The 45,137-nt window shown below is 49.7% G+C and carries 46 protein-coding genes and 5 pseudogenes; 27 read left to right on the top strand and 24 right to left on the bottom strand.

All coding sequences use genetic code 11. The annotated features are described in order from the left end of the window. Positions 1-126 (top strand): annotated as a pseudogene (locus UC14_RS27170) (phage late control D family protein); the annotation flags it as partial. A gap of 80 nt (positions 127-206) precedes the next feature. Here UC14_RS27170 and UC14_RS21975 read toward each other — a convergent pair. Further along, a complete protein-coding gene (locus tag UC14_RS21975; RefSeq protein WP_112152157.1) occupies positions 207-620 on the bottom strand; it encodes a GNAT family N-acetyltransferase in 414 nt (137 codons plus the stop codon). Positions 621-767: 147 nt separating this feature from the next. On the opposite strand from UC14_RS21975, the pseudogene UC14_RS21970 reads away from it, so the two are divergent. Continuing rightward, positions 768-988: pseudogene (locus UC14_RS21970) on the top strand (DNA-binding transcriptional regulator). A gap of 41 nt (positions 989-1,029) precedes the next feature. Here UC14_RS21970 and UC14_RS21965 read toward each other — a convergent pair. Next, on the bottom strand, positions 1,030-1,398 hold the full coding sequence (locus UC14_RS21965) for a hypothetical protein (protein WP_223510347.1): 369 nt from the start codon (positions 1,396-1,398) through the stop codon (positions 1,030-1,032). 252 nt (positions 1,399-1,650) lie between these two features. Here UC14_RS21965 and UC14_RS21960 point away from each other — a divergent pair. Beyond that, positions 1,651-1,818 (top strand): annotated as a pseudogene (locus tag UC14_RS21960) (integrase); the annotation flags it as partial. A 308-nt stretch (positions 1,819-2,126) separates the two neighbouring features. Here the strand turns inward: UC14_RS21960 and UC14_RS21955 are convergent. From UC14_RS21955 to ftnA, 4 genes are all read right to left on the bottom strand, one after another. After that, a complete protein-coding gene (locus UC14_RS21955) occupies positions 2,127-2,462 on the bottom strand; it encodes a YebY family protein (RefSeq protein ID WP_112198430.1) in 336 nt (111 codons plus the stop codon). 51 nt (positions 2,463-2,513) lie between these two features. Next, positions 2,514-3,398 carry a copper homeostasis membrane protein CopD gene (copD, locus tag UC14_RS21950; RefSeq protein WP_112198429.1) on the bottom strand — a complete coding sequence of 295 codons (885 nt, stop codon included), beginning with the start codon at positions 3,396-3,398 and terminating at the stop codon, positions 2,514-2,516. A gap of 3 nt (positions 3,399-3,401) precedes the next feature. Further along, the gene (gene copC / locus UC14_RS21945; RefSeq protein ID WP_369794827.1) at positions 3,402-3,788 is read right to left on the bottom strand and encodes a copper homeostasis periplasmic binding protein CopC; all 387 of its coding nucleotides are present in this window, start codon (positions 3,786-3,788) and stop codon (positions 3,402-3,404) included. Positions 3,789-3,926: 138 nt separating this feature from the next. After that, complete coding sequence (gene ftnA, locus UC14_RS21940; protein WP_013576176.1) at positions 3,927-4,433, bottom strand: non-heme ferritin; 507 nt, start codon at positions 4,431-4,433, stop codon at positions 3,927-3,929. Positions 4,434-4,839: 406 nt separating this feature from the next. Here ftnA and UC14_RS21935 point away from each other — a divergent pair, with 406 nt between their 5' ends. Further along, complete coding sequence (locus tag UC14_RS21935; RefSeq protein WP_013576177.1) at positions 4,840-5,070, top strand: DNA polymerase III subunit theta; 231 nt, start codon at positions 4,840-4,842, stop codon at positions 5,068-5,070. 19 nt (positions 5,071-5,089) lie between these two features. Here the strand turns inward: UC14_RS21935 and pip are convergent, their stop codons facing one another. The 4 genes and pseudogenes from pip to dbpA all read right to left on the bottom strand — a co-directional run bounded on the left by pip (position 5,090) and on the right by dbpA (position 10,624). Then, positions 5,090-6,046 (bottom strand): prolyl aminopeptidase, encoded by a 957-nt coding sequence (gene pip, locus UC14_RS21930; RefSeq protein WP_112198428.1) that lies wholly within the window; start codon positions 6,044-6,046, stop codon positions 5,090-5,092. Between the two features lie 496 nt (positions 6,047-6,542). After that, positions 6,543-8,583: pseudogene (locus UC14_RS21925) on the bottom strand (S9 family peptidase). A 131-nt stretch (positions 8,584-8,714) separates the two neighbouring features. Then, entirely contained in the window at positions 8,715-9,080 is a 366-nt protein-coding gene (gene yebF, locus UC14_RS21920; protein ID WP_112152152.1) for a protein YebF, read from the bottom strand. Between the two features lie 161 nt (positions 9,081-9,241). Beyond that, on the bottom strand, positions 9,242-10,624 hold the full coding sequence (gene dbpA / locus UC14_RS21915; RefSeq protein WP_013576182.1) for an ATP-dependent RNA helicase DbpA: 1,383 nt from the start codon (positions 10,622-10,624) through the stop codon (positions 9,242-9,244). Between the two features lie 250 nt (positions 10,625-10,874). Here dbpA and purT point away from each other — a divergent pair, with 250 nt between their 5' ends. Further along, positions 10,875-12,053, top strand: a complete 1,179-nt coding sequence (gene purT, locus UC14_RS21910) for a formate-dependent phosphoribosylglycinamide formyltransferase (protein ID WP_112198427.1) — start codon at positions 10,875-10,877, stop codon at positions 12,051-12,053. Positions 12,054-12,143: 90 nt separating this feature from the next. On the opposite strand, the gene UC14_RS21905 is transcribed toward purT, so the two are convergent. Then, complete coding sequence (locus UC14_RS21905; protein ID WP_013576184.1) at positions 12,144-12,326, bottom strand: YoaH family protein; 183 nt, start codon at positions 12,324-12,326, stop codon at positions 12,144-12,146. 161 nt (positions 12,327-12,487) lie between these two features. Between UC14_RS21905 and pabB the strand changes: the two genes are divergently transcribed. From pabB to UC14_RS21885, 4 genes are all read left to right on the top strand, one after another. Beyond that, positions 12,488-13,864: an aminodeoxychorismate synthase component 1 gene (pabB, locus tag UC14_RS21900; protein ID WP_112198426.1), complete on the top strand. Its 1,377-nt coding sequence runs from the start codon at positions 12,488-12,490 to the stop codon at positions 13,862-13,864. Further along, positions 13,861-14,463: a CoA pyrophosphatase gene (locus UC14_RS21895; protein ID WP_013576186.1), complete on the top strand. Its 603-nt coding sequence runs from the start codon at positions 13,861-13,863 to the stop codon at positions 14,461-14,463. The genes pabB and UC14_RS21895 overlap by 4 nt, the downstream gene beginning before the upstream one ends. A gap of 207 nt (positions 14,464-14,670) precedes the next feature. Beyond that, positions 14,671-16,035: an L-serine ammonia-lyase gene (locus UC14_RS21890; protein ID WP_013576187.1), complete on the top strand. Its 1,365-nt coding sequence runs from the start codon at positions 14,671-14,673 to the stop codon at positions 16,033-16,035. A gap of 454 nt (positions 16,036-16,489) precedes the next feature. Then, positions 16,490-18,082, top strand: coding sequence for an EAL domain-containing protein (locus UC14_RS21885; RefSeq protein ID WP_013576188.1), 1,593 nt, complete (start codon positions 16,490-16,492; stop codon positions 18,080-18,082). A 76-nt stretch (positions 18,083-18,158) separates the two neighbouring features. On the opposite strand, the gene UC14_RS21880 is transcribed toward UC14_RS21885, so the two are convergent. Further along, positions 18,159-19,718 carry a TerC family protein gene (locus tag UC14_RS21880; protein ID WP_013576189.1) on the bottom strand — a complete coding sequence of 520 codons (1,560 nt, stop codon included), beginning with the start codon at positions 19,716-19,718 and terminating at the stop codon, positions 18,159-18,161. 591 nt (positions 19,719-20,309) lie between these two features. Here UC14_RS21880 and manX point away from each other — a divergent pair. From manX to mntP, 5 genes are all read left to right on the top strand, one after another. Beyond that, complete coding sequence (gene manX / locus UC14_RS21875) at positions 20,310-21,272, top strand: PTS mannose transporter subunit IIAB (RefSeq protein ID WP_112152149.1); 963 nt, start codon at positions 20,310-20,312, stop codon at positions 21,270-21,272. A gap of 90 nt (positions 21,273-21,362) precedes the next feature. Further along, a complete protein-coding gene (locus UC14_RS21870) occupies positions 21,363-22,160 on the top strand; it encodes a PTS mannose/fructose/sorbose transporter subunit IIC (RefSeq protein WP_013576191.1) in 798 nt (265 codons plus the stop codon). A gap of 11 nt (positions 22,161-22,171) precedes the next feature. Beyond that, positions 22,172-23,014, top strand: a complete 843-nt coding sequence (locus UC14_RS21865; protein WP_013576192.1) for a PTS mannose transporter subunit IID — start codon at positions 22,172-22,174, stop codon at positions 23,012-23,014. A 106-nt stretch (positions 23,015-23,120) separates the two neighbouring features. Beyond that, positions 23,121-23,579: a DUF986 family protein gene (locus tag UC14_RS21860; protein WP_112198425.1), complete on the top strand. Its 459-nt coding sequence runs from the start codon at positions 23,121-23,123 to the stop codon at positions 23,577-23,579. A 210-nt stretch (positions 23,580-23,789) separates the two neighbouring features. Continuing rightward, the gene (mntP, locus tag UC14_RS21855; RefSeq protein ID WP_112198424.1) at positions 23,790-24,362 is read left to right on the top strand and encodes a manganese efflux pump MntP; all 573 of its coding nucleotides are present in this window, start codon (positions 23,790-23,792) and stop codon (positions 24,360-24,362) included. Here mntP and rlmA read toward each other — a convergent pair. Continuing rightward, on the bottom strand, positions 24,354-25,175 hold the full coding sequence (gene rlmA / locus UC14_RS21850) for a 23S rRNA (guanine(745)-N(1))-methyltransferase (protein ID WP_112152148.1): 822 nt from the start codon (positions 25,173-25,175) through the stop codon (positions 24,354-24,356). The genes mntP and rlmA overlap by 9 nt on opposite strands. 147 nt (positions 25,176-25,322) lie before the next feature. On the opposite strand from rlmA, the gene pgeF reads away from it, so the two are divergent. Next, positions 25,323-26,024, top strand: a complete 702-nt coding sequence (pgeF, locus tag UC14_RS21845) for a peptidoglycan editing factor PgeF (protein ID WP_112198423.1) — start codon at positions 25,323-25,325, stop codon at positions 26,022-26,024. 59 nt (positions 26,025-26,083) lie between these two features. Here the strand turns inward: pgeF and cspE are convergent, their stop codons facing one another. The 3 genes from cspE to UC14_RS21830 all read right to left on the bottom strand — a co-directional run bounded on the left by cspE (position 26,084) and on the right by UC14_RS21830 (position 28,564). Continuing rightward, a complete protein-coding gene (gene cspE / locus UC14_RS21840) occupies positions 26,084-26,293 on the bottom strand; it encodes a transcription antiterminator/RNA stability regulator CspE (RefSeq protein WP_002221949.1) in 210 nt (69 codons plus the stop codon). 41 nt (positions 26,294-26,334) lie between these two features. Beyond that, positions 26,335-26,451 carry a DUF2627 domain-containing protein gene (locus tag UC14_RS21835; protein WP_071823629.1) on the bottom strand — a complete coding sequence of 39 codons (117 nt, stop codon included), beginning with the start codon at positions 26,449-26,451 and terminating at the stop codon, positions 26,335-26,337. 1,123 nt (positions 26,452-27,574) lie between these two features. Next, positions 27,575-28,564 carry an MBL fold metallo-hydrolase gene (locus tag UC14_RS21830; protein ID WP_112198422.1) on the bottom strand — a complete coding sequence of 330 codons (990 nt, stop codon included), beginning with the start codon at positions 28,562-28,564 and terminating at the stop codon, positions 27,575-27,577. A 187-nt stretch (positions 28,565-28,751) separates the two neighbouring features. Here UC14_RS21830 and UC14_RS21825 point away from each other — a divergent pair, with 187 nt between their 5' ends. Next, complete coding sequence (locus tag UC14_RS21825) at positions 28,752-29,042, top strand: hypothetical protein (RefSeq protein ID WP_112198421.1); 291 nt, start codon at positions 28,752-28,754, stop codon at positions 29,040-29,042. A gap of 60 nt (positions 29,043-29,102) precedes the next feature. Here UC14_RS21825 and UC14_RS21820 read toward each other — a convergent pair whose 3' ends face one another. From UC14_RS21820 to UC14_RS21805, 4 genes are all read right to left on the bottom strand, one after another. Further along, on the bottom strand, positions 29,103-29,339 hold the full coding sequence (locus UC14_RS21820) for a DUF4060 family protein (RefSeq protein WP_013576199.1): 237 nt from the start codon (positions 29,337-29,339) through the stop codon (positions 29,103-29,105). A gap of 135 nt (positions 29,340-29,474) precedes the next feature. After that, complete coding sequence (locus UC14_RS21815) at positions 29,475-29,777, bottom strand: phage protein NinX family protein (RefSeq protein WP_013576200.1); 303 nt, start codon at positions 29,775-29,777, stop codon at positions 29,475-29,477. A gap of 149 nt (positions 29,778-29,926) precedes the next feature. Beyond that, the gene (locus UC14_RS21810; protein ID WP_013576201.1) at positions 29,927-30,199 is read right to left on the bottom strand and encodes a YebO family protein; all 273 of its coding nucleotides are present in this window, start codon (positions 30,197-30,199) and stop codon (positions 29,927-29,929) included. 144 nt (positions 30,200-30,343) lie between these two features. Next, complete coding sequence (locus UC14_RS21805) at positions 30,344-30,586, bottom strand: PhoP/PhoQ regulator MgrB (protein ID WP_081481100.1); 243 nt, start codon at positions 30,584-30,586, stop codon at positions 30,344-30,346. A gap of 671 nt (positions 30,587-31,257) precedes the next feature. Between UC14_RS21805 and UC14_RS21800 the strand changes: the two genes are divergently transcribed. Both UC14_RS21800 and UC14_RS21795 read left to right on the top strand, forming a co-directional pair. Continuing rightward, entirely contained in the window at positions 31,258-33,951 is a 2,694-nt protein-coding gene (locus UC14_RS21800; protein WP_112198420.1) for an autotransporter outer membrane beta-barrel domain-containing protein, read from the top strand. Positions 33,952-34,134: 183 nt separating this feature from the next. Further along, positions 34,135-34,371, top strand: a complete 237-nt coding sequence (locus tag UC14_RS21795; RefSeq protein ID WP_013576203.1) for a YobH family protein — start codon at positions 34,135-34,137, stop codon at positions 34,369-34,371. A 63-nt stretch (positions 34,372-34,434) separates the two neighbouring features. Here UC14_RS21795 and UC14_RS21790 read toward each other — a convergent pair whose 3' ends face one another. Beyond that, entirely contained in the window at positions 34,435-34,680 is a 246-nt protein-coding gene (locus UC14_RS21790) for a DUF2766 family protein (RefSeq protein WP_013576204.1), read from the bottom strand. Between the two features lie 201 nt (positions 34,681-34,881). Here UC14_RS21790 and UC14_RS21785 point away from each other — a divergent pair, with 201 nt between their 5' ends. From UC14_RS21785 to UC14_RS21775, 3 genes are all read left to right on the top strand, one after another. Next, on the top strand, positions 34,882-35,073 hold the full coding sequence (locus UC14_RS21785) for a YebW family protein (RefSeq protein ID WP_037037388.1): 192 nt from the start codon (positions 34,882-34,884) through the stop codon (positions 35,071-35,073). A 127-nt stretch (positions 35,074-35,200) separates the two neighbouring features. After that, the gene (locus UC14_RS21780; RefSeq protein ID WP_112198419.1) at positions 35,201-36,841 is read left to right on the top strand and encodes an ABC transporter substrate-binding protein; all 1,641 of its coding nucleotides are present in this window, start codon (positions 35,201-35,203) and stop codon (positions 36,839-36,841) included. 139 nt (positions 36,842-36,980) lie between these two features. Further along, on the top strand, positions 36,981-37,196 hold the full coding sequence (locus UC14_RS21775) for a hypothetical protein (RefSeq protein ID WP_013576207.1): 216 nt from the start codon (positions 36,981-36,983) through the stop codon (positions 37,194-37,196). A 68-nt stretch (positions 37,197-37,264) separates the two neighbouring features. Here the strand turns inward: UC14_RS21775 and UC14_RS21770 are convergent, their stop codons facing one another. Further along, positions 37,265-37,552, bottom strand: a complete 288-nt coding sequence (locus UC14_RS21770; protein WP_013576208.1) for a hypothetical protein — start codon at positions 37,550-37,552, stop codon at positions 37,265-37,267. Between the two features lie 333 nt (positions 37,553-37,885). Between UC14_RS21770 and UC14_RS21765 the strand changes: the two genes are divergently transcribed. Then, positions 37,886-38,083 (top strand): hypothetical protein, encoded by a 198-nt coding sequence (locus tag UC14_RS21765; RefSeq protein WP_041673231.1) that lies wholly within the window; start codon positions 37,886-37,888, stop codon positions 38,081-38,083. Positions 38,084-38,235: 152 nt separating this feature from the next. Here UC14_RS21765 and UC14_RS21760 read toward each other — a convergent pair whose 3' ends face one another. Continuing rightward, complete coding sequence (locus tag UC14_RS21760; protein WP_013576209.1) at positions 38,236-38,745, bottom strand: anti-virulence regulator CigR family protein; 510 nt, start codon at positions 38,743-38,745, stop codon at positions 38,236-38,238. A gap of 341 nt (positions 38,746-39,086) precedes the next feature. Next, positions 39,087-40,340 (bottom strand): NADP-dependent isocitrate dehydrogenase, encoded by a 1,254-nt coding sequence (gene icd / locus UC14_RS21755; RefSeq protein WP_013576210.1) that lies wholly within the window; start codon positions 40,338-40,340, stop codon positions 39,087-39,089. Positions 40,341-40,472: 132 nt separating this feature from the next. Here icd and rluE point away from each other — a divergent pair, with 132 nt between their 5' ends. From rluE to purB, 5 genes and pseudogenes are all read left to right on the top strand, one after another. Then, entirely contained in the window at positions 40,473-41,099 is a 627-nt protein-coding gene (gene rluE / locus UC14_RS21745; RefSeq protein WP_037037377.1) for a 23S rRNA pseudouridine(2457) synthase RluE, read from the top strand. After that, positions 41,092-41,538, top strand: a complete 447-nt coding sequence (locus UC14_RS21740; RefSeq protein WP_013576212.1) for an NUDIX hydrolase — start codon at positions 41,092-41,094, stop codon at positions 41,536-41,538. Before rluE ends, UC14_RS21740 begins: the two co-directional genes overlap by 8 nt. Before the next feature lie 235 nt (positions 41,539-41,773). Further along, positions 41,774-42,883 (top strand): tRNA 2-thiouridine(34) synthase MnmA, encoded by a 1,110-nt coding sequence (gene mnmA / locus UC14_RS21735; RefSeq protein WP_112198431.1) that lies wholly within the window; start codon positions 41,774-41,776, stop codon positions 42,881-42,883. Positions 42,884-43,073: 190 nt separating this feature from the next. After that, positions 43,074-43,699, top strand: a pseudogene (gene hflD, locus UC14_RS21730) (high frequency lysogenization protein HflD). 23 nt (positions 43,700-43,722) lie between these two features. Next, entirely contained in the window at positions 43,723-45,093 is a 1,371-nt protein-coding gene (gene purB / locus UC14_RS21725) for an adenylosuccinate lyase (protein ID WP_013576215.1), read from the top strand. Positions 45,094-45,137 lie beyond the last annotated feature (44 nt).

Below are 45,137 nucleotides of genomic sequence, written 5' to 3'. Positions count from 1 at the left end.
CGGGCTGATTTATTTCCTGAGACGCCGGTGACAGTGTCGGGCTTTAAGTCAGTGATCGACGCGCAGCCGTGGATAATCAGCAAGGTAACGCACAGTCTGGGCGGCAGTGGATTTGTGACGACGTAGAATCTGGAGTGTTAGAGCAATCAGGTATGTTCAATTCCATTGTAAGACCAGGGATTGAACATGCCTGCGGATAGGGCAAATTAAAGGATTTTTTTCATTGAAGGTGAAGTGTGGAAAATGAAATCATTTCTTTCATAGAAGGGAATTGCTTCTTTCCTTGCATCAAGAAAAACAAAATTCATCTCCCTGCTTTTAGCCTCACTGACAGCGAAATCAAGAAGTAACCTACCCGTTCCCGAATGGCGCTCATGTTCATCAACGACCAGATCATCAATATGCAGGTGAGAACCCCGTGCCAGCGTGTGTACAGGCCTTATGCCCATCACACCGATAATTCTTTCTTCGAGAACAGCAGCAACAAGCTCATACCCATTCAGAGTCTGAACTCTTACGCTTTTTAAAAATTCGTCTTTGGTGATATTTCTTAGCTGAGCAATGATCGGGAATGCGCTTTCCCACTCTGAAGGAAGTAATTTTTTAATCAGAACAGTCATAAAACATCCAATTCAATAAGCAGAGTTATTATTTATAGGATTGTTATTATTACGTTGCAATGTAAATCACTGTAATTTCACATGTCTGTTTTTCATCATAAAACACAATGATCAAATCTGATTAAAAATGATTACATCGTGATTATTATGATGCACTGCACGAAATGTCAGCACGAGCACACGCCCGTTCAAGCCGTTATCTGAGCATCAATACCAAAGAACGCTATCACCAGTGTCAGAACATTAATTGCAGTTGTACGTTCAAAACGCATGAGTCCATTGCGGACATCATTGTTGAACCTGGCACCGTTCATGCTGTTCAGTTTCATCCGGATAAATATCAGCAACAATCTTTGCAGATGCATTAAAACAAGAAACCCGCCAATGGCGGGTTTTTTAACATTCAGGATCACCAGCTAAGTTGCTCACCGCTGGCTTTCAGATTTTGTTTGTACATCATATCCAGAGTCGCGTAAGTGCACATATTAACCGCACCTTCACAATAATCCCCGATAACCTTATCTAATATTTCTTTATTTTTGGCTTTGGTCAGATTTTTAAAAGCGGTCAGATTTTGCTTTTCCATCATACGAAGCGTTGTTGGCTGGCACATATTAACGGCACCATCACAGTAATCAGCCTTCACCCTCGCCTTGATGTATTCAATTACTTCTTGTTTTTGCGCTTCGGAACCATCGAATTCCATAGGGTTGACAAATGCAGCACTCACGGCAAACGGAAGCACTAAAGCAGCAAATCCCAGAACAAACTTCATCATTAAGTCCTTATAGTGAAAGCAAACTGTTAAGACTAATCTTAACAACCTGGCATAAAAATTTCACCGTTTGCGCCGCAACCTTTCCAAAAGATATTTGCTTAGACAAACCCATCGGTTGCACCCTTGCATGTATACGACTGACTCAATCAACCCCTCCCGAAAATATCCGCGAGTTTGATCAACCGGAACGTGAAATGGCATGGCTGACCCAGGAACAAATCCTGCGACTCATGGCCGCCAGCGAACAGCATGGGCAATATCATCGTGCTGCAACGCATCCTCTGACACTCAGATATCCGCATCACGATGCGCTACGCGCACTTCGCTCCCGATCACCTGGAAGACGCTATTCACCTGAATCCGCTGGCTCAAATGGATGGCGACAAAGTGGCGGCAGAAAGTCCAAATGAGCAGCATTGAAGGTAACAGGAAGTGGTTTAAGTGATTGTTTTAACGGTAAGTTATTGATTTAAGAAATGTTCAAAAAAAAGACCGAATACGATTCCTATATTCGGTCTAGGGAAATGGCTCTTGGGAGAGAGCCGTGCGCTAAAAGTTGGCATTAATGCAGGCGGTTAAGCCGTACAACTTAAAGAGTAGACGACAGATGACTATTTTCCACCCAGTTTGAAACATAGTGATAATAACAATGATGTATTATTTTCATTGTGTGACAACATACGCAAAACATGGGATTTACATCAGTCAGTTATCGTCGGCACGGCGGTTCAGCAAAGCGACTGAGCTTTGGCAATAAAAGGGGCCAGACTCATTTTTTGCCCTGGGTTCTGCGGGTCGTCCAGCCAGACTTTCTCCAGTGGCACAGCCTGAACCTGATGGTTTTTTACCTGCTCTTTCGCCACGTCATTGAGAGGATATTGCGCCAGCGTGCTGTCGTTAATCACATACAGCGCATTACCGGGGCGGCATTGCAGCATGACTTCTTCACGGGTAAAGGCCCAGGCTTTGCCGTATTGCAGACGGCTGATCGTTTCCAACTGGGGTGCCGCAAAGCTGCTGGCAGATAAGGTCAGCAGCACACAAGCTAGCAGTGTTTTCCTCATAATTTTTCCTCGGTGATATTAAATTTCCTGGTACTTATTCAGATAACCCGTTCAGCGCGGTGCCAGTGTGGCAAACACACTCACCAGCAGTAACACACCCAGCGCCAGCCCCCATTCGAGCCAGGTCATCATGATAAAATAGTGTTGTGCCCTGTCTGGCTCTTTACCCATTAAGGGCACCAGCCGGTAGCGGTTAAACACAGCGACAGCCACCATCATTCCTACCATGATCACTTTGACCACCAGCAGACACTGGTAAAGCGACGTCATATCCGTTGGCCAGCGCTGTAAAATAATGGTCGTGTTGATGATACCGGTGAGGATCACCAGCGCGACGGCGGCATGTCCCCAGAGCGAAAAACGGATAAGTGTGGCAATAGCATAAGGTCTTGCCGAAGGCTGTCGGGTATACCCCATACAGATCAGCAACGGCAGCAAACACCCGAACCAGTAGGCCGCGCTGAGCAGGTGCACCACATGATTTGTCCGCTGTACCAGCCCGGGCAGACCTTCATGCATCGCAGCATGGCCGACCAACGCCTGACTCATCAGTAAACCGCATGAGCACAGGAAGACCAGCATATTCCGCGCGGGCAGCCAGTCCATCAAAAGCACCAGCAACAGCGCGGCCGTCAGTAATAAATGCCAGCGCCAGACTTCACCAAATGCAGTGGTTAAAACCAGCAGCCAGACATTCAGATTCAGCGCATCACTCCAGCCGTTGCCCATCAGCGCAGCCTGAATCGCCAGCATACCGACCGAAGTGACCGCCGCAACCAGGGCGGAGCAGATCATCAGGGTCTGGTTTTTGCGCAACAACACGGCCGAGAAACCTGCAGGCGTCAGCAACGAGCAGAAAACGCTCAGACCGAAGATTTGCATCAGCGAAGCAAAATGCATGAAGCGGCACAGAACAAACAGTGCAGTCAGACTCATCGCTTATTTAACGGTGAAACTGTACTGACCGTGCGTTTTGTGACCATCAACGGAGACAACGTTCCACGAAACAATGTATTTCCCCGCGCTCAACGCATCGGAAAGTGGCAGAACGGCCTGAGTGTTGTCATTCGCTGCCAGCGTCATTTTGCCGGTTTTCACTGTTTTCTGGCTGGCATCCGTCAGGGTAATTTTACTGAAATCAGGCTCGATCCCTTCACTGAAGCCGAGAGACAGTTCAGTCGGGCTGACGGTTAACACCGAATCCGCCGCCGGGGTTTCTGTTTTCAGATGGGCGTGAGCAGAAGCCTGCTGTGAGATAAATCCGCTCAGCAGAACGGCTGAGACTGCCAAGGCACGGCAAAGAGAAGTGGTTTTTTTGAACACGATAATTCCTTGGCTTGCTTAACGATGAATTTATAACGCCGTCACTTTAGCGCAAACCGCCACAAAACGTTTGCCAAAAAGGCATAAAAAAACGCAGAGGCGGAAGCACTCTGCGTTTTTGTGAACACCTCTGGCGGGAAATTAGCCTGCCGGAGTTTGCGTCACCATATTTTTGAGATCTTTATCCACGAAGAACAGGCCGTTACCGGTGTTGCTGACCAGCGCCAGTTTATCAAGGACTGATTTGAACAACGTCTCTTCTTCATGCTGTTCAGAAACGTACCACTGCAGGAAGTTGAAAGAAGAGTAATCTTTCAGCGTCATAGACAGATCAGCCAGTTCGTTGATTTTCTGGGTGATCAGCTGTTCATGCTCGTAAGTCTGTTTGAACAGATCAGTCAGGGATTCAAAAGCCACCGGCGGAGCGGCAATTGCGCCCAGCAAAGGCAGAGCACCCGTATCGCTGACGTATTTGAACAGGCGATGCATATGGTCCATTTCTTCCATTGAATGCTGTTTAAGGAAAGCGGCGGCACCTTCGTAGCCTTTGTCGCTGCACCATGCACTCATCTGCAAATATAAATTGGCAGAATAAAACTCGAGGTTCAGCTGTTCATTAAGCTGATCAATCATTTCTTTTTTAAGCACGATACGGCTCCATAAATTGAATTAAGTCAGGTGGGCTGATTTATTTATCTGCATTATGCCCGCATCAACACAAAATAAATACACCTTATTCACATTAATATGCACAGCAATAACAATTAATTTTAAACAATTGATTTTAAATCATTTTATAAAGAAATAAATATTCAACAATGATAATCATTAACATGTAATTCCCTATTAAAAGGAATCATTCTTATTTACGATATTAATTAACGTCGCCTTGTTGAATATAATTATCACTTCTGATTTGTGAATGGTTCTTATTTACTCCTGATAATTATCCGCATTCTTTGCCGGGCACAGGAACATAAAAGCCAAATCGCAACATTCACGCTGGCGCCTGCCTCGGGTACAATGTGGTAAAACGGATCATCGGGAAGCAGTTATGAGCATCAATCTGGCTGAAATCAGCAAAGAAGAAATGGATCGTATCAATGTCGATCTTGCGGCCTCAGCGGTGGCCTTTAAAGAACGCTACAACATGCCGGTTGTCGCTGAGATGGCGGAACGCGAGCAGCCTGCGCATCTGCGCACCTATTTTCGTGAGCGGGTGATGTTCTATCGCGGGGAATCACATAAGTTCTCCCGCTTACCTTATGAGCCGAAGCAAAAGTAAACGGGAGTAGCAGGCAACATTAGCGCCGGGCGGCGAAACGCTGGTTGGTGCGGATCAGTTGATCGAGAATGCCAGGCTCGTCGAACGAATGCCCTGCCCCTTCAATGATGTGCAACTCCGCTTCCGGCCATGCCTGCGCCAGATCCCAGGCATTTTGCACCTGGCAGGCCATATCATAACGGCCATGCACAATGACGGCCGGAATGTGGCGAATACGTGTGACATTTTTCAACAACTGGTCGTCACTTTCCAGAAAACCCAGATGTGTAAAATAGTGGTTTTCTATACGGGCAAACGCCAGCGCAAAATTGTCCTCACCAAAGGATGCCGAACCTTCCGCAGGCAACAGTGTCACGGTCTCCCCTTCCCACAGGCTCCAGATTTTAGCAGCCTCAAGCTGCACAGCGCGATCGCAGGATGTCAGACGGGCCCGGTAAGAAGCAATCACGTCTTTACGCTCTTCATCCGACAGAATCGACAAAATACGTTGCCACTTTTCCGGGAAGAAGCGGGACGCGCCGTCCTGATAATACCAGGACAGTTCCTGCTTACGCAGCGTGAAGATTCCGCGCAGCACCATCTCGCTGACATGTTCAGGATGCGTCTCGGCATACGCCAGCGCCAGTGTTGAACCCCACGAGCCGCCGAACACCAGCCATTTGTCGACACCGGCCATTTTGCGCAAACGCTCGATATCCTCGACCAGATGCCAGGTTGTATTGTTTTCGAGACTGGCGTGAGGTTTTGAGCGTCCGCAGCCACGCTGGTCAAACAGCATGACGTCATAATCATTGGGATCAAACAACTGACGGTGTACCGATGAGCAGCCGCCGCCGGGTCCGCCGTGGAGAAATACTGCTGGCTTGCCTGCCGGGTTTCCGCTGCGTTCCCAGTAAATTTGGTGACCATCGCCGGTATCAAGCATGCCGCAGGCATAGGCTTCCCGTGGCGGATATAACCCTTTAAATTTTGGCATGACATTTCCTGTTCTATTCGGCCAGTGTATTGATTGATGTGCTTACATCTTCATAACAGCGCATCGGCTAGCCCGCCACAAGGTGTTATAAGCAAAAATCGTTATTTTGCATGCCGTTCGCATACTTATCGCGCAATTTCACTTTCAGGCACGCCCGGCCCGCCTTAAAGCGGCCGTGCAAAGAGTGAAGAAAAACCTGCGAAGACACTTGCAACCGGAGCGAATTAAGCAGTAAATAGCAGAGCAACCCAATCCACCAGCTTTAAGAGAGGCAAATATGAGTAAAGGAATGGATAGCAAAAAGAATGCGAAGAAAAAACCACTGAAAACTCCGGCCGAAAAAAAGGCTGAGAAAAAAGCCAAGAAAGCTTCTGCCTGACAATGGACTTCGTAGAATAAACCCGCCGAGAGCGGGTTTTTTTTATTCTCCCCGTCCTACTTCGCGCTGCAGTGGCATTGGCTGCAACCCGAATTATTTAGGGGAAAGGTGTGATATTTAGTGCTTCGCTGCCAGCGCCAGCACAAAGGCATATTCCAGCGCGATATCTTCGTAGGCTTTGAAGCGTCCGGATTTACCGCCGTGCCCGGAATCCATATCGGTATGCATCAGCAACTGGTTATCATCGGTTTTAAGCTCGCGTAATTTTGCCACCCATTTTGCCGGCTCCCAGTATTGCACCTGCGAATCATGCAGTCCGGTGGTGACCAGCATATGCGGATAGGCCTGCGCGCGAACCTGATCATATGGGCTGTATTGCAGCATATAGTCATAATACGCTTTGTCGTTCGGGTTGCCCCACTCGTCATATTCACCGGTGGTCAGTGGAATGGATTCATCAAGCATGGTGGTCACCACGTCAACGAACGGCACCTGTGCCACAATGCCGCGATACAATTCTGGCGCCTGATTAATAATTGCGCCCATCAGCAAACCGCCTGCACTGCCGCCCATGGCGTAAACCTGCCCGGCGTCACCGTAGCCTTCAGCAACCAGTTCTTTGGTCACATCAATGAAGTCATGGAAAGTGTTGAGTTTGTTGAACAGTTTGCCATCGTCATACCATTGCTGGCCCAACTCAGCGCCACCGCGGATGTGCGCCAGTACGAAAACAAATCCTCTGTCTAGTAAACTCAGACGGCTGCCACTGAACGCCGGATCCATACTGCTGCCATAGGAACCGTAACCGTAAACCAGTAACGGATTTTCATTCGGCTTAAACAGTTCGCGGCGATACACCAGTGACACCGGGACTTTCACGCCGTCACGTGCCGTGACCCAGACACGTTCGCTGCGGTAATTTGCCGCATCAAAATCTTTCACTTCCTGCTGCTTGAGCAGCGTACGGTCATGCGTATCCAGATCGAGTTCAAACAGCGAGCTCGGCATGGTCATGGAAGAATAACCATAACGCAGCAATGAGGTGTCCGGCTCCGGGTTGTACGCCAGCCAGGTGGTATAGGTCGGATCGTCAAACGCCAGCGATTTTTCCTCGCCAGTTTTCCAGTGGATCTGACGCAATTGCGTCAGCCCCTGATGACGTTCTTCCACCACCAGCCAGTCACGGAACAGGCTGAAGCCTTCAAGCATCACTTCAATACGCGGCGCAATCAGCGTCTGCCAGTTTGCTTCCACGCCATCTGCACTCTTATAAAGTCCGAAGTTTTTGCCATCTTTATTGGAGCGGATGTAGAAATGCCCGAGGTAATGATCGAGAGCGTATTCATGATCTTTACGGCGTGAGAGAAACACCTGCGGTTTTGCCTGCGGATCATCGGCATCCAGCAGCAGGATCTCGGAAGTCGTGGTGCTGTCGAGGTGGATCAGAATGTATTTTTCAGACGTGGTTTTATCCAGCCCGACGTAAAACGTGTCGTCTTTCTCTTCATACACCAGCGTGTCGGTCTTAGGATCAGTGCCGACCACGTGGCGATAAACCTGATACGGCAGCAACGTTTTCTTGTGTTTGCGCACGTAATACAGTGTCTGAGAATCGTTCGCCCATTCGCTGCTGCCGGAGGTGTTTTTCAGCAGATCGTCAGTCCAGGTTTCGTCATCAAGTTTTTTTGATGCGGATGTCGTACTGACGGCGCGAAAGAAAGTCTTCCGCCACGGCCATCAGTTTGTTATCAGGGCTGATATCCAGACCGCCCAGCGTGTAAAATTCGCTGTCTCTGGCACGTTCATTGCCATCAATCAGCGTGCTCCAGTTTTCATGTTCCGCTGCGGGCTGACGCAGATAAAGGGCGTATTCGTTGCCCGGTTCATAGCGGGTCTGATAACGATAGCCATGTTTCACGTAGGGAACGGAATGATCCTGTTGCGCAATACGCGCAACCATTTCGCCATACAGGGTTTCACGCAGCGCCTGATGCGGTTGCATGGCCTGTTCGGTATATTGGTTTTCAGCGCTCAGATACGCCAGAACCTGAGGATCGGCGCGGTCATCATCACGCAGCCAGTAATAGTTATCGACGCGGTCATCGCCGTGTACGCTCAGGGTTTGCGGGCGTTTTTCAGCCTTTGGAGGTGTCATCATCTCGGGATCTCTTTGTCCTCTTTGCGGTGTGACAAGAGTGACAGGTTTAGGCAGGGAAACCAAGAGACGTCAATGCAGGGAAATAATGCGTCCGCTAAGAAATAACGGACGCAATCGGAAGTGCAGAAAGGCTATACCGGCGTGCTGTAGCTGATTTCGCCGATCTGGCAGTTGAGGGTCACCTGATAGGTTTTATCAGTGTGATCACCGCGCACTTTTAGCGGGATATTCCATCTGGCGTTATTGCCGCTGATGCTGTCAGTCACCACCCACGCGACCGGTGTAGAAGTGCCGAGCACTTTTTTATCTGCATCCCAGCGCGGAATACGGTTTTGCAGGAAATCACGTTTAACCAGTGCTGCCACTTCATCTTTTGTGGCCGTGGAACAGGGTGTTACCGTTGCCGTTCTCACTTCAGGCTCATCGGCCTGTGCAACCTGGCTCAGACCACTCATTCCTGCAACGGCCATCAAAACGCCCAAGATTATCTTTTTCATCGTTCGTCTTCCCAGTCTTTGTCGTTCATTCAGTTGACCTTGCCGGACAATATCCCTACATAAGGCAAGGTCATCGCTTGCGTTAGATAATATAATCCTCAACAAGGCAATAACACAACATTAACAATAAGACGACCAATGCAAAGCGATAATAAACCCGGTTAACGCAAGATAATGGCTTTGCAATTCTTGCCTTTAATTTTCCCTTCCTGCAAACGTTGCAGCGCTTTCTTAGCGCTCTTCTGACGAATCGCCACATAAGCATGAACCGGGAACATATCGATTTTACCAACTTCAGCTGCGGTCAGCCCGGCGTCACCGGTCAGCGCGCCCAGAATATCGCCGGGACGGATTTTGGCTTTACGGCCGCCATCGATGCATAACGTTGCCATTTCAGGATCAAGCGCCACCGGGGCGGCGGCCAGTGCCTGCGCTGCGGGCTGCCAGGTAAACCGCTGGCGGGTGTAATCTTCCAGCGCCGTTACACGCGGCATTTCCTGCGGTGTCACGAGACTGACGGCCAGGCCACTGGTGCCCGCACGACCGGTACGGCCCACGCGGTGAACGTGAACTTCCGGGTCGAAAGACAGCTCGTAATTAATGACCAGGCCGAGCTGTTTGATGTCCAGCCCGCGTGCCGCAACATCTGTCGCCACCAGTACGCGGCAACTGCCGTTGGAGAAACGCACCAGTACGCGGTCGCGGTCACGCTGCTCGAGGTCGCCGTTGAGCGCCAGCGCACTGATGCCTTTCGCCTTCAGGTCATCACAAACATCCTGACAGTCACGTTTGGTGTTACAGAACACCACACAGGAAGTCGGCTGATACTGATACAGCACCGCGGCCAGCAGCGATAAGCGCTGATGTTTGTCGGCTTCGATGAAAATCTGCCTGATATCAGCAATGTCATCTTCGCCTTCGATTTCTACCTTCAGCGGCTGACGCTGAAATTTAGAACTGATGCGCTCAATGCCGTCCGGATACGTCGCGGAGAACAGCAGCGTCTGGCGATCCTGCGGCGTATAACTGACGACATCTTCGATATCTTCGCTAAAGCCCATATCCAGCATGCGGTCCGCTTCATCCAGCACCAGTACTTTCAGTTCGTCCAGTTTCAGCGTGCCTTTACGCAAATGCTCCTGAATACGGCCCGGCGTACCCACCACAATGTGCGGCGGATGGACCAGCGATTCAAGCTGTGGTCCGATTGCCTGGCCACCGCACAGGGTCAGAATTTTGATGTTTTGGGTAAAACGCGCCAGACGGCGTAATTCTTTGCTGACCTGATCGGCCAGTTCGCGGGTCGGACACAATACCAGCGCCTGAGCGACGAACTGTGAAACGGTAATGCTGTTCAGTAAACCGATACCGAAAGCGGCTGTTTTACCGCTGCCGGTTTTGGCTTTGGCGCGGACGTCCTGACCCAGCAGGATGGCAGGCAACGACGCTTCCTGAATCGGGGTCATTTCGGTGTAACCCAGTTCATTCAGGTTAGAAAGTTGCTCAACGGGTAATGTCAGGGCAGAAAAGGAATGCGTGCTCAAGGGCGATAACTCTTTATGTGAGGCAAAAATCGGGACAGCGGCAGGAAGCCTGACGCCATGGTTTGAGTAAATGATAACAGAGACGCCCGCAGACTGCCTTAAACGGCAGAAAACAGGCTGAAAAAATCCTGCTTTTATTCCCGCTTAAATTTATCAACAGCACTGCGCAATCGTTTTCGTCGACAATAATTTCAGATATACTGCGCGCCGAAATTCCTATTTTCCTTCACACAGATCTGGGTACGAAGCTATGTTAACCATTGGTACTGCACTGCGCACTGGCGCCACCCGCGTCATGTTATTAGGCTCCGGCGAACTGGGCAAAGAAGTGGCGATTGAATGTCAGCGACTGGGTCTGGAAGTGATTGCCGTTGATCGCTACGCCGATGCACCCGCGATGCAGGTCGCCCATCGCAGCCATGTCATTAACATGCTGGATGGCGATGCACTGAAACAGGTTATCGAAAGCGAACACCCTGATTTTATCGTGCCGGAAATCGAAGCGATTGCCACCAGCATGCTGGTCGAGCTGGAAAAACAGGGTCACAACGTCGTGCCTTGTGCTGAAGCGACACGCCTGACCATGAACCGCGAAGGCATCCGTCGTCTGGCTGCCGAAACGCTGAAGCTGCCTACTTCCACTTATCAGTTTGCCGATGATGAAGCGGCTGTCCGTGAGGCGATCGACGCCATCGGCTATCCGTGCATTATCAAACCGGTGATGAGCTCTTCCGGTAAAGGTCAGAGCCTGATCCGCAGTGCCGATCAGTTACAGGCGGCATGGGATTATGCCCAGCAAGGTGGCCGTGCTGGCGGCGGACGTGTCATCGTTGAAGGTCTGGTGAAGTTTGATTTTGAAATCACCCTGCTGACGATCAGCGGCGTTGATGGTATTCATTTCTGTGCGCCAATCGGACACCGTCAGGAAGACGGTGATTACCGCGAATCCTGGCAGCCACAGCAGATGACAGACCTTGCATTGCAGCGCGCCAAAGACATCGCAGAGAAAGTGGTGAAAGCGTTGGGCGGTAAAGGCCTGTTTGGCGTTGAACTGTTTGTTTGTGGTGATGAAGTAATCTTCAGCGAAGTGTCACCTCGCCCGCACGACACCGGGATGGTAACGCTGATTTCTCAGGATTTATCAGAGTTCGCCCTGCATGTGCGCGCATTCCTCGGTCTGCCGGTGGGCAATATCCGCCTGTTCGGCCCTTCCGCTTCTGCCGTAATCCTGCCGAAACTGACCAGCAACAACGTGACGTTTACCGGCCTGGAAAACGCACTGACCGGTTACAACCAGATCCGTCTGTTCGGTAAGCCGGAAATCAGTGGTAAGCGCCGTCTTGGCGTAGCGCTGGCGACGGCGGACAACGTTGAAGACGCCGTGGAACAGGCTAAACAGGCAGCGGCGGCAGTGGTGGTTAAAGGCTAATCCATTCCTGACGCTGAGATGAAAAAAAACCGGACGCCTGAAAAGAGTCCGGTTTTTCTTTGCAGCAAAGGGAAACTGCGGAGCAACGTTTTATTCGTCGTCTTCGTCATCAAAAATGACGGTCACACGGTCGCCTTTATGCGTTTCGCGGATTTCTTCTGCAACGGTCGCAATGGCTTCGCCGCTGCTCATGCCGTTTTCCATTAACTGGCGGATACGATCGGCGGCCTGTTCTTGTTCGTGATGTGATAATGAAGGCATACCTGTCAGCATGGGAGTGTCCTGTTGTACGGGTGATAATAAAAAGCCCGCGCAGTGCGGGGTTGCACAGTATACGCCTTATTCACGCAAATCGCCTGCGCTGCTTTCAGGCAGCCCGATCTGTGTTAGGATCCTGAAAAATAGTCACTGCGCCAGAGAAACTCATACCCGTCATGCCATTCGCCCAACCCGTTGTTTTCCATTCATTACCTTATCAACCCGATGCAATAACTGAACGGTTCGCGCCGCTTTCTGCTTTGCCGTGGGCGATGTTACTGCATTCAGGTTCGGCACAGCACCAGCATAATCGTTTCGATATTCTGGTGGCCGATCCGCTGATCACGCTGACCACACGTGGCAAGCTAACGCAGATTGAGCACAACGGCATGGCCGAAACCCGGACTGAAGATCCGTTTGCTTTACTGGAAGAGCAAATGGCAGTGGCCGGTTTACAGGCAGAAAGTTCAGCGGATTTTCCTTTTCTGGGCGGCGCACTGGGTTTGTTCGGTTATGACCTGGGGCGCAGGATAGAAACATTGCCTGAAACTGCGGAACGGGATATTGACCTGCCGGATATGGCGGTAGGGATTTATGACTGGGCGCTGATTGCCGATCACCATTTACAGCGCCTGACGCTGATTTGCCATGGTGACATTTCTGAACGTTTACGCTGGCTGGCCCAGTACCAACCTGTTCCTTCTCCTGCGCCTTTCTGTTTACATGCGCCGTGGCGGGCAAATATGAGCCGCGAAGAATACGGTGAGAAATTCCGTAAGATTCAGGAATATATTCACAGTGGTGATTGCTATCAGATCAATCTGGCGCAGCGGTTTTCGACGGAATACAGCGGCGATGAATGGCAGGCTTTCCTGCGCCTCAATCAGGCTAACCGCGCCCCTTTCTCCGCGTTTCTGCGTCTGCCGGAAAATGCCGTTGTCTGTCTTTCACCCGAGCGTTTCATCTGGCTGAAAGACGCTGAGATCCAGACCCGTCCGATTAAGGGAACGCTGCCGCGCTGCGAAGATCCGACTGAGGATATGCAGCAGGCAGAACGACTGGCGGCATCGGAAAAGGATCGCGCCGAAAACCTGATGATTGTCGATTTGCTGCGTAACGATATCGGCCGCGTGGCGACACCCGGCAGTGTGCGGGTGCCGGAGCTGTTCGTTGTGGAGCCCTTCCCCGCCGTCCATCATCTGGTCAGCACGATCACCGCCCGGTTACCCGAAACCTGTCACGCCAGCGCCTTATTGCGTGCCTGTTTCCCCGGTGGCTCCATTACCGGTGCGCCCAAAGTGCGTGCCATGGAAATTATCGAAGAACTTGAACCGCACCGGCGCAACGGCTATTGCGGCAGCATTGCATATCTGAGTTGCTGCGGCACGATGGACAGCAATATCACCATCCGCACATTGCTCACCGCACAGGGCAAAATTTACTGCTGGGCGGGTGGCGGGATCGTCGCTGACAGTCAGGAACAGGCGGAATATCAGGAAACTTTTGATAAGATTGCCCGTATTCTGCCTGAATTAGGAGAAATACAGCCGTGACGCTGCTGGAACAACACGCGCCCTTACAGACGTTTTCACCTGCCGTGGAAGATTTCATCCTGCGTTTTCAATTGCAGCAGCCGCGCCTGCCTGCTGCGGCGTTGCGCGGAACCCGCCACGCCGCTGTGTTGATCCCGATTATTTGTCGTCCGGAACCGACCCTTTTACTGACGCGCCGGTCCGATCAGTTGCGTAAACACGCCGGCCAGGTCGCCTTTCCCGGTGGTGCAGCAGATGCTTCCGATGCCTCGATTATTGCCACCGCATTACGCGAAGCGCATGAAGAGGTCGCGATCCCCCCTGAACAGGTTCATATATTAGGCACACTGTCGCCGCAGGACAGCAGCAGCGGTTTTCAGGTCACGCCGGTTATCGGGCTGTTGCCTGTTGATGTACCACTGCATCCCGCGGAAGATGAAGTCGCCGAGTTGTTTGAAATGCCGCTGCGGGAAGCCTTTGATCTCGCACGTTATCACCCCCTGGATATTCACCGCAGAGGCACTCATCACCGGGTTTATCTGTCCTGGTATCAGCAACAATTTGTCTGGGGGCTGACGGCGGGAATCATCCGTCAGTTGGCCCGGCAGGTTGAAGTCTGAGCTCAGTGATTACATTACGATCACACTTTTGCATCAAATAAGTTTATTTCATGCGAAAAATGAAACTTTTGCCTCTCAGCCCTTTTAAACTATAAGTCTATCCATAAGAACAAGAGACCCGTCCATAAGGGCTGTCTCTGGTGTTGGTTCATTTATGGAAGCCAGGGATCCCGTTCCCTGCCGCAATCTATTACAGGAGTATTCGACGTGATTAGCGTTTTCGACATGTTCAAGGTCGGGATTGGCCCTTCCAGTTCCCATACTTTGGGCCCGATGAAAGCAGGCAAACAGTTCGCTGATGACCTGCTGGAAAAGGGCATGATGCCTGCCGTTACGCGTGTCGCCGTGGACGTTTTTGGTTCTTTGTCTCTGACAGGTAAAGGCCACCACACAGATATCGCCATTATTTTAGGTCTGGCGGGCAATCAGCCAGATACCGTCGACATCGACGGCATTCCACATTTTATCCGCGACGTTGAGCAACGTGAGCGTCTGCCGCTGGGCGGAACCCAGCATGAAGTCGATTTCCCACGTGATACCGGTATGGTGTTCCGCGGGGAGAATTTACCGCGTCACGAAAACGCCATGCAAATTCACGCTTTTGCTGGCGACAAGATGATTTACAGCAAAACCTATTACTCGGTCGGCGGCGGCTTTATCGTTGATGACGAGCATTTCGGTCAGCCTGTGCTGGATGAAGTGGCGGTGCCGTACAGCTTTAATTCGGCCAGTGAAATGCTGGCAAAATGTAAGGAAACCGGGCTGTCATTATCCGGCCTGGTGATGAAAAACGAGCTGGCGCAGCACAGTAAGCAGGACATTGAGCAGTATTTCGAGAAGATCTGGCACACCATGCAGGCCTGTATCGATCGCGGCCTGAATACCGAAGGCGTTCTGCCTGGCCCGTTGCGGGTGCCGCGTCGTGCTTCTGCCCTGCGCCGGATGCTGGTGTCAAACGACAAACTTTCCAGTGACCCGATGAACGTGATCGACTGGGTGAATATGTTTGCCCTCGCGGTTAACGAAGAAAATGCGGCGGGCGGACGTGTCGTGACGGCGCCCACCAACGGCGCATGCGGCATTGTGCCTGCGGTGCTGGCGTATTATGACCAGTTCATTCAGTCGGTCAGCCCGGACATTTATCTGCGTTATTTCCTGAGTTCCGGTGCTATCGGTATTCTGTATAAAATGAATGCGTCGATTTCAGGCGCAGAAGTGGGCTGTCAGGGTGAAGTTGGCGTAGCCTGTTCAATGGCGGCGGCAGGCTTGACGGAATTGCTGGGCGGCAGCCCGGAACAGGTATGCGTTGCGGCCGAAATTGGCATGGAACACAATCTGGGATTAACCTGTGACCCTGTTGCCGGACAGGTTCAGGTACCGTGCATCGAACGTAATGCCATCGCGTCAGTGAAAGCCATTAATGCCGCCCGTATGGCATTACGCCGCACCAGTGAGCCGAGAGTTTCATTGGATAAAGTCATTGAGACAATGTACGAAACCGGTAAAGATATGAATTCCAAATATCGGGAAACCTCGCGTGGCGGTCTGGCGATTAAGGTTCAGTGCGACTGATCCGGTCGAAAAGATGACCTCTTCCTGCGGTATTTTCAGGTTGTATTAATTTCAACCAATTTACCGCAGGAAATACCACCTGGCCGGTAGCCGGCAGCAATAAAACCTTCGCTAACAACAACCTGTTGTATTATCAATACATAATGGTAGTGAGACTTGCATTATACCCTGCAGGTGCGGCATGCTGATTTCCGCCTGATTTCCCCTGTCCGGGTCCCCCTTATTACGTCTGCGTAAATGTCGGAAATGGACAGGAAAAACCTCAGTGACACTGTCACCTGTATGTTTTTTTCGATTTGAACAGAGAAATATAGGGAGTTTACCGCTACTCAAACTGAGCGCCCGACGATTTACAGCTACTCTCTATAAAAACGAAATGGCTGTTACGCATCGGTAACCCTTTAAAATAATAATTTTGAGCCTGCCTTTAACTCGGGATAAAAGGATTAGAACGATGCTGTTCTCCCAGACCGGACTCGCGAAGTATCGCTACTATCGCATTGCGCTCGCCAGTGCAATGGGGATATGTACGCTGCTTCTGACGCTGGGCATTCGTATCTACGAACAAGCCCAGGTTATCGCCGAAGATCAAAAACGTGTGGCTGTTCACACCGTTGAAAAACTGGAAAAATTGCTTGAACCCGCTTCTCCGGCCGGCAAAATTATTCCTTTCGACCAGACACTCGCCTGTAAGGCACAGCAACCTCTGTTGCAACAAACCGTCGCCCGCATGCAAACATTACGTTCAATCAGTCTCGTCAGCAACGGCACCATTGTTTGTTCAAGCCTGGTAGGCACGCTGGATCTGAATTTCAATCAAACCTTGCCTTCCTTCGCACAGGGTAAAACCCAACTTGAGTTGCGCGCCTCGAAATGGAGCCGTGTCAATACACCGACGCTGGTTTTATGGCATCCGACCACACCGGATAATCTTAACGGTGAACTGTTTGTCTATAACATCGGGATCTTGTCGAATTTCCTGCTCGAGCCCCAGCCGCCTTATGCCAGCCACATCGTTCTCAACGTCGGACAACAAAATCTCGAATACGGCAAAAATTCAATCATCAACACCAGTGCCCTGCCGCGCGCCCCTTTGCTGAGCGCCCGATCGGAAAAATATGATTTTGCGGTCTCTATTTATGGTGAAGAAGCCAGCACACTGGCCTGGGAGGAGCTGTTTTCACATCTGCCGCTGTCGGTTCTGATCAGCCTGCTGACAGCAACAGCCATATATCTGTTCTCCGGCAGTCGCATCAGTCTGGCTTATCCGATCAGCCACGGCATTTCCCACCGCGAGTTTAAAGTTTATTGTCAGCCCATTATTAACAGTACGGATGGCCGTTGTATTGGCGTGGAAACACTGATGCGCTGGAAAAACCGCCGGCAGGAATGGGTTTCGCCCGATGTGTTTATTCCTCTGGCTGAACAGCACGGCTTAATCATTGCGCTGACACGCTATCTCATTCAGACAGTCGCTGAAAATCTGTCCGTATTTCCGGCAACGCCGGGTTTTTACGTCAGTATTAATGTTGCAGCACAACACTTTAATAATATGGAAATTGTTGATGACATCCGAAAGCTGTGGCTTCCGGCGCAGCCGTCAGTTTCTCTCATGCTGGAGCTGACGGAACGGACGCGGTTACAGGAGTTACGTGCTGCTGAGATTTCACAGTTGAAAGAAATGGGTATTCTGCTGGCCATTGATGATTTCGGGACGGGTCACAGCTCCCTGAGCTATCTCAAAACCCTTAATCCCGATGTGCTGAAAATCGATCAGGCGTTTACGGCCTCAATTGGCACCGATGCGATTAACGCCACCGTCACGGATACCATCATCACACTGGCGCAGCGTCTCAATCTAAAGCTGATTGCTGAAGGGGTGGAAACCCGTGAGCAGGTAGATTATCTGCGCGAACGCAGGGTCGATTCATTGCAGGGCTACTACTTTGCCCGCCCGATGCCTATAGAAGTATTCCCGATCTGGCTGGAACGTTATAAAAAAACTACGCAGAACATGGAATTGCAGGATAATACAGATCCGGTCTGAAGGTGGAAACCCGTTTTCCCCGACCATAAAAAACGGCGACCTGAGTCGCCGTTTTACATCCCGAAATAAAGCCCCGTTACTGGTCTTCATCCCATTTGTCTTCTGATTTCAGCCGCGTAATACGCACGCGTTCGATACGGTATTCCGACACGTCAAGAATTTCAAAGTGCAGCGACGCCATTTCGATCACTTCACCCACGACCGGCATTTGTCCTGATTTCGACAGCAGCAGCCCGGCAAGAGAAGCAAAATCGTCGTCAGCATTCACCAGCGTTTTGACGTCCAGAATTTGCTGCAACAGATGCAAATCGGTTCCGCCTTTAGCAATCCAGCTATCACCGTCAGTCACGACGTCCGGCGTTTCATCTTCGTCCGGGAATTCACCTGCGATGGCCTCCAGCACATCCAGCGGCGTCACCAGCCCCTGAATCACACCAAACTCATTGCTGACCATCACCAGACGACCTTTGGCTTTACGCAGAACGGCCAACAAGTTGATGACATCCATGGTTTCCGGCACCACAATCGGCGGCGTTTTTTCCGCGAACGCGACAATGCTTTCACCGTTTTCCAGCGCCACCAGCAGATCTTTCGCACGCACCACACCGATAACATCATCCAGTGAATAACGGCAAATCGGGAACAGGCTGTGCGGCGTATCGAGAAGCTGACTGCGGATTTCATCCGGTGACTTTTCACAGTCTACCCAGGAAATCTCGGTGCGTGGCGTCATGATGCTGCGCAGGGAGCGTGACGCCAGCGTCAGCACGCCGGTGATCATGTGACGTTCTTCTTCCGCAAAGGTTTCACCGGCTGGCAATACATCGCCAGCGGGCTCATCTTCATGCTCATTCTGGCGTTTCCCGCCCATCAGTCGCTGAATAGCTTCCGCTGTACGTTCACGCATCGGACGGCTGGACTGGCTTTTCAGGAAGTTGCGGCGCGCAATCTGATTGAACAATTCAATCAGGATAGAGAAACCAATCGCGGCGTACAGGTAACCTTTCGGAATGTGGAACCCGAAGCCTTCAGCAATCAGACTCAGACCAATCATTAGCAGGAAGCTGAGGCATAGCACCACGACGGTTGGATGATTGTTTACGAAACGGGTCAGCGATTTCGATGCCAGCAGCATCACGCCCATGGCAATAATCACTGCAGTCATCATGACGGCCAGGTTATTCACCATACCGACGGCGGTTATCACCGCATCCAGCGAGAAGACCGCGTCCAGCACAACAATCTGCGCCACCACAGCCCAGAAGCTGGCATAGCCGCGATTCGTTGTTCCATGCTCGTCATGCCCTTCCAGCCGCTCATGCAGCTCTGTGGTGGCTTTGAATAGCAGGAATATCCCCCCGACTAACAAAATCAGATCACGGCCGGAGAAACTGAACTGCGCAATACTGAACAGCGGCGTGGTCAGTTTCACCATCCACGAAATCAGTGACAGCAAACCTAAACGCATGATCAGCGCCAGCGAGAGGCCGATGATACGGGCTTTATCACGCTGCTTCGGTGGCAGTTTATCGGCAAGAATGGCAATAAAAACAAGGTTGTCGATACCCAGAACAATTTCAAGCACGACAAGCGTCAGCAAACCGACCCAAATTGAAGGGTCCATCAAAAATTCCATGTCAGACTCCGCAATGAGTTAAAGAAAAAAGACGCACAAAAACACCACACCCCAGGCTGTCAGATGACCGTCCGGAAGTATTGGCTGCAGAAATAGCAGATGAAAGCGGTTTCAGTGCGGCTGAAATCAGGCCCATCGGGGCAGATTTGCCGGTAAGAATGAGGTGAAAAAGCGAAGAATAGTGACGTCGGTGACAGTCCATAGGGAGGGCTGAGGCCCGGTACTCCTGTTCAATTATTCGGAAAATCACTTTATCAGGAATGATTATTTGAAGAAAGAGTGATCTTTTACCTTCAGCATCAGTTTGTAACATCTATGCTGTTTTAATGTGCGATGTGAAACCGTATTCACAATACGTCGTTCAATAACGGACAGTCGTCACAAAAATTATTTTTTCGCACACTAAAATAAATCACGTCGCACAACCCGTTGAGGTTCTGCCATTTATAGTTTTGCAGTCTTATCAGAAATTAAGGACAGTCAGGACGCACGGAATGCCCCGTCCGCCTCAGGAATAAAAACGGGCGGATATCATCAGCACCATTACTTATGTGCATAACTCTTTCCCAGAGTTAACAGAGGAGGTAGCGAGTGAGTATTGCTATTATCATCGGCACGCACGGGTCAGCAGCTGAGCAATTGCTGAAAACAGCGGAAATGATTTTAGGTGAACAGGATAATGTCGCCTTTATTGATTTCGTTCCCGGCGAAAACGCCGAAACCCTGATCGAAAAGTACACGGCTAAGTTGGGTGGTTTAGACACCAGCAGCGGCGTCCTTTTCCTGGTCGACACCTGGGGTGGCAGCCCGTTCAATGCCGCCAGCCGTATTGTTGTCGATAAGGAAAATTACGAAGTTGTCACCGGTGTTAACATCCCGATGCTGGCAGAGACTTTCATGGCCCGTGATGACAACCCTGCTTTCGCAGAACTGGTTGCCATTGCAGTTGAGACGGGTCGTATCGGCGTAAAAGCGCTGAAAACCCCTGAACCTGCCGCTCAAGCCCCTGCCGCCGCCCCTGCGCCAAAAGCAGCCGCCCCGGCGAAACCTGCCGGTCCGAACGACCATATGAAGATCGGCCTTGCCCGAATCGATGACCGTTTGATCCATGGCCAGGTCGCGACCCGCTGGACCAAAGAAACCAACGTGACACGCATTATTGTTGTCAGCGACGAAGTGGCTGCCGATACCGTGCGTAAAACGTTGCTGACTCAGGTTGCTCCTCCTGGTGTTACCGCACACGTTGTTGACGTTGCGAAAGCCATTCGTGTCTGGGATAACCCAAAATACGCGGGCGATCGCGTCATGTTCCTGTTCACTAACCCGACAGATGTTCTGCGTCTGGTTGAGGGTGGCGTGAAAATCACCTCCGTAAACATTGGTGGTATGGCTTTCCGCCAGGGTAAAACTCAGGTGAATAACGCCGTGTCTGTCGATGAAAAAGATATCGAAGCATTCAGGAAACTGAATGAAAAAGGTATCGAACTTGAAGTGCGTAAAGTCTCTACTGACTCACGCCTCAAGATGATGGATCTCATTAATAAAATGAATTAATAAGCGCGCCGTTGTTGGCAGATTCCCTCAACGTTATCTGTCTGGTGTGCCTGTTTATACTCAGCGTCCTTTGGTCATAGGAGAAGTGCAATGGAGATCACCACACTACAAATTGTGCTGATATTTATTGTCGCATGTATTGCCGGGATGGGTTCGATCCTGGATGAATTTCAGTTTCACCGTCCGTTAGTCGCCTGTACTTTGATCGGTTTTGTTCTTGGTGATGTAAAAACCGGGATCATCATCGGGGGTACTCTGGAAATGATCGCGCTTGGCTGGATGAACATCGGTGCTGCTGTTGCGCCAGATGCTGCCCTCGCCTCTATCATTTCTACCATTCTGGTTATCGCAGGCGGTCAGTCTGTCGGTGCCGGTATCGCACTGGCGATCCCGCTGGCAGCAGCAGGTCAGGTATTAACCATCATCGTTCGTACCATCACCGTCGCCTTCCAGCACGCAGCGGATAAAGCGGCTGAAAAAGGGAATCTGAGCGCGATTAGCTGGATCCACGTTTCAGCGTTGATCCTGCAGGCAATGCGTATTGCCATCCCTGCTGTGATTGTTGCTGTGTCTGTGGGTACTGCTATTGTTCATGACTTACTGGCTTCAATCCCTGAAGTGGTTACCAACGGTCTGAACATCGCTGGTGGTATGATCGTCGTCGTGGGTTACGCCATGGTCATCAACATGATGCGTGCTGGCTACCTGATGCCGTTCTTCTACCTCGGTTTCGTTACTGCTGCATTCACCAACTTCAACCTGGTTGCACTGGGTGTGATTGGTGTGGTGATGGCTGTTCTTTACATCCAGTTGAGCCCGAAATACAACAAGTCTGCGCAAGCGGCGGCTGCACCGGGTGTTAACGATCTCGACAACGAATTGGATTAAGGGTGAAGGACATGGTTGATCAAACTGCAGTTAAAAAACTCACGGCCAGCGATATTCGCGGTGTGTTTATACGCTCCAACCTTTTCCAGGGGTCATGGAACTTCGAACGTATGCAGGCTCTGGGCTTCTGCTTCTGTATGGTGCCTGCAATCCGTCGTCTCTACCCTGAAAATAACGACGATCGCAAAGCGGCTATCAAACGCCACCTGGAATTCTTTAATACCCATCCTTACGTTGCGGCTCCGGTTCTGGGTGTGACGCTGGCGATGGAAGAACAGCGTGCCAATGGCGCACCTATCGACGACGCGGCCATCAACGGCCTGAAAGTCGGTCTGATGGGGCCTCTGGCCGGTGTGGGTGACCCGATCTTCTGGGGTACTGTGCGTCCGGTGTTTGCTGCATTGGGTGCGGGTATTGCGATGACCGGCAGCTTGCTGGGTCCGTTGCTGTTCTTTGTTCTGTTTAACCTCGTACGCCTGCTGACCCGCTACTACGGCGTGTCTTATGGCTACAAAAAAGGTGTCGATATCGTTAACGATATGGGCGGCGGCTTCCTGCAAAAACTGACCGAGGGGGCGTCAATTCTCGGCCTCTTTGTCATGGGGGCCCTGGTTAACAAGTGGACACACGTTAACATTCCGCTAGTCGTGTCGAAAATCACCGACCAGACGGGTCATACCACCGTCACCACTGTCCAGACTATTCTGGACCAGCTGATGCCGGGTCTGGTGCCATTACTGCTGACCTTCGGTTGTATGTGGCTGTTGCGGAAGAAAGTGAATGCGTTGTGGATCATCGTTGGCTTCTTCGCCATCGGTATCTTCGGTTACTGGATTGGCCTGCTAGGTCTCTGATAACCTTCAAAGCCGGGGAAATCTTTCCCCGGCTTTTTTGTTTCTGCTATTGATCTCTTTGTCATTTTTACTTTGCTTTGCCTGATGGCTGTTAGCTGGAGTTTTCATGTCTGTAACCGATATCGTCCTCGCCCTTTTCACTCTCCTGTTGCTTGCCTACGCCATCTATGACGAATTCATCATGGGTACACGCAAGGGTAAAACTCGCCTGCGGGTCAACCTGCGCCGCCGTAACAGACTCGATTCGATTATCTTTATCGGTCTTCTGGCTATTCTTCTTTATAATAATATCCATGCGAATGGCACCGTTATTACCAATTATTTACTGATCGGCCTGGGGCTGATTGCTTTTTATCTCTCTTTTATTCGCTGGCCAAAAATGCTCTTCAAAGAGGAGGGTTTTTATTTCGCCAACACTTTCATCACCTACGATCGGATCCGCAGTATGAATCTTTCTGAAGACGGTATTCTGGTATTTGAATTAGAACAGAAAAAGTTATTAATTCGCGTAAACGAACTGGATGATCTTGAAAGAATATATAAAATTATGATTAATAATCAATAAGTTGAATTTAGACCATGAGTTATCAGTTATAGCATGGTGCATATTCCCCAGAATTTAACTTAACCTTACAAATAACAATGTTGATAAATACTTTGTCAACGATATTGTTACTCCCCAATATACGGCATTATTTAAAACCCCATTTTATTTGGTGTTGTCCCGAATAAAAATAGTGTGGTAAGGTTGCGCCGTCATTTGGGGGCTATTCTCGTGAACTTATCCGCTACGCTTATTCTTGCATTTGGCATGTCCATGGACGCCTTCGCCGCATCAATTGGCAAAGGCGCCAGCCTTCATCGTCCTTGCTTTCGCGAGGCCTTCCGCACGGGTTTTATTTTCGGCGTCATAGAAGCCATAACGCCACTGATTGGCTGGTATCTGGGCTTATTTGCCAGCCAGTACATCATGCAGTGGAGCCAGTGGGTCGCGTTTACCCTGCTGTTTATTCTGGGCGCGCGCATGATCATCGAAGGGCTAAAAAATAAGCCGGAAGATAACCTGACAACGGCAACCCGTCACGGGTTCTGGATCCTGGCTGCAACGGCTATCGGCACCAGCCTTGATGCTCTGGCGATCGGCGTCGGTTTAGCTTTTCTTGAAGTGAACATCATCCTTACCGCGCTGCTCATCGGTATGGCGACCATGGTGATGTCAACGCTCGGGATAATGGTCGGGCGTTTTATCGGCCCGCTGTTAGGCAAATGGGCCGAAGTTTTAGGAGGTACGGTTCTGATCGGAATTGGGTCGAGCATCCTGCTGGAGCATCTGGGTTATTTACGCTGACGCACGCTGATGTATCCTGATGAGGAAGTCTGTCTCGCATTCAAAGGCTGTCTGAGCCTTTAAGTTGGCCATCACTTCTTCTGTCGCCCGCCATGCAAATGGCGTCATCTGCAATAAATCAAACGCCTGCTCTCCGGAAAGCATCATGTCATAGGCGAGCGCTTCCGTACTTATCCGGTCAAAACCTTCCAGCTGCTCATCGAGATCAGCATGCAGTTGTACATCCTGGTATATCAACCCTTTCAGCTGATATAAATGACGTGGTCCCGGTGCCACCGTAACCACCAGGCCGCCCGGTTTTATCGCCCGGTACAATTCCTGCGCCTTACAGGGTGCATAAATACGAATGACCGCATCCAGTGAACCCTCAGCAAAAGGTAAGCGATGGCTGGAAGCCACACAAAATGACACATCGCGATAACGTTTGGATGCATAACGGATGGCCACTTTCGAGACATCCAGCCCAAACACTTTCAGCGCACGTTTTTGTGTGAGCCTCTCAGCGAATGCGGCGGTGTAGTACCCTTCCCCGCAGCCAATATCCAGCAATGTGTCCGCCGTTTGCGCGATGACGTCGTCCAGAATATCTGTCAGACGGTCACGCAAAGGCTGGTAATGGCCTGCATCAAGAAAAGCACGACGCGATATCATCATTTCCGGGCTGTCACCCGGCTGCTTTGAGCGTTTGTGCTGTACGGGCATCAGATTGACATACCCCTCTTTCGCGTTATCAAACTGATGGTTGGCGGGACAACACCATTGCTGACCGGCCAGCGTAAGCGGCTGGAAACAAAGCGGGCACTGATAAGTCATGCGGAAAACCTGCAAGAAAAGTCTGAGGGGGCGAAAATTCGCAATAGTGTTAAGTCTAAAGAAGGTGCTCAGGGGTTGCAACTGCTGGAAAATCCCGCTCAAAGGCGGCTACACTGGTTGCATCACATTTCTCTAACGAGACGCAAGATGAGTGACCACTCAGCTTTACTCAGTCAAATCCCCGGTATTGTGCATGGCTTCGGCGATAAACAGGCGTTGCTGCCTGAACATCTGCAAAGCTATGAAGCGACCTGTCCCGGAAAAAAACAGGTACACGGCACACGGATTGTCGATGTCACAGTCGCAGGCCAGGAATGCGGTGAGGCGGATGGCTTCATCACCGCTATGCCGGGCATTCTTCTTGCCGTTTTCACTGCAGACTGCTTACCGGTAATTTTCTGTCGCAAAGATGGCAGAGAAGTTGCGGCAGTGCACGCAGGCTGGCGCGGGCTGATTGACGGCATTCTGGAGCAAATGGCACAGTGGATTAATCAGTCGGGTGATACTTCTGACTGGTTTGTGTCTGTCGGCCCGTCCGCAGGAGCCTGCTGTTATGAAGTCAGTCAGGAACTGATTGATACTTTTCTGCAACGTCTCGATTTACCCCCTGCACTCATCTCACCAAGCCACCGCCATCTTGATCTGGTTGCCATTGCTGAAGCCAAATTGCGGGCGTTAGGATTTGCAGGCGTTGATCGCGCAGGCCGTTGCACGATTTGCTCGCCCGATGCAGCCGGAACCGGATTCAGGTACACGAGTTTTCGCCGTAACAGCCATCAGCGGGCGCAGGACCCGACACACCCGGGTATCAGCGGACGTAACCAGCAATCAGGGATCATGATCCTCTGAGCCTGAACGGCTGACACAAAAAAACCCGCCTTGGCGGGTTTTTTTACAGCTAACGCTGCTTAGATTGCAGTTACGTTAACTGCTGACGGGCCTTTCTGGCCGTCTTGGATTTCGAACTCTACGTTCTGGCCTTCAGCCAGAGTTTTGAAGCCGTTACCCTGGATTGCAGAGAAGTGTACGAACACATCTTTGCTGCCGTCAGCAGGAGTAATGAAACCGAAACCTTTAGACTCGTTGAACCACTTAACTTGACCTTTGATCTTTGCCATCTTGAGTATTTCCTTTGGATTGTTTAAACCGCCCAGCGGCGTTACATAGACAAACTAGAGTCGTTACTGCTTGAGGCACTAAGATTAGAATCGGCAGAGAAGCGGTATTCAACGTGAACGTCTTTACTCAGAACTTCTATACTGAAAATGCCACACATATACAGAACTGTACCTCGTTTTACCCAGATGCGTTATCACATACTCTGAATTCGATGGCAAGCCATTTTTAATCAGTGATGGACATGTCGCACATATTTGAGCCGGTTAAAGGCACTTCGTGTTCAGTTAAGCTGAAATATGTTGATAGACATGCTTTTTTCTGCTTTGCAGTTTTACCTGCATATCAAACAAAACAATAACGACCTGTTTCGATTATTGATCATTTAATGCAGAACCGTAAGCGTAAAACACACCTTTATTTGAATTTTTATTGCGGGAGCCAGCTAAAACTCTCCGCTTCTGTGCCCATTCGGCACCGCTTTACAGGCCTTACAGCGTGAGATCAGGTCCGGTGACAGCGCATCACACGGCGTTTGCGGCACTTGTGCAACAGAACGGGTATATGCACAACGTCAGTGCCTCCCAATATGACTGGTTATGCAATAATCAATTACGCCATAGACGGATAAAATGGTGCAAAACAAACAGTGAAAATCAATAAATGCACCTTAACTGTGCGCCTGTACTTCCTGCCTGATAATAGCCCAAACCCAACCGGCTTCAGGCAAAATGAATTCCAAATTACGACACCCGGTAATGACTATTTTTTATCGTGGTGATTTTGACAATATAATGAATTAAAGTTTGCGAGTTGGTTAAAACAACATAACAGTTTGCCGATACTCCCGGCCGCCTTATTCAAATACTAAATATCCATATGAAAAACTAATATTAATTACCGTGATCAAAATCCCATATCAGCTTTCTATTCATACTCAGATCACGCTGAAATCGTCTCATTACCTGCCAGAAGCCAACCACGATAGTCTGACAGACAACCCGCCTGCGTTGCAGGCAGGCGAAGCGCAGTTCAATGCCCTGTTTAGCAACAAAAAAATCCATTTTTTCTGACAAAAAGAAGTCTCTCCGCGCTTACAAAAAACATTCTGTTTTGATAAAGATGAATTGAGCAGGTAATTAATCTATCTGACCTAATAATTAACATTCACATAACACACACGAAGTGTAAGTGTTATAAAAAATGTCACCCAACTGATAATACTTCTCATTTCATAGGTGAAGTAGCTACTTATATATTCCCAATACCGGTGGAAATGATATTCAATCTTTAGAAATGCTTGCGCCAATTTTTAATGGTTTAAATTCCATTTCAGGCGATTCACTTTGACTTATGGCTTCCGCTAATTCAATCAGTGGCTGATCCAGTGATTCATCGGCTAATTCAAAAACCCCCCAATGAATGGGAACCGCCTTTTTACAACACAGCTCAGTAAACACAGCCACAGCCTGTTGAGGGTCCATATGTTGCGCACGCATGAACCATCTTGGTGCATAGGCGCCGACAGGAATTGCGGCTAAATCGAAAGGTCCCAGACGTTGTCCAATTATTTCAAACTGATTGCTGTACCCGCTGTCGCCGGAAAAAAAGAACCGCAAACCGGGATGGCTGACCACCCATCCACACCAGAGAGACCGGTTTCGATCCCATAATGTCCGCATACTCCAGTGGCGCGCCGGCACAGCTGAAAACTTCAGCTCACCAAACTGCTGCTCATCCCACCAGTCGAGTTCCTCGATGTATCGTGCCCCGCGCCGCTCCAGCCAACGCTTTATGCCCAAAGGCACCATAAATTGCACTTCCGGGAAACGTCGCAATAGCTTGCGGACCGTCGCGCTGTCGAGATGGTCATAATGATTGTGGGATAACAGAACAACATCAATCGGTGGAAGTTCTTCTACCGTCACAGCAACCGGCGTTTTTCGCTCAGGCCCGTAGAAACTGAATGGCGAAGCACGATGAGACAATGCAGGATCCATCAGGATATAGCGCCCGGCAACACGCAGCAATAAACAGGCATGTCCTAAAAACCATAAACGATCATCAGACCCGCTGAAGTCGGCAGCCTGCCACCACTGGCTGACAAAATGTTCGTAACCTTTCGCCGGAGGCGCAGGCAGGCGAAGTTCCTTGCGCTCTTTCCTCCAGCGCTTGAGATCACCCTCCAGCCGGTCATGGGGTTCGGCATTGGTAAAACCATCCGGTGTGTGATGTGTTTTTGACGGGTCGTAAAAGGGATTTTTACCTGACATAAGGCTCCATGAGATCACTATTTTATCGGCGGCAGCGTAAAGCCATGATGCAGATTAATTAGCATACTTATTGAGCGCACTACAGATCGAAAGTGAAAAATTATGTGGCAGTTCAGCCACTACGTGAGGTTAAGAAAATCTTAATAACTTCATGTTTAACTGATGATGTTCAAAAAGGAGATTATTTATGATCAGGAACACAACAAAAGACCGCAAAACCTTTGCGTCAAGGCTGACCCATATTATGCAGATCCAGGCACAATATGGACGTTTATGGCTGCGTTCCCGCTTTCGCCGGATGACCGTTCCGACCTCAGTAAAGATTTTCCTTCTCGCCCTGCTGGGGCTGACGGCGTTAGTCATCACCGGAACATTGCTGTTGATCCTCGATGTCATCGCACTGATGCTATCTGTTATGAAACGGCCTTTTCAGCGGGGTAACCTCCGGCAGCGTTATCTGATGAGAAAGCCTGTATAACGAAAAACCGTGGCGGATATCTCCGGCACGGTTTGAAGTTACAGGAATACTTCCCGATTATCAGGCAGGCATACCACAAAGTTTGGTGAGATTTCTGGCACCGATCATGAGGGTGGCAACATAGGATTGTCTGCGGGTCACAACTTCGACCGCAACACGCGCATCTTTATATTTGATGAGATAGGTGGAAGGCCAGCCCTGCCGGCGTTTGCCGTAGGCTTTTTCATGACTGTCGATAGCTGCATGAGCAACCACCAGATGGGAGAGAGTTTTATCACCTTTAATGATGCGCTTCATAATGGACTCCGCCTTAGACACAACTGTCAAAATGAGGAAACATTAATCACTTGATACGCATCGCTTTATGCGACGCTTATTCGAATCACTTCTTTGCAAAACTTTGTCACTATCTGAGTATCTCTGCGCTTTTGTTTATACGCAAGTCTTACTAAGCAGGAAACATACCATAGCGGCACGAAGGGGACGTTTGCTTTGCGCCTGCCATTGGCCTTGAGGACTGCTGATTTCAGCAAGCCAGAGAGGATTGCTTTGCAACTCTTTAAAATTAATGCTGATTTTGTTGGCGCAAATGATCGGCCACGCATCGGAGGGGTTGTTGCAATAATCTTTGCCTTTCATTCCGCCATAGGGATACCACTTCTCAGGTTCCTCTCCGGTCAGTAAGGCTATGTTGTGGTTCACTTCACTGTCGTTTTCTTCAGACCATTTGATCATCAGTTATTCCATCCTGCAAGGCACATGCGTGGAGACTACCGGAGGAATAAGACAGTTTTATGAAGGAAGATCAGAGAGGAAGAGAAGGAAAGATATGCACGCCGCGTATCAACGAAAAACCCGCCGGAAGGCGGGTTAACAAAACAACATTATCTTTCAGGAATAAAACCACGCAGGCTGAGCGCAGAGTCATCGTCTGCCTCAACAGAAGACACATTGCCCTTTGCCTGTGCAGCCAGAATTTTAAGTAATTCGGTCTGCTGGCGTTGCTGCTCAGCGATCTCCTGTAACAGAGCAATCTGTTCATTTGCCCTGACACTGGCACGGCTAACGAAAAACCATACCAACAGAAATAACAGTGCTGAAAGTGCACACAGCACCAATGAGGCCAGGCTGTTTTGGCCCATTGCGAAATCAAACATTGACTACCCTACCACTGAATGTTCAGAGCGTTCATCTTACCATCCCCGACAGGCCAGGGAAGCTATTCGCAAAAAAACAGGGTTTTCTTACTCCCCCGCAATCAGCGCAAGCATTGAGCAAAAAGACATTCAGGCAGGCATCCGCTAAAAAGGAATGAATGAGGTGATGGCACATACGCCCAGATCAAAGTTGCCCCCCTGATCACAGTAACTGTTTAACGCCAGCAGATACAGGCCGATGCAGATGAGCAGAAAAAGAACGAACGTAATGATCCTTCGGACATTGAAAACAGGCTTTTTCAATTTAATGGCAGGTCTCTTTTGGTTTAAAAAGCGTCTATCAGGGCTCAAAGGCGACGTCCGGCATTTGACTGAACAGAAGGACATAGTACGACGAATATCCTAAACAACGATATAACGAAAGTACGGCTTTTACACGTGATACAACGTGTAATAATCACCTACGTAAATCAAACAATAAAATGTATAAACTTTATCTATAAATAGCAGGTAATGCTTGTTTGATCCTGGTCAAGCAAAGTAATGTTTACTCCGCTGCATTTCTGATAACTCTCATACAATAATTTCTATAAAATAGACATTTTAATAAAAACCATAACCCTGTTTATTAAGAAAGGAACAGAACGTGAAATAATGCATTAATTCTCGCAAGGCTCATGACAGAAACCTGACTCCTGTTTCGGGTGCTGACAAGATAAGCGGGATTACGCCTTGCGTTATATCCACAAGGCCGGAGGAACGCAAGCCTAATAGCAGTAAAATTATATAATGACTTTATAAGTATTATTCAGAAACCGTTAAAGAAATTACTTTCATTATGGTTGCCAAATAAATCCAATAATATTACTCCCGCCGTTAAAATAATTTAATTTTAGTGAGTACTCTCAGGAACTTCTTTGTTGAATTATACCACCCATTAAAATATCATCCCGCCGTCGAACAGTTCTTCTGTCTCTTCGGTTATATAAATGAAAGCATAGTGGCTGAATTAATTTCAGCTGATTCATGCTGACTATTTTTTGTTGAGGGATTAATAAATGCATGCATGGAATAAAAAGTTCTTCGTTTCTAAAATAGCGCTGGCCTGCGCTGTTGCAGTAACAGCACCTGCCGCAATATCAGCTGATATTTCTGGCACCGTATACGATACGTTCTATCATGACTCCACTCTGGCGGGTCATATCGGCTATCGTGGATATGTGGATAACGACGGCGCAGATAACGGTTACGTTGGCGGAGACATCTACTCTTCAATCAATAACGCTGTGGTTAACGGCGTTATTTCCACTCATTATCTCGGTTTTGATAGCAATAACAGCAACACGCTGAATATCACCAATACTACTGTCAACGGCATGATCACTTCTGAGTGCATGACGAGCGATTGCGGTACAACCCGTAATGAATATGATCAGTCACCTTTGCAGCTGACTATTGATAACTCCACCATTAACGATACTTACGAACACTTCGATTACGACGTTACTGATGCTAACAACGTTCGGGATCATGAAACCCTGAACACCTTTGACAAGGGCGTTGCGGTGACATTGGATCAGGAAAGTGACATCGTTATTAAAAATAACTCTCACGTCGCGGGCATTGCGCTGACGCAAGGCTACGAATGGGTTGATACTGACGTAAATAATGGCAATACTTTTGATAATACCCTGACAGTTAATGATTCCGTGCTGACTTCAGGTTCTTATACAGAATTGCAGACCAGCGGTTTCTACGGCCAGTCTGATAAGCCAAGCGATTACGGTAATATCAGCGCTGCCGGTACTCAGGCTGACGATATCGCGTTATCTGTTGTTGCCAGTGCCACCGCAGATAACGCAATGAAAACCCATGCCGTATTCAATAATTCAACCATTACCGGTGACGTCGCTTTTGTCAGCACCTTCGACGAGAACTATTACGTCGGCGGTCATGACAGCAATGCGGATGGCGTGCTGGATACCAATGGCTGGGATGATACAGACGAACTGAATCTGACGCTGGATAATGGCAGCAAATGGGTTGGCGCAGCTATCTCAAATGTTCAGATGGATTCAGCCCTCTATAACCGCAGCACCAACAGCATCTGGCCTTACTCTGTCTTCAGCAGTACCAATGGCTATCTGGTTGGCGATGACGTTTATCAAAGCGGATTGTTTAATGTCACGCTAAACAACGGTTCCGAGTGGGACACCACCAAATCATCCAACATTGACGATCTGACTGTTAACAACCGGTCTCAGGTGAATGTTGTTGAATCTGCCCTGCTGGCAGATCACATCTCCCTCACCAATGCATCAACCCTGAAAATTGCCGCGCACGGCGGCGTTAAAACCGATGTGTTGAACCTGAACTCAGGCAGCCAGGCATCATTGACCGAAGAAACTGCGTCTCTCTACGCCAACACCATCATTGTGGGCAGCGGTTCTGAGCTGAACTTAGGTTTAGGTCAGGTTGATACACATAACATGGTTCTGACCGATAACGGTACTTTCGATATCGGTAGCCGTGAATATGTTCTCAACTCTGATTTGAACAACGCACGCGACAAAACTGCCGCTGACTATGTTTATGATCAGGGCACTATCGGCATTAACTCAGACGGTCATCTGGCCGTTAATGGCGTGACCAACGGTAATTATCAGGTACGCATCGATAACGCGACAGGTGAAGGCCAGGTTGCTGATTATCAGAATAAAGAGCTGATCCGCATCTACGGCGGCAATGCGACCTTTAACCATGCTAACACCGCTGATCTGGGTGCTTATAAATATCAGGCTGAGCAGTACGGCGATACTGTCGTGCTGGCAAAACAAGGCATTACCTCTACTGCAAATGCGGCCCTGAGCCTGCCTTCTTCCAATGCGGCAACATGGCATATGGAACAAGACACCTTAGAAAACCGCATGAATAGTTCGCGTCACACCCAGGGCAATGATAAAGGCGGTGTGTGGGTTAACTACTTCGGCGGTCAGCAAAACGGTGACAACGGCGTGATTGATTACGATCAGGACGTTAATGGCATCATGGTGGGTTTGGATAAAGTGACCGAAGGTGGCGGTGAACGCCAGTGGCTGGTCGGTATGGCGGCAAGTTTCGCAAAATCCAGCCTGTCTATGGATGATGCCGATGCGGATACTGACAGCCAGTCAGCACGCGTTTACTCAAGCCTGGACTTCAATAATGGCGCATTCTTCGATACTTCTCTGAGCTACAGCCACTTCAGCAACTCAACAGAAAGCACCATGAGCAACGGTCAGCAAGTATCAGGTGATAACTCGACTGATGCATGGGGCTTTGGTCTGAAACTGGGTTATGACTGGAAATTCGCTCCTCAGGCTTATTTGACACCATACGCAAGCATTACTGGCGTGTTTATCGGCGATGACGATTACAGCATGAGCAACAACATGCATGTCAGCGATCAGGCTTATGACAGCATGCGTTATGAGCTGGGTGGTAATCTGGGTTATACCTTCGACCTGGGTGCAGATCAGGCAATTAGCCCGTACGGCACACTGGCGTATGTGTATGAAGATGCTAACAACGATGCAAACATCAATGGCGACCGTATCGACAACGGCGTTGATGGTTCTGCTGTCCGCGTTGGTTTAGGCGGTCAGTTCGACATGAGCAAAAACTTCACCGTTTACGCAGGGGCTAACTACCTTGGCGGCAGCGATGTTGACCAGCCTTGGGCAGCAAACCTGGGTATGAAATACCGCTGGTAACTTGCCGGTCTGAATAACACTCTTCAGTAATTTTTTGGCCCCTTTTCAGGGGCCAATTTTTTTGGCATCTTCACGACTTTGCTGATTAGGATTCTGCTGCAGTGACATTTTCTGAAAAATAACTTCTACTATACTTATCAATATCCTGAATCGTTCAGGACGAGATGTTTAGGGAGTTACAGAATGGGAATAATTAAAACCGTTATCCTGCTGGCCGTCATTTACGCGATTTTTCTTTTTTCGGGTTATGGCGTGACGGTAGGCAGCAGTGAGAATGCCGCAGGACTGGGACTGAAATGCCAGTACTTAACCGCCAGAGGAATTGTAAGTTCGCAATATATTCACTCTGACAGTGGCGTCATCGGTGTTGCAAACTGCCCGATTTTCAAGCGGGTGGATGAAGTGGTCGACAACAAATAAAACAAATATTTTACCGCACTACATTATTGTCATGCCCGCGGATGCAGGCATGACAATTATTTATCAGCTGTCGTGCCTGGTAAATTTCAGCTCGATCAGTGAGATTGCTTTCTCGATAGCGCGCTTCGTCACAGGATCTGCACCGGCAGGATGCTTGCTGAAATCAATGCTTTTCAACTGATGAGACATCTTCTCGCGCACTTCTGCTGGCGCAATAATTTCAATCACATCCAGAATTTGTTTAATTACCAGCTGGCATGCAACCAGATCGGATTCGATTTCCTGTTCTCTGTTCAAAGACTCAGACATGAGCTGCTCCTTCCATAATGGTCATTCATAAAAATTATGGCCGCGAGGATATCACGCCCTTTCCTGAAATTCTCTTTTCTGCCACTTCACATTTTTTCGTCCGATAAAGACGGACAAATAAGCAGCAAACGCACCGCGTCGGATGTTGCCAGGGGCATAATAGTTCTATGCTTAACAGGATGACAAAAATGGAGATGCGCTATGTTCGCACTTGTTTTGACTATTTGTTATCTGGGCGGAGGATGTGAAGACTTAGTCGTTGATGCCTTTAATACTCAGAAACAATGCATGGTCGCGATGCATCAGCAAGGTTTACGCCAGGCTGGCTGTTACCCAATCGAAGATTTTATCGACGGCTACTGGATCCCTGCACATGAGAACGTTGACTACTGAACATTTGTGTCAGCATTCACACAGCGCGACAAAAAATGCCATAACGATTGCTAAAGTGTTCGAAGAACGGTATGAATACCCTGTTACTCATTGATATTTAACCATATTGACAGGGCAGGAAATGGCAATGACGATACGTAAAACTTATGGGTGCTTCAAAAAAATTCCTCTCGCACTCCTTTTCTCCGGCTCTTTCATGGCTTCTTTTGCTACCTACGCTGCGACCGTTCCCGCAGGTGTTGAACTGGCAGCCAAACAGGAAATTGTCCGCAACAACGGTAGCGAACCCGCGTCACTTGATCCGCACAAAGTGGAGAGCGACGTTGAATTCAATATCCTCAGCGATCTTTTTGCCGGACTGATTACTATAGATAACAAAGGCAATGCGCAACCTTCTCTGGCGGAGAACTGGGAAACTAAAGATAACAAAACCTGGGTTTTCCATCTGCGCCCTGGAATCGTCTGGTCTGATGGTTCGCCCATCACCGCGCAGGATGTCGTTTTCAGCTGGCAACGCCTTATAGACCCGAAAACGGCTTCACCTTATGAAACCTATCTTAGCAGTATGCATGTACTGAACGCCGGCGACATCATCAGCGGCAAGAAGCCTGCTGACCAACTGGGTATCAAAGCGCTGGATAAGCAGACGCTGGAAATTACCCTGGATCAACCGCTTTCCTATTTCCTTGGTATGCTGGCACACCCTTCTCTCTCCCCGATCAGTCAGGCAGAGGTAGAGAAATACGGCGATAAGTGGACTCAGCCAGGCAATCTGATCAGCAGCGGTCCGTTTAAGCTTGATACATGGACGGTTAACGAACGCATCACGGCTGTCCGCAACCCGAATTATTGGGATAACGCACATACTGTCATCAACAAAGTCACTTATTTACCGATCGCTTCGGGGACTGCGGACGTTAACCGCTATAAAGCCGGTGAAATCGACATTACTTATACCGTCCCTTCCCCGCTGTTTGCATCGCTGAAAAAAGAGCTGGGTTCGCAAGTCCATGTCAGCCCTTATCTGGCCGTTTATTACTATGCAATGAACACGCAGAAGCCACCGTTTAACGATGTTCGCGTGCGTAAAGCGCTGAATCTGGCGATTGATAAGTCAATCATTGCCGATAAAGTCATGGGTCAGGGACAAACGCCAGCCTGGCATCTTTCTCCGGATAACACCGGCGGTTTTACTTTCGCCAAACCTAAAGAGGCCAGCCTGACACAGGAACAGCGTAACGAAGAAGCTAAAAAGTTGCTGACAGAAGCAGGTTTCGGTCCGAACCATCCGCTGAAATTCAACCTGCTGTATAACACTTCTGAAGCGCATCAGCGCATTGCGATTGCCGCCGCATCAATGTGGAAAAAGAATCTGGGCGTCGATGCTGTTTTACAGAATCAGGAATGGAAAACCATGCTGGACACCATGCATCAGGGCACATATGAAGTGGTGCGTTATGCGTGGATTGCAGACTATAACGAGCCGTCCACTTTTCTGAATACCCTGCGCACGGGTAACAGCGAGAACACGCCAAAATTCAGCAATGCCGCCTACGATAAGGCACTGGATGATGCGTTAAAAGCCACGGACAAAGCGGATGTGGGCAAAGCCTATCAGCAGGCGGAACAGGTGTTAACCGAGCAGTCGCCGGTCATTCCTTTGTATCACTACGTCAGCGCCCGTCTGGTCAAACCGTATGTTGGTGGTTTCAACGACAGCCTGCTCAATTACATTTATACCAAAGATTTGTATGTAATTAAGCATTAAGCTGCCTTCCTCTCCTTGCGGCGTGACTGCCTGAGGAGAGGCTTTTCAAATGCTACGCACCGCCCTTCTTCCTCTAACCCACTTGCCACGCGCCGCCCAGATGATAGATTGTACGTAAATCACACAAACGGGAGCCGTTATGAAATTCTCGGAAAGTGAGATCCAACCGCTCTGGGATGAAGTCGCGCGTATTATCGGTGATGGTGTCATTAAGATGCGCCACAGAGGAGAACCTCTGAGTGCCGATGCGCTGATTAATTATCTCGACGAGCAACTGGCCTGCGCGACGGGGGTCCAGCGCCGTATTATGCTGGGTGCAGCGATTAATATGCTCAAAGCCGACCGGCGTTGCTGATTGTGCGACACAACAAAACCTCGCAGCCTTTTCAGGCAACGAGTTACTTATCAATGATCCGTCAGTCGCTACTTAGATTGTGCCGCACGTCCCTGCGCAAATAAGAAAATGCGCTGGGTGATATCATCAGCGCCCAGAATATTCCCTTTCTGCTCCAGATTAGCTCTGGCATATGCCACATCATGAGCCTGATCGACCATGCTGATCACCCGGTCACGGGTTGGTTTATCCAGTATTCCCAGTAATGTTGTTAAAATCGCCTGATAAGCATTTGAAGCATAAGTCAGTTGTCTTTCACGTTGTTCCAGCGCGTCAATGCGAACCATCAGGGCCTGCAATTGCTCTTGATGCGTCATAGCAGCATCCTTCTTCACGGGTGGAAAATAACCGGAGACAGCGGAGAAAGCAGACCTCCGCCGGTTACTGAATATAAGTTTAGCAGACTTAAAAAAAGTGCAGTCCCTCGCCTTCTATATATAAAGTAAACCTTTGGTCAATGAGCCGTTAACTGCCTCGGCAGATGTAACCGGGATAAGCCACTCATGGCCGTCGGCAACCAGTTTCTCTTATCTGAGAAGTAACAGCAGCAGTACCTGCTTACAGATAGCAAAATGACAAACCGGGGCTGTTATGACATTTTCTGCCACAGCACTATGTGTTCATTTGGGAGAATTCAGTTGAAAAAAACGATGTTGAGTGCAGCCATTTTCAGCATGATGTTAGTGAGTTCATTTGCTCAGGCAGAAGGATGTCTCAAAGGGGCTGTGGCGGGGGGTGTAGTCGGTCATCTGAAACATCACGCTGTTCTCGGCGCGGTGGCAGGATGCGCTATTGGGCATCATCTCGCAGCACAAGCTAAAAAACAGCAGGTCGCGACCGCTAAATAAACAGCATCAGGGCCGCAGAATCCCCTGATGAAATAAGTTTCTGGTTATTCCTGAGCAGCGACCTTTTTCGGGATACCATTAATCGTCATCTTCATATTAGTTCAAATAAAAAGCCTCGCTAATGCGAGGCTTAAAAGAATGCTATGTCATTTTTAATCAAATACGCCATTGATAATCGTAGTGACAATTGCAGTACTCAGGGCAATGAGAACTAAATCATCCCCCACAGCTCGCCATTCATAACCAGGATAATACGGCAACTCGTTCAGCATTGAGGCCGGAACAGCTTTCCTGGCAATGCCCGGAGGCAATGGTTTGCCACGCATTAAATTTTTTGCGATTCCTGGTGGTAGAGCCTGATATCCGGTTAATCCATAGTTAACTGCGAGTGAACGGGCACGTGAGAAGCTTATATCTGACGAGACATGGTCTGGCTTACCATAATTTTTGCGATTCCCGGAGTGCTCAGATGATTTACCATTTCCCTGACCTTTATTGGCGTGGCCGTTGCCGTTGCCATTGCTATTGCCATTGCTATTACCGTTGCTATTGCCGTTACCATTACTATTCCCATTCCCGGGATTAGCAAAAACGGGCGCTGACAGCACTGTCAGAGAAATAACCGCCGCCAGAGCAATCTGGAGTGTGCGACGCTTAAACATGATGGTTGTTCCTTGAGGTGAATGACACTTTTTAAATCTATGTGAGAAAACGCCCTTTCACAATCTCATGTATTCCTATTTTATATTTTTAAGACGATGTAAAGCTTAATAACGCTGTTCTCATTATTTATCAGGATCATCGCCCAAATTATTAATCAAATAGCTCTCATGTTTTCACGGACAAAGACTGCAGGAAAGGTTTGTGGTTCTGACTATTTAAATCAGGCGTTTTCAGTCTGGGTTTGCAGAAGATTTTACAGGGATTTTGCAGAAGAATTTTTGAAGGGATGAAAAACAAAGGGGGCGCGATGCCCCCGATGTCGATTTCAACAATTTCGCAATTACATATTTGCGATCATGTCGTCGGCAAACTCGCTACATTTGCGCAGCTTAGCGCCTTCCATCAGACGTTCGAAATCGTAAGTCACAGTTTTGGCAGCGATTGCGCCTTCCATGCCTTTGACGATCAGGTCTGCGGCTTCGAACCATTCCATATGACGCAGCATCATTTCTGCGGACAGAATGATTGAACCCGGGTTCACTTTGTCCTGACCGGCATATTTCGGTGCAGTGCCGTGAGTGGCCTCGAACAGTGCACAATCAGAACCGATGTTTGCGCCCGGTGCGATACCAATGCCGCCAACCTGCGCCGCCAGAGCGTCAGAAATGTAGTCACCGTTGAGGTTCATACAGGCGATAACGTCGTATTCAGCAGGACGCAGCAGGATTTGTTGCAGGAATGCATCCGCAATCACGTCTTTAATGATGATGTCTTTGCCGTTATTCGGGTTCTTGATTTTCACCCACGGGCCGCCGTCGATCAGCTCACCGCCGAACTCTTCGCGCGCCAGTTGGTAGCCCCAATCCTTGAAGGCACCTTCGGTGAACTTCATGATGTTGCCTTTATGAACCAGCGTCAGTGAATCACGGTCATTGGTGATGGTGTATTCAATCGCCGCACGAACCAGACGTTTGGTGCCTTCTTCGGAGCAAGGTTTGATACCAATACCGCATTCTTGTGGGAAACGGATTTTCTTCACGCCCATTTCTTCTTGCAGGAACTTGATCACTTTATCAGCTTCAGCAGAACCGGCTTTCCACTCGATACCTGCGTAGATATCTTCAGAGTTCTCGCGGAAGATCACCATGTCGGTATCTTCAGGACGTTTCACCGGGCTTGGTGTGCCGGTGTAATAACGTACCGGACGCAGACAGATGTACAGGTCGAGTTGCTGGCGAAGTGCCACGTTCAGGGAGCGAATGCCGCCGCCAACTGGAGTTGTCAGTGGGCCTTTGATAGCAACACGGTAATCACGGATCAGATCGAGGGTTTCTTCTGGCAACCAGACATCTTTGCCGTACAGTTCTACGGATTTTTCGCCGGTGTAGATTTCCATCCAGGAGATTTTACGCTCACCTTTGTAGGCTTTCTGAACAGCCGCATCAACGACTTTGATCATGGCAGGCGTCACATCAACACCGATGCCATCACCTTCGATAAATGGGATAACAGGATTATTAGGAATGACCAGTTTACCCTGAGCGTCTACTGTAATCTTTTTACCTTCAGCCGGAACAACTACTTTGCTTTCCATTAACCTCTCCTTCGAGCGCATTTTTGTTAAAAATTTGTAAGATGCCGGTCGATATTACTCGAATATTTCTCGCTAGCCAATCCGAAACATTTTTCAAGTATAATGCGCTAATTCTCTCTAACTTCAATGCCTATGAACCCGCTATCTTTTAAAAATCACAACGTTAAACGTTTCAGCAAAAGGCCGTCTAAAGCACAATCTGCCCCAAAAGGGCCAGTAAAGGTGATTCTTTTCAATAAACCGTTTGATGTGCTGCCACAATTCACTGATGAGGCGGGTCGTGCGACACTTAAAGATTACATTCCATTAACAGATATTTATGCCGCAGGCCGTCTGGATCGGGACAGCGAAGGTTTACTGGTGTTGACCAACGATGGCAAACTGCAGGCTGCGCTGACCCAACCCGGCAAGCGCACCGGTAAGATTTACTATGTCCAGGTCGAGGGCGAACCGGATGACGCCGCAGTGAAATCATTGCGTGAAGGCATCACGTTGAAAGACGGCCCGACGCTGCCCGCAGGTGCAGAGATTGTGCCAGAGCCGGAATGGCTGTGGGCGCGCAATCCGCCGATCCGCGAACGTAAATCTATCCCGACAGCGTGGTTAAAAATCACGTTATACGAGGGAAGAAACCGTCAGGTGCGCCGCATGACGGCTCATGTCGGTTTCCCGACATTGCGTCTGATCCGTTACAGCATGGGCGAGTTTACTCTCGGCGATTTACAACCCGGCCAATGGAAGGAAATTCCACATGTTTAAACCGCACGTTACTGTCGCCTGCATCGTTCAGGCACAGGGAAAGTTTCTGGTTGTCGAAGAAACCATTCACGGCAAAGTCACCTGGAATCAACCTGCCGGACATCTTGAAGCCAATGAGACCTTAGTCAGCGCCGCAAAACGCGAGCTGTATGAGGAAACCGGCATCCACGCCGAGCCGCAGTTTTTCCTGGGTTTACATCAGTGGCAGGCGCCGGACGATACGCCGTTCCTGCGTTTCGCTTTCGTGATTGATTTGCCTGAAATGCTGGAAACTGCGCCGCAGGACGATGATATCGACCAGTGCCGTTGGGTCAGCGCCGAAGAAATTATCGGCTCTGCGCAATTGCGCTCGCCGCTGGTGGCCGAAAGCATTCGCTGTTATCAGCAATCGCCGCGCTATCCTCTGGAAATTCTGCATAATTTCAACCTGCCGGAATAACACCCTCCCCCGGTTGTTGCCACGCGGTGAATCAGCGATGCAGCAACGGCCCGACGTGATAAAATTTCGCGCTTCACGATTTACCTCGTGTAATGCAGTACCTCTCTGTTCGGGTTTCTGTGGTGTTCGGGTTTTCTGTGAACTATGAGTTGCGCGCGGCCTTCATCCTCGTGGGACAAGCTTCAGAAAAACACCGTCAGTACCGGGCAATTAATTCATGCGTTTCGGGACTATTATGTCTGACAACAGCCAGAAAAAAGTGATCGTCGGGATGTCCGGCGGTGTCGATTCCTCTGTCTCTGCGTACCTTTTGCAACAGCAGGGTTACCAGGTCGAGGGCCTCTTCATGAAAAATTGGGAAGAGGATGATGACGAAGAATATTGCACAGCAGCCACCGACCTTGCGGATGCGCAGGCCGTGTGTGACAAGCTGGGTATCGAACTGCACACCGTGAATTTCGCTGCGGAATATTGGGACAACGTGTTCGAATTATTCCTTGAGGAATACAAAGCCGGACGCACGCCAAACCCGGATATCCTGTGCAACAAAGAGATCAAATTCAAAGCCTTCCTGGAATTTGCGGCTGAAGACCTGGGCGCGGATTATATCGCGACCGGCCACTACGTGCGCCGCCAGGATATCAATGGCGTCAGCCATTTGCTGCGGGGCGTTGATGGCAATAAAGACCAGAGCTATTTCCTCTACACGCTCGGTCACGAACAGGTCGCACAAAGCCTGTTCCCGGTCGGTGAGCTGGAAAAACCGGAAGTTCGCCGCATCGCCGAAGAACTGGATTTGATCACCGCGAAGAAAAAAGACTCTACCGGCATCTGCTTTATTGGTGAGCGTAAATTCCGTGATTTCCTGGGCCGCTATTTACCGGCGCAACCGGGCGTGATCAAAAGCGTTGACGGTCAGGTGATGGGACAACATCAGGGTCTGATGTATCACACACTCGGTCAGCGTAAAGGTCTGGGCATCGGCGGGCAGAAAGACGGCAGCGAAGAACCGTGGTACACCGTCGAGAAGGATGTGGAAAACAACATTCTTTACGTCGCACAGGGCCACGAGCATCCGCGCCTGATGAATGTCGGTCTGATTGCCCAACAGTTGCACTGGGTGGATCGCAAAACGCTGACCGGCCCGCTCACCTGCACCGTGAAAACCCGTTACCGCCAGGAAGATATCCCGTGCGTAGTGACACCGCTCGGTGACGACCGCATCGAGGTGCGTTTCGATGCACCCGTTGCCGCCGTCACGCCGGGTCAGTCAGCGGTGTTTTATCTCGGGGAAGTGTGCCTCGGCGGGGGCGTAATTGAACAGCGTCTGCCGCTTCAGGCCTGATATCGAGTCAATATGTGATTGAATAAGGGACGCTTTCGGGCGTCCCGCTTTATTTCTGCCCGACTGTGACGCCCTGCACTGATTCCGAACTGTGTTTAGGGGCAGTTTTATGGCATGATCTGTCGCCATGAATTTGGGCTATTTCATTGTCACTGCGTCTCATCGTTTCAAAACGCTTACAGGAGTAAACGTGGCTAAAAATTATTACGACATTACGCTGGCTTTGGCGGGGATCTGTCAGGCAGCACGCCTGGTTCAGCAACTGGCACATGAAGGCCAATGCTCACAGCAAGAAATGTCAGTGTCACTGCGCAGCCTGCTGGAGATGAATCCGGCCTCGACGCTGGCAGTTTACGGTAATAATGAAGCCAATTTGAAGATGGGGCTTGAGACGCTGCTGGGCGTGCTGAACGCGAACCGCCAGGGGCCGGGCGCTGAGTTAACGCGTTATGCGTTAAGCCTGATGGTGCTGGAGCGCAAGCTGTACGCCAACAAAGCCGCCATGAATCAGCTCGGTGAACGTATCGACAGCTCGACCGTCAGCTGGCGCATTTCGAACTGGAATCTGAAACGATGATCAGCTCTCTGGCCTCGATTTATGTCGACGTAGTCAGCCCGGCCGGTCCGCGTATTCAGGTGACCGGTTCACCGGCAATTTTGCAAAATTCGCAAGTGCAGGCAAAGGTCCGCGCCATTTTACTGGCCGGGATCCGCTCCGCGGTGCTGTGGCACCAGGTCGGCGGTGGCCGCCTGCAACTGATGTTTTCCCGTAATCGCTTGTTTGAACAGGCGAAGAATATTCTCGCTCATTGTTAATAAGATCCCAGGAGTTGCTACCGATGGAATTATCCTCACTGACCGCCGTTTCCCCCGTTGATGGACGCTACGGTGATAAAGTCAGCGCGCTGCGTACTATTTTCAGCGAATTTGGCCTGCTGAAATTCCGTGTGCAGGTTGAAGTACGTTGGCTGCAAAAACTGGCAGCCTGTGCAGAAATCAAGGAAGTTCCTGCTTTTGATGCCGACGCAAACGCTTTCCTCGACCAGATTGTGGCAAATTTTGATGTTAATGACGCACAGCGCATTAAAGATATCGAAAAAACCACCAATCATGATGTCAAAGCCGTTGAGTATTTCCTGAAAGAAAAAGTGGCTACGCTCCCTGCCCTGCATGCGGTGTCTGAATTCATTCACTTCGCCTGTACTTCTGAAGACATCAATAACCTGTCTCACGCACTGATGCTGCAAACTGCACGTCAGGATGTGGTGCTGCCGTACTGGAAACAGATTATTGATGCCGTGAAAGACCTGGCACACAAATACCGCGACATTCCGCTGCTGTCCCGTACCCACGGCCAGCCTGCTACGCCATCCACCATCGGTAAAGAACTGGCTAACGTCGCTTACCGTATGGATCGTCAGTTTAAGCAACTGCAAAATGTCGAAATCCTGGGCAAAATCAACGGTGCTGTCGGCAACTACAATGCTCACATCGTGGCGTATCCGGAAGTGAACTGGCACCAGTTCAGTGAAGAGTTCGTTACCTCTCTGGGCATTACCTGGAATCCGTACACTACCCAGATCGAGCCACACGACTACATCGCCGAACTGTTTGACTGCGTGGCGCGTTTCAATACCATCCTGATCGACTTCGACCGCGACATCTGGGGTTACATTGCCCTGAACCACTTCAAGCAGCGCACTATTGCAGGCGAAATCGGTTCTTCTACCATGCCGCACAAAGTGAACCCGATCGACTTCGAAAACTCCGAAGGCAACCTCGGTCTGTCAAATGCGGTATTGCAGCATCTGGCCAGCAAATTGCCGGTTTCCCGCTGGCAGCGCGACCTGACGGATTCTACTGTACTGCGCAACCTCGGCGTGGGTCTGGGCTATGCACTGATTGCTTATCAGGCAACCATGAAAGGCGTCAGCAAGCTTGAAGTGAACGAAGCGAATCTGGCGAACGAACTGGATCACAACTGGGAAGTACTGGCTGAACCTATCCAGACCGTGATGCGTCGTTACGGCATTGAAAAGCCTTACGAGAAGCTGAAAGAGCTGACACGCGGCAAGCGTGTTGATGCTGCCGGTATGCAGGCATTTATCGATTCACTTGAATTACCCGAAGACGAGAAAGTGCGTCTGAAAGCCATGACACCGGGCAACTACATCGGCCGCGCCACCACCATGGTTGACGAACTGAAGTAAGTTTTTGCTCTGCACGTCAAAAGGCGACCTTCGGGTTAATGCCG

This window comes from Rahnella sp. NRRL B-41462 (assembly GCF_003263525.1).
Taxonomy (GTDB): domain Bacteria; phylum Pseudomonadota; class Gammaproteobacteria; order Enterobacterales; family Enterobacteriaceae; genus Rahnella; species Rahnella aceris.
The sequence above is the reverse complement of the archived record's forward strand: the minus strand, read 5'-3'. Positions and strand labels throughout refer to the sequence as shown.

What these genes read in the sequence shown, in the direction of transcription:
- UC14_RS21975 (WP_112152157.1), bottom strand. Translation starts at nt 620, where the DNA reads ATGACTGTTCTGATTAAAAAATTACTTCCTTCAGAGTGGGAAAGCGCA.
- UC14_RS21965 (WP_223510347.1), bottom strand. Translation starts at nt 1,398, where the DNA reads ATGATGAAGTTTGTTCTGGGATTTGCTGCTTTAGTGCTTCCGTTTGCC.
- UC14_RS21955 (WP_112198430.1), bottom strand. Translation starts at nt 2,462, where the DNA reads ATGAGGAAAACACTGCTAGCTTGTGTGCTGCTGACCTTATCTGCCAGC.
- copD (WP_112198429.1), bottom strand. Translation starts at nt 3,398, where the DNA reads ATGAGTCTGACTGCACTGTTTGTTCTGTGCCGCTTCATGCATTTTGCT.
- UC14_RS21935 (WP_013576177.1), top strand. Translation starts at nt 4,840, where the DNA reads ATGAGCATCAATCTGGCTGAAATCAGCAAAGAAGAAATGGATCGTATC.
- pip (WP_112198428.1), bottom strand. Translation starts at nt 6,046, where the DNA reads ATGCCAAAATTTAAAGGGTTATATCCGCCACGGGAAGCCTATGCCTGC.
- yebF (WP_112152152.1), bottom strand. Translation starts at nt 9,080, where the DNA reads ATGAAAAAGATAATCTTGGGCGTTTTGATGGCCGTTGCAGGAATGAGT.
- purT (WP_112198427.1), top strand. Translation starts at nt 10,875, where the DNA reads ATGTTAACCATTGGTACTGCACTGCGCACTGGCGCCACCCGCGTCATG.
- UC14_RS21905 (WP_013576184.1), bottom strand. Translation starts at nt 12,326, where the DNA reads ATGCTGACAGGTATGCCTTCATTATCACATCACGAACAAGAACAGGCC.
- pabB (WP_112198426.1), top strand. Translation starts at nt 12,488, where the DNA reads ATGCCATTCGCCCAACCCGTTGTTTTCCATTCATTACCTTATCAACCC.
- UC14_RS21885 (WP_013576188.1), top strand. Translation starts at nt 16,490, where the DNA reads ATGCTGTTCTCCCAGACCGGACTCGCGAAGTATCGCTACTATCGCATT.
- UC14_RS21880 (WP_013576189.1), bottom strand. Translation starts at nt 19,718, where the DNA reads ATGGAATTTTTGATGGACCCTTCAATTTGGGTCGGTTTGCTGACGCTT.
- UC14_RS21870 (WP_013576191.1), top strand. Translation starts at nt 21,363, where the DNA reads ATGGAGATCACCACACTACAAATTGTGCTGATATTTATTGTCGCATGT.
- UC14_RS21865 (WP_013576192.1), top strand. Translation starts at nt 22,172, where the DNA reads ATGGTTGATCAAACTGCAGTTAAAAAACTCACGGCCAGCGATATTCGC.
- UC14_RS21860 (WP_112198425.1), top strand. Translation starts at nt 23,121, where the DNA reads ATGTCTGTAACCGATATCGTCCTCGCCCTTTTCACTCTCCTGTTGCTT.
- rlmA (WP_112152148.1), bottom strand. Translation starts at nt 25,175, where the DNA reads ATGACTTATCAGTGCCCGCTTTGTTTCCAGCCGCTTACGCTGGCCGGT.
- pgeF (WP_112198423.1), top strand. Translation starts at nt 25,323, where the DNA reads ATGAGTGACCACTCAGCTTTACTCAGTCAAATCCCCGGTATTGTGCAT.
- cspE (WP_002221949.1), bottom strand. Translation starts at nt 26,293, where the DNA reads ATGGCAAAGATCAAAGGTCAAGTTAAGTGGTTCAACGAGTCTAAAGGT.
- UC14_RS21835 (WP_071823629.1), bottom strand. Translation starts at nt 26,451, where the DNA reads ATGTGTGGCATTTTCAGTATAGAAGTTCTGAGTAAAGACGTTCACGTT.
- UC14_RS21830 (WP_112198422.1), bottom strand. Translation starts at nt 28,564, where the DNA reads ATGTCAGGTAAAAATCCCTTTTACGACCCGTCAAAAACACATCACACA.
- UC14_RS21825 (WP_112198421.1), top strand. Translation starts at nt 28,752, where the DNA reads ATGATCAGGAACACAACAAAAGACCGCAAAACCTTTGCGTCAAGGCTG.
- UC14_RS21820 (WP_013576199.1), bottom strand. Translation starts at nt 29,339, where the DNA reads ATGAAGCGCATCATTAAAGGTGATAAAACTCTCTCCCATCTGGTGGTT.
- UC14_RS21815 (WP_013576200.1), bottom strand. Translation starts at nt 29,777, where the DNA reads ATGATCAAATGGTCTGAAGAAAACGACAGTGAAGTGAACCACAACATA.
- UC14_RS21810 (WP_013576201.1), bottom strand. Translation starts at nt 30,199, where the DNA reads ATGTTTGATTTCGCAATGGGCCAAAACAGCCTGGCCTCATTGGTGCTG.
- UC14_RS21805 (WP_081481100.1), bottom strand. Translation starts at nt 30,586, where the DNA reads ATGTCCTTCTGTTCAGTCAAATGCCGGACGTCGCCTTTGAGCCCTGAT.
- UC14_RS21800 (WP_112198420.1), top strand. Translation starts at nt 31,258, where the DNA reads ATGCATGCATGGAATAAAAAGTTCTTCGTTTCTAAAATAGCGCTGGCC.
- UC14_RS21795 (WP_013576203.1), top strand. Translation starts at nt 34,135, where the DNA reads ATGGGAATAATTAAAACCGTTATCCTGCTGGCCGTCATTTACGCGATT.
- UC14_RS21790 (WP_013576204.1), bottom strand. Translation starts at nt 34,680, where the DNA reads ATGTCTGAGTCTTTGAACAGAGAACAGGAAATCGAATCCGATCTGGTT.
- UC14_RS21785 (WP_037037388.1), top strand. Translation starts at nt 34,882, where the DNA reads ATGTTCGCACTTGTTTTGACTATTTGTTATCTGGGCGGAGGATGTGAA.
- UC14_RS21780 (WP_112198419.1), top strand. Translation starts at nt 35,201, where the DNA reads ATGACGATACGTAAAACTTATGGGTGCTTCAAAAAAATTCCTCTCGCA.
- UC14_RS21775 (WP_013576207.1), top strand. Translation starts at nt 36,981, where the DNA reads ATGAAATTCTCGGAAAGTGAGATCCAACCGCTCTGGGATGAAGTCGCG.
- UC14_RS21770 (WP_013576208.1), bottom strand. Translation starts at nt 37,552, where the DNA reads ATGACGCATCAAGAGCAATTGCAGGCCCTGATGGTTCGCATTGACGCG.
- UC14_RS21765 (WP_041673231.1), top strand. Translation starts at nt 37,886, where the DNA reads ATGTTGAGTGCAGCCATTTTCAGCATGATGTTAGTGAGTTCATTTGCT.
- UC14_RS21760 (WP_013576209.1), bottom strand. Translation starts at nt 38,745, where the DNA reads ATGTTTAAGCGTCGCACACTCCAGATTGCTCTGGCGGCGGTTATTTCT.
- icd (WP_013576210.1), bottom strand. Translation starts at nt 40,340, where the DNA reads ATGGAAAGCAAAGTAGTTGTTCCGGCTGAAGGTAAAAAGATTACAGTA.
- rluE (WP_037037377.1), top strand. Translation starts at nt 40,473, where the DNA reads ATGAACCCGCTATCTTTTAAAAATCACAACGTTAAACGTTTCAGCAAA.
- UC14_RS21740 (WP_013576212.1), top strand. Translation starts at nt 41,092, where the DNA reads ATGTTTAAACCGCACGTTACTGTCGCCTGCATCGTTCAGGCACAGGGA.
- mnmA (WP_112198431.1), top strand. Translation starts at nt 41,774, where the DNA reads ATGTCTGACAACAGCCAGAAAAAAGTGATCGTCGGGATGTCCGGCGGT.
- purB (WP_013576215.1), top strand. Translation starts at nt 43,723, where the DNA reads ATGGAATTATCCTCACTGACCGCCGTTTCCCCCGTTGATGGACGCTAC.